Genomic DNA, 57671 nt, shown 5'->3' with positions numbered 1-57671 from the left:
GATGCCGCTGGTCGAAGCGAGCCAGAGTATCTCGGCCACCGGTGAGCAGCTTTTTCACGCGATAAACGCACTCTACACGATGGCACGCGAACGCCAGGTGCACGCCCGCTTTTCGCCATCCCAAGAGCAGCCCGAAGCCGAGGTCGCTGCGCTGTCAGAGGACGCGGACGACTGCGACGGTCTGTTCTAAGATCGCGGCGCGCCCCAGGCTGGGTCGATCAGCCGAGACGATCGGCCTGAGTCCTGATCCACGCCGCGGTTTCGTCGGGCCGCGTTACCGGGATCATGTGGCCGCCGTCGATCAGCGTCAGCGCGGCGTGCGGCACCATGTCGGCGAAGCGGGCGCCATGCACCTCGGGATCGAGAATCTGGTCGTCGCGGCCGTAGAGGATCGCGATCGGGAGCCAGAGGCCGTGATAGCGCGCGACCATGTCGGGCAGGTCGTCATTGGCGGCGACGAGATCGGCCGAGGCCGCCTCGAAATTTGCCGGCCGTGACACCAGCGCGCCGCCGCCGCGCGTCGCGAAATCGCCGGGCACGGCCTCGGGCGCGAACGCCGCCGCCGCGCCCTTCTCGCCCGCCAGGATCGCGGCGGGTGTGGCGAGCGTCCAGGCCACCGCCTTGCGCGCGGCGGGGGAGACGATCGCGAGAGCCGCGAACGCGCTCGGCGCGGTGTCCTGCGGCTGGGTGAGCGGCGCGATCAGCGCCAAGCCACCGACCGCTTCTGGGTGATCGATCGCCAGCGCGAGCGCCACCGCGCCGCCAAGCGAATGGCCGACAACCAGCGGCTTCTCGAGCTCCAACGCCGCGACGAAACGCGCGATCTGGGCGGCTTGCGCGCGGATATTCGCGGTCTCGCCGGGCGCCGAATAGCCGGAGCCGGGCCGGTCGATCAGGATCACGCGGTAGTCGGTCGCGAGGCGGTCGAGCAGCGCATAGCTGAAGTTGCGCATCTGCCCGGCAAGGCCATGGATCATCACGATTGTCGGTCCGGTGCCGCGGTCGAGATAGTGCATCCGGCGGCCGTCGACGTCGATGAAGGCGCCGTCGGCGGGTATCATTCGCTCGGCCCGCCGCTGGCTCAACTTCGCGAACAGCGCAAGACCGCCGACTGCTGCGATCGCCGCCGCGGCCGTCACCGCGCCGATCGAAACGGCAGAGCGCGATGATTCGACTGGCACCGGAGTGGCGGCACCGCGCGCCTTGTCGAACCGCATCGTCCCGTCCTCCAGTTTGCCGAATTTGAGCGCGGCGAGATCCAGTGCATAGTTCTGATGCACCTTCCACGGCGCCTTGGACCCCTGGTGTGGCAGGATGGCGTTGGCGCGCTGGACATAGCCCGATGTGAAGCCGAGCATCGGCTCGGGTGTCACCGACGGATCGTCGTGCGTGGGCGTGCACATATCATAGCCGTTCGCGTCCATGTGCCGCAGCAGGCGGCAGGCGTAGCGGGCCGACAGATCGCATTTCAGCGTCCAGGACGCATTGGTATAGCCGAAGGCGAGCGCCAGGTTCGGCACGTCGCTCACCATCATGCCCTTGTAGATCAGCCGGTCGGCGGGGTTCACGACCTGCCCGTCGACGAGGAGCTCGACACCGCCGAGCAGGCGCAGGACGAGGCCCGTGGCGGTGACGACGATGTCGGCGCGCAGTTCGCGGCCGGATCGCAGCGCGATGCCGGTCGGTGTGAAGCGGGCGACGTGAACGGTCACGATCTCCGCCTTGCCGCCGCGCATCGCCTCGAACAGGTCGGCATCGGGGACGAGGCAGATGCGCTGGTCCCACGGATCGTAGCGCGGTTCGAAATCGCGCTCGACCTCGTAATTCTCGGGCAACTGCGCACGGACGCCCTTCAGGATCAGCGCCTTCATGTGATCGGGACGTTTGCGCGCATAGGCGTAGGTGGCGATGCCGAGTCCGACGCTCTTCCATTTGGTCGCGCTGTCGGCGAGCGTCCTGGGCAGCACGCGGTGCGTCCACCGCGCAAAGCCGTCCTGCGACGGGCGAGAGACGATATAGGTCGGCGAGCGCTGCAGCATCGTGACGTGCGCGGCCTTTTCGGCGAGCGACGGCACCAGCGTCACCGCGGTCGCACCGCTTCCGATCACCACCACGCGCTTGCCCGTCCAGTCGAGGTCGGCGGGCCAGTGCTGCGGATGCACGAGCTGCCCCGCGTAGTCCTCGACACCGTCGAAGGGCGGCGTGAAGCCGGCGGCATAATCATAATAGCCGCTGCCCATGTACAGGAACCGGCAGACGATCCGCTCGGGCGCGGCACCGTCCCGCTCGATCTCGACCGTCCAGCGCGCATCGGCGGACGACCAGGCGGCGCGAACGACGCGGCGGCCGAAGCGGATATGCGCATCTATCCCGAATTCGCGCGCGGTGTCGGCGATATAGTCGCGGATCGCGTCGCCGCCGGCGATCGCCTGGTCGCTCGGCCAGGGGCGGAAGGGGAAGCCGAGTGTATACATGTCCGAGTCCGAGCGGATGCCGGGATAGCGGAACAGGTCCCAGGTGCCGCCGATCGCATCGCGCGCCTCGAGGATCGCGTAGCTCTTGCTCGGGCATTCGGTCTGGAAACGATAGCCCGCGTCGATCCCCGACAGACCCGCACCGACGATCACGATGTCGAGCTCTTCCGCGGTGCCCGAGCCGGAGGGGATGGACGCAGTCTCAATTGCCATGCCGGAGTGCTCCGATAGAAGGATGCGACAGCAACCGCCGTTATCTGGAAACAGGAGTTATCACTTGAAATCGAAGGCGGCAAGCCAAGGCGGACGGCGCTATGGCGGTGCATCGGCAAGCGAGCGGCGCGTCGAACGGCGCAGCCGGCTGATCCGCGCCGCGATCGCGCTCTATGGCGAGCAGGGCTATCGTCACACGACGGTGACCGCGGTCTGCCGCGCGGCCGGGCTGACCCCGCGCTATTTCTACGAGGCCTTTGCCAATAGCGAGGCGCTGCTTCTAGCGACATTCGGCGAGGTCACGCAGTTCGTGACGCAGCGGGTCGCCGCGGCCGCCGATGCGGCGGGGGGGACGCCGGGGGATCGGCTGATCGCGCTCCTGACCGCTTATTACGACCTGCTGCGCGACGAGCCGGCCAGCGCGCGCGTCTTCCTGTCGGAATTGTCCGGCATCGACCCGCAGGTCGACGAGCTGTTCGAACGCTCGATGGCCAGCTTCGCCAACCTGATCGCCGGCACGCTGGTGCCGACCCATGTCCCCGGCTCGATCGAGCCGCTGTGCCGCGCCGGCGCCATGCACGGGCTGCTCGCGGTGGCGCGCGACTGGGTAGCGCGGGGGTGCGAAGAACCGGTGTTACGGGTCGTGCGCACGGTCGAGCCACTCTGCCGGATGCTGGTCAGCTGCGGGGGTGATGATTAGCGGCGCGATGTCACAGGAACGCCCGATCTGAGAAGGCCCCCTGCCCTTCTCCACCGCCCACATCAGCCACCTGATCCTTCGCGGCGGTCGTGACGACTACGTCATCGCTGCAACACGCTCGATCTGCGCGGTTTCCGAACGCCAAGCGCTTCGCTACACACCGCGGCACGGCGGACGGAGATGCCCAGTGGACGACGAATTTGCCGAAGCCGTGGCCGGCGCACTGGCCGCACAGGGCTTCGTGCTGGAAAACCTGTATGCGTTGCTGCTCGCCAGCGACGCTGATCCGGTCAGGGCCTGTCAGGCTACGGCGCATCGCATGTTGGAGGATTTTGGCAGTCTGCAGGCAACCGGCGTCCAGGTCATGACGGACGACGAGGTCAACCGGATCAAGCGACGCGCGCTCGATCGGCTGGAGCGGTTCTGGAACGGCGTGGAGCGCCGCCTCGCCAACTTGCCGCAATCCTAGCGCTGGGGTCTCGATCCACCGACGATGCAGGACGTGATGCGCGTCTGGACACGCGTTCCTTGCTATTACAGGGACTTTTCAGCGCGGATGGCTGACGTCGAGGATCGGACACATGGTGGTATTTCGTCTGCTTATTACCCTAGCCCTCTGCTTCGTTGCGAGTGTCGCGCGCGCCGAGTGCCGTCCTGGCAGCATCGACGCCCTGCCTGAACGCGCGATGCTTCACCTTCCCGCGGCGGGCGTGACCGGGCCCGTGCCGCTTGTGATCCTGCTCCACGGCAGCACCGGCACGGGCGCGGAGATGCTGCGCGACAGCCACCTCGCCGAGACGGCGGATCGCCACGGCTTCGTCGTCGCGGCGCCCGATGGCGGTATCGCCGCGGATCGTGGCTTTGTCTGGAACATCCCCGGCGTGCCGACCGTCACGGGCAGCATGCCCGCCCGCGACGCACGCGACGATGTCCGGTATCTGACGGGGCTGATCGACCGGCTTGTCGCAACCGGTTGCGTCGACGGCGCGCGGGTATACGCGACGGGCTTGTCGGGTGGTGGACGGATGACGTCCTGGCTCGGCTGCGTCGCCGCACGACGTTTCGCCGCGATCGCGCCGGTGGTCGGACTGCGTGCCGGACGCCCCCTCGCATCCGATGCGTCACGCGCCGATCCTGCGACCTGTCGCTCGACAGCGCCGCTGCCCCTCCTCGCCTTCGCCGGCGATGCCGATACCACCAACCCCATCACCGGCGGCGGCGCGCCCTATTGGCAATATTCACAGGCCGCCGCGCTGCAACGCTGGGCCGTGCTGAACGGCTGCTCGGATCCCTATGCCCGCAACCTCGGCGCGACGGTCTACGAACAGGGCTATGCCCGCTGTCAGCACGGCACGAGCGTCGCGGCGCGTGTGACGCGCGGCGGGCCGCATAGCTGGTCGGTCGTCGACAATGAGGCAATGTGGGCGTTCTTCTCCCGCCACCGACGCTAAGTCAAAGATCGGCAGCTGCCAGGTCGTCTCGGCCATTCCCGGTTTGGTTGCCAGTTCAAATACTTCGCCATCCCAACCCTATTTCGATGGTTGATTGCCAGGTTAATCTTCCAGTTGTTTTGTATTAAATTACCTACTGCTTATTACTACCAGACCGACTCGATGTATTGTCCGCGGTATGAAATCAGGATACGCTGGTTGCATAAGATAATGTGAGGATGAAATGCGGGGGCTTTTGCTTGGCATTATCGCATCTGTTCTCGCAACGGCAACCGGAGCTCAGGGACAACAATTTCCTTCGGCGCAGGGAGTCGGGGCGAACGACAGCGGTACGGGGGAATTCAACCGTCAGCAAAGTTTTCGAGATTTCGCAGTCAGCGTTACCGACGCCAATCGATTGACGATGCGGCCGGTCCCGGCCGGACCCAAGGACATCATTCAGGGGCTGGAAGTCCATGACGCAAAGGGACTCGTCGTCGGCAAGATTGAGACCGTCGGTAAAGGCTTTGCGGTCGTGTCGAGTGCGATCGGGAGCGTCGAGGTGGACTTTCCGTCCTTTGCAAAGAACAAGAACGGGCTCTTGATCAATATGCCCAAGAGCAAGCTCGACGTCATGATGGCGCACGGTCATCCGGCCCCATGACGCGCCGTTGGGCCTAAACGCCAATAGAGGGGCGTCTGTAGCCGTCGGTCTCGGGTCGCACTATGCCATGTTTTCCGCCGCGACGGGACGCCGCACCATGCCGCCCGCGCCTGACGGGCACCCCTTTGAATGCGATCGGTTCGTCCGGCGGAGCCCCGGGCTCGCGGCAGGGTCAGATGATCATGCTTCAGCTGCCGGAACCCTGATCGCCGTTGGGTGCGATGCCGGGAAGAATATCACCTGCGGGCATCGGGTCGGGTGGGCGATCCTACCAGCGAGACGAGCGTCAACAGCCTGGGGTTCCAGCTACCACGAAGCACTATCCGCAACGGGGAGAGGCGAATGTTCTGGCTGGTGATGCTCGTGCTGGGGGGACAGGGCACGCTGACGCCCGTGATCGTCCGCAACGCGAGTGAGATGCTCACGTCCGACGATTACGTCTCGCGCGCAGTCGGTACGGGCAAGAGCGGCTACACGGTGGTCGAGATCCTGATCGATCCGACCGGAAAGCCGCAGACGTGCGGCGTTGTTTCGACCAGCGGATCCAAGGATCTGGACCTGAAGGCGTGTGCAGCCGGGGTGCTGCGGGGTAAATATGCGCCCGCTACGGACGAGACCGGGTCGCCCATGTACGGTGTCTACCGGATGCGGGTTCGGTGGCACATGGAACTCTTCTTCGATGCTCCGACCCGTACACCCAAGGTGCCGGCAGACATCGTGCTGGAAGTCGCGAAGCTGCCGGCGGGGCAGAAGTCCGTTGCTGTCACCCTGGCCTATCTGGTCGGGGAAGACGGCGCGATCCGACGCTGTTCGGTTATAACGTCGAGCGGCTCTGCGCCATTCGATACCGGCGCCTGTTCTTCGATGATAAAGCATTATCGATACGCGCCGGCCAAGGACAAGGCCGACAAGGCGTGGCCAGTCATTCGCATGCAGCGAATTGAGTTCACCTCGACTAAACTGGGTTAGCCTGACACGATAGGCGCACGTGATCAATGTTCGTTACCATTGACACCGCTTTGCCATTCATCAGGGTTTTCCCGCATGACGCCGCCGCCCCGACGCTCGGGTATACCACCAGTAATCGCGTACCATGGTGATACAAGTTCGACGTTAACCATTCATCTAAGTTGTTCGAAAGACCGACGGTCTTCGCTAGTTGACGCTCGAGCTTGATGACGAGCGGCCTGGCGCTCGCATGACGCCCGAGACCGAAGCGGGGACAAAGAATGGCGAACGCAACTCCGGTGACCGTTGATGGCACTCTGAACGACTGGACCGCCGGCGACCGGATCGACCGTGGCCTCGGTGCCGGCTACGCGATCTATGCCCGCAGCGATGGCGCGGATTTTGCCTTCGCGATGACCGCGCCGACGGCGATCGGCGCAAACACCACCGCGTGGCTCAACACCGATCGCAACGCGGCCACCGGCTATCAGGTGTTCGGGTTCGCAGGTGGTGCCGAGTTCAATGTCAATTTCGCCGCCGACGGCACGGTCTCGCTGTACAGCGGCGCGGCGGGGCAGACGCTGATCGCCAGCGGCCTGCAGGCGGCGTGGTCGGCGGATCGCACCACCGTCGAATTCAAGGTCCCAAAGGCGGCGATCGGCAATCCGAACGCGATCGACACGATCTACGACGTCAACGACACCGCATTCCTGCCCGGCAGCTATTCGAACCCCGCGTTCACCGTGTTCAACGACACCGGCGTCGTCGCCGATCCCTCCCACCGCATCGCGATCGTCTGGTCCGATACGACCGCCAACGCCTATTTCAGCAAGACTGCCTATTCGCAGCTGTTCATGGCGGCGCAGAGCCAGGCGATGCAGGCGGGCGTGCCGTTCGACATCCTGACGGAAGGCGATCTCACCAACCTGGCGACGCTGGCCAAATACGACACGATCGTTTTCCCGTCGTTCCGCAACGTCGAGGCGGACAAGGCCGACCAGATCGCGCAGACTCTGGAACAGGCGACCACGCAGTTCGGCATCGGCCTGGTCGCGGCGGGCGAGTTCATGACCAACGGCGCGGACAATGCCGCGCTGGCCGGTGACTCCTACTCACGGATGAAACTGTTGTTCGACGCGACGCGCGTCACCGGCGGCTTTCCGGCCGACGTGACGGTCAAGGCGAGCGATACGTCACAGCTGGTGCTCGACGGCTATGCCGACGGGCAGGTCATCCGCCAATATACCGGCATCGGCTGGAACGCGTTCACCAGCGTCAGCGGAACCGGCACGACGATCGCGACCGAGACGGTCAACGGCCAGACCTATGCGGCGGCGATCGCGACGCAGACCGGCGGGCGCAACGTGCTGTTCTCGAGCGAAGCGGTGATGGCCGACGACAATCTGCTCCAGAAGGCGATCGATTATTCGGTCCATGGCAACGGCCTGTCGGTCGGGTTGCAGATGACGCGGCAGAGCGGCCTGTTCGCGTCGCGCGTCGACATGGACCAGAGCCAGGAGCGCGACGAGGTCAATCCGGCGGGGACCGCGCCTGGTATCTACGACAAGCTGCTGCCGATCCTCACCGAATGGAAGACCGACTATAATTTCGTCGGCAGCTATTACGTCAATGTCGGCAACGATGCCGCGAACGGTCAGACAACCGACTGGGCGGTCTCGCTGCCCGTCTATAAGGCGTTGCTCGATGCCGGCAACGAGGTCGGCTCGCACAGCTACACGCATCCCGAGAACACCAATCTGCTGACCGATGCGCAGATCGCGTTCGAGTTCGGCCAGTCGCGCGCCGAGCTGGAAAAGCAGCTGAGCGCGTATCTCGGCAAGACCGTGACGGTCGGCGGTGCCGCGGTACCGGGCGCGCCCGAGCAGATCGCGACGAGCCAGGAAATCCTGAAATACGTGACCTATCTCAGCGGCGGCTATTCGGGCGTCGGTGCGGGTTATCCCAACGCGGTCGGGTACATGACCCCGCAGAATGCCGCGGACGACAAGGTTTATATCGCGCCGAACACGTCGTTCGACTTCTCGCTGATCGAGTTCCAGAAGAAGACCGTTGCCGAAGCCAGCGCCATCTGGGCCAAGGAATTCGCCGCGCTGACCGCCGGTGGCGATGCGCCGGTCGTGGTGTGGCCGTGGCATGATTACGGCCCGACCATGTGGTCGAGCGACGGCGCCACCAGCCCGTACACCAAGCAGATGTTCACCACCTTCATCGCGCAGGCCGCGGCGGCGGGGGTGGAGTTCGTGACGCTTGCCGATCTGGCAGGCCGGGTCAGCGCGTTCCAGAATACGACGATCACCTCGACCGTCGTCGGCAACACGATCACCGCGACGGTCGGCGCGACGACGGGCAGCTTCTCGCTCGACGTCGACGGCCAGAGCAGTGGCCAAGTGATCAAGGGTGTCGCGGGCTGGTACGCCTATGACGCGGACACCGTGTTCCTGCCCAAGGCGGGCGGGACCTATGTGATCACGATGGGCGCGGTGGCGGACGACGTGACCCACATCACCGCGCTGCCGATGCGCGCGACGCTGACGACACTGAGCGGCGACGGACGCGACCTGGCGTTCACGGTCGAGGGCGAGGGCAAAGTCACCGTCGATCTGAAGGCGCCCGGCACCGACTGGACGACGGTGAGCGGCGGGACGATCGCCAGCCAGATCGGCGAGATCCTGACCATCGACCTCGGCGCGATCGGCGTTCACGATGTGAAGATCGGTCATCAGGCCAATGTCGATCCGGTGCTGACGTCGTTCGCGGGCGGCACGACGGGATCGCTGTCGATCGCTGAGAACGGCACGGCACTGACGACGATCACCGCGACCGACGCCAACATCGTCTGGGGCGATTCGATCAAATATTCGATCGGTGCGGGCGGCGACGGCGCGAATTTCTCGATCGACGCGACGACGGGTGTGCTCAAGTTCGTCACCGCGCCCGATTTCGAGGCGCCCACCGATGCCAACCGCGACAATATCTACGGCGTGACGGTGGTCGCGACCGACGCACGCGGCGCGATCGACACGCAGACGCTGACGATCGGCGTGACGGACGTGGTCGGCATCACGAAGACCGGGACGATATTTTCTGAGACGATCAACGGCACCAGCGAGCAGGATGTGCTCGACGGCAGCTGGGGTAATGACGTGCTCAACGGGCTCGGCGGCAACGACCGGCTCACCGGCGGGCTCGGCAGCGACACGCTCAACGGCGGCGCGGGCAACGACACGCTGATCGGCGGCAATGGCAGGGATGTCCTGAGCGGCGGCGACGGCAACGACATCCTGATCGGTGGCGACGACTTGGACATGATGACCGGCGGTGCCGGCGCGGACATCTTCCGGTTCGAGGCCAAGGGCGACAGCCTCGCATCGGCGTCGCGCGACGTGATCACCGACTTCACCGTCGGGCAGGACAAGATCGACCTGTCGATGATCGACGCCAACACGTCGCTGTTCGCGCGCGGCGATCAGGCGTTCAGCTTCATCGGCACGAGCGCGCGCTTCACCGCGCCGGGGCAGTTGCGCTACAGCTACCAGATGATCGGCGGGAAGGAATTCACCGTGGTCGAGGGCAATATCGACAGCGGTGCGGGCGCCGATTTCTCGATCGCGCTGGCCGGTAAACATGTGCTGACCGCGAACGATTTCTTCATGTAAGCTGCGCCATAGGCCGGCGAAGTTATGGCGGGCATAGGCTTCCAGTTAGCGAAAACCGCGCGCGAGGGCGGTGTCGGCGGAATCGTCGGCGCCGCTGCATTCGGCGCGGTGATCAGCGCGGGACCGTGGTTGATCACCGCGGTCGCGATGGCGTTGCTCACCCACTGGTTGGGTACGCATCTCGGCGCACGCGGCGCGCGGACCGTCCAGACGATCCTCGTCTATGCGTTCAGCCTGTCCGCGCTCGCTGCGGCGCCGGTCGGCATCCTCGCGACGCGGATGGCCGCGGATCGGATCTTCGCGCGGGACGCAGGCGGCGTATCGAGCATCATGCTGGTCGCGCTCGCGGCCGGCGGCGGGATCGCGCTGGCGATCGGGGCGATCGTGTTCGGAACCCTTGCCGGACTTCCAATTGGCGAGGCCGCGCTTGCGACGCTGATTCTCGCCTGGCTGACACAGGTCTGGATCGCGGCACCCTTGCTCACCGCATTGCGACGGTACCGCGCGATACCTCTCGCCTATCTGCTGGGCATCGGCGTCGCGACGCTGCTGTTGGCGCTCCTGCCAAGGCCTGGCGTCTCTGCCGTGCTTGCAATCATTGCCGGGGGCGTCGGCCTGACGCTCGCCGCGATCATGGCGGTGATCCGCCGACATTTCTCGGCGTCGCCCGTCCTGCCGACGCGGGACGCGATGGCGCCACGCCTCGCACTTATCGTTGCCGCGGCGGGCATTGCCGGGGTCGCGGCGATCTGGATCGACAAATGGCTCCTGTGGACGGGGCCGCAGAGCATTCGCGCGATCGGGCTGCTCCGGCTGAACCCGATCAACGATCAGGGCAGTTTTCTGGGGCTGCTGACGATGGTGCCGGGCCTGACGCTGTTGCTGATCGTCGCCGAGACGCGGTTCGATCGCGCATTCGGCGACATGATCGTCCGGTGTACCGGCACCTCGACGCTGCAGCGTATCGAGGAGGCGCGCAGCGACCTGGCGCGGACGATGTTCGACGGGCTGCGGATCATGCTGCTCGTACAGGCCCTCGTCGCGGCGCTCGCCTGGGTGTTCGCGGTGCCGCTGTTCGAGCTGATCGGCGCGGACGCACGCGCGGTCTTCGCATTTCGCCAGACCGCGCTCGGCACCGTCTTCCACCTCGTGGTGATCGCGGCCACGGTCGTGCTGGCATATTATGACCTGTTCGGGCGGATCCTCGTGACCTGGACTGCCTTCGCGATCGGCAGCGGCGTGGCGACGCTTCTCCAGTGGGACACGGGGTTCGCCGCGTTCGGCTGGGGCTATATGGCCGGCGCCGTCGTCGGTGCATCGGTCGGCCTCGCGCTGGTCGCTGAAGCCACGGTCAACCTCACCTATCTGCTGTTCGTCGGCAACAATCCCTCCGTCGTGGGGCATGGAGGGCGTCTGTTGTGACGGGATTTACGGATATGCGCCGCCGCTGGATCGTCCAGAGAATGCTGGCGCTCGGCGCGGCCGGGTGGACCTTGGGCAGCCGCCACCAGTCTGTCGCTGCGCCTGGACCGAACGCGAACGCCGGGTTGCGCTGGGGCGTCGATTACGGGGCTGCGACCGATCCCGTGCTGGCACGCGGCTGCGCGTTGCTGGTCCTCGAGCCGCATCACGCGCGGCCGATCGCGGCGCTTCGTGGCCCGGGCAGTACGCTACTCGGCTATGTCAGCTTCGGGGAAGTCGAACGCAACCGACCCTATTTCGCCGGGCTGGACAAGGCCGGTGCGCTCAAGGCCGCCAACCCCAACTGGCCCGATGCACGACTCGCCGACCTGCGTCATCCGGCGTGGCAGGCAGCGGTGCTCGACCGGCTCGTCCCCGCGATCCTCGCGCTCGGCTATGACGGAATCTTCATCGATACGATGGATAACGCCGAGGCGATGGAACAGCAGGATCCGGTGGCCAACAAGGGCATGGTAGCGGCAGGCGTATCGCTGATCGCCGCCGTGCGCGCCCGCTTCCCCAAGATCCGCATCATGCTCAACCGCGGCTATGCGCTGCTGCCCGACGTCGCGCCGAAGATCGACTATCTGCTCGGCGAGGCGATGGCGTCGCGGTGGAATTTTGCGGCCAAACACTATGAGTTGCTGAGCGATTCGGACTGGGCCTGGCAAGCGGGTCGCCTGCGCACCGCAAAGGCGCGGAACCCGGCGCTGTCGCTGATGACGCTGGATTACTGGGATCCGGCGGATACGAAACAGGTCACGGCACTGTATGCGCGCGAGCGCGCGGCGGGGTTCAGCCCCTATGTCGCGACCCTGGCGCTCGACCGCCTCATGCCGGAGCCGGCCGGGTGAGGATCGACCGCCACCGCGCACGGCTTGCGCTCCTGCTGCCCGCGCTGACCGGGATCGGTCTCCTCGCGGGCGGGCTGATGCTGTTGCCGAAGGAGCGCGAGATCCTCCCCGCCGTTCGTCGGGCGCAGCCGGTACCGGTTTCGGCCGCGCGCAGTTCGATTCCCGCTGGGCCGGTTTCGCCGCCGATACTGCCGCCTGCGCATCCGTCCATCACGGCGCAGATCGCGACTGCGGACGCGGCGACGCTCGCCGCGCTCACCGCGCGGCTGATCGCCGAAGGCCAGCCGGTGTCGACGCTGCAGGTCGCCTATGATCTGGTCGCTGCGAAGCGACCGGCGGTCGCGCTCGACTATCTCGCGGCCCGGCCCGATGGTGGGACCACAGCGACGTGGCGGCTCCGGATCGACCTGCTTCACCGGATCGGACGCGATGCGAACGCCGCCGCGCTGGTCGCGCGGGCAGCGGAAAAGCGCGGCCCCCTGCCCGCCGCGGACATCGTCGCGGCGGCCTATGCGATCGATCGGCCCGACTTGGTGATCGTGGCGGCGGCGAACCACGTCATCCCGCCGCCCGATACCGCGCTGGCGCTCGATCTCGCGCGGCGTGCCGACACGGCCGGGCGGCGCGACCTTATCGCGCTGCTCGACACCGCGACGACCGCGAACTGGCGCGCCGCGGACCCCTGGCTCGCCATCCGGGTGGCGGCGCGTTCCAAGGACACCGCCGCAGGATTGCGGGCAGCCGGCTTTCTCCCCGTCGAGCAGAGACAGGCGGCACGCGAGGTGATCCTGACCGAGGCCGGCGACCGTGCCGGTCTGCGGACCGAGTTGCTCGCACATGCGACCGCATCCGGCGCGCCGCTCGAGCCGATTGCGGAGCGCCTGATCGCGGCCGGGTATCGCGGGGATGCGACGGCGGTGCTGCGGCGTGCGGCGGCCGGGCTCGCACCGACTGCGCCGGCAGCGCAGCGCCTGCTCTACCTGATGGGTCCGCGTCCCGGATCCGACGATCTCGCCTGGCTGAAACAGCAGAGCCTGCAAGGCAGTGCGATCCGGCAGCGCACCTGGCTGGCCTGCTATGCCGAACGCGATCAACCGGGCGCGGCGCTGGCGTTCGTCACCCGGCATCCGCTCGCGGACGAGACCGACGTGATGCTGATGCGGCTGTCTCTGGCGCGCGCGGCGGGCAATGACGCCGGTGGTCGGACGGTGCTGGCGGCCTTGCTCGACGGCCGCACGCTGTCCCCCGATCAGGTCCGTGCCGTGTCAGCTGCGGCGCCCGTGCGGATCGATCTGGCACAGGCGGCGGCGATCACGAAACGCCGCGTCGCTGCCGGGATCGCTGCGCCGCGTGATCAGCTCGATCTCGCCTGGGTGGCGTGGAACGCGGGCGATGCGAAGGCTGCGGGACAATGGCTCGACGCGCATCTTGCGACCACCCCGACCGATCTGCCCGCGCTGCGCTTGATGGCCGACGTGCAGGCGCGGATCAATGGCGTGCGGGGGGCACGCCCCTGGCTCGAACGCGCGCTCGCCCAGACTCCCGCCGACAGCAGGGCGCGCGCGGAAGTGCTCGAGAAGCTCGGTCGGCGGGACGAGGCGGTAAGATTGGTCGAGACGCTGCGATCCGAAACGCCGCAGGACCGATCGCTCGCCGCGCTGCACGCCCGGCTGCTGATCACGCAGGGCCAGCCGGGCCGGGCGCGGACGGTGCTGGCGCAGTGATCATCCTGTTTTTCTGCCTCGCGGATGCGCCGGTGCTGACCATACCCCGGACCGTCTTTGCGGATGGCCGGATCGTCACGTCCGAGTCCCGGCTCGCCTGGCCCGACGACGCCGTCGTCCGGATCGAGGATCGTGACGGCGAACTGGTCGCGCGGTTCGATCGACCGATCGCGCCGGCGCGGCTCGCCGCGTTCCGCGAGGCGGCGGGCGACGCGATCGGCGATCTGCGCTGGAACGACGACAGCCTGGTCCTCCGTCCCGCGGCGGGCTGGACGATGCGCTGGCGGCAGACAGGCCCGGTCGTCGCGCTCGCCTTCTCTCCACCCGCGGACGCCGCGCTGCTCGAAACCGCCGACGACAGCGCGTCCGACGCCGCACTGGCTGCAATCGAGGCGGACGTGGCCGCCGGCTATCCGGGATCGGCCCTGCGCGCTGCTACGAAGCTGGCACAGCGCTATCCTGCCGACCGACGCGCCGCCCGTCTGCTCGCCGACACGCGTCTCGCGCAGGGCGACGTCCGCGGCGCCGCCCGCGAGTACCGCGCGCTCAAGGCGGACGACCTGGCCGCACGGCGTACGATCGCCGCCGCAGCCGGCACCGCCAGCATCGGTATCACCGCGCGTGACGGCAGCGACCTCGCACAGACCGAATTCGCCGCGCGGATCGATGCAGCTGTCGGTGACACCCTCGACGTTGGCGGCGGCGTTCGCCATCTCGTCAGCAGTGTCGCCACCGCCGCGCCGACCGAGCGATCCGGCGACACCGTCGTCGACGCGTCGCTGGCCGCAGCATTCGACGGCGCGGTCCGCATCCAGCTCTTCGCCTCCGCCGCGCTTGACGACGCGGTGACGGGTGGCGGTGCCAGGATCACGGCAGGGGCCGCCGACGCGCAATACCGCGCGACCGTGACCCGCCACATGCCCGACTATTCGACCCCGGCGCAGGTGCTGGCGGGAGGGTATCTCTCGCGCGCGCTGATCGGCGTCACCTACCGCCTGACGCCAGGCGTGGTCGCGCAAGGAGATATCGGCGCCTACCGGTACGGCCTCGCAAACGGTAGCGGTGCAAGCGACACCATCGTCGCAAGCGCCGGGGTGGATTATCTCATTCGCCGTCAGTTCCCGGCGCTCGGGCTGACCTACCGCTTCGACGCGGAATATGTTCAGCGTATGCAGCTTGGCGCAGACCGCCTTGCCGTCATCCCGCTGGCCACCCGCGAGAACCACACCCTCCAGGGCCTCGCCAGTGGCGCGGTCGGCGCGGTGCAGATGACCGCGCTCGCAGGCTGGACCGTCGATCGGTTCGGCGGCGATGGCCCCACCGCCAGCCTCGCCCTCGCCGCCCCGATCGCGGTCGCGTGGCGGGTCGAGGGCAGCGGCGGCATCACGTCGATCGCGCGGCAGGGCTTTGCCGGCCGCCAGCTTTATGCGCGCGCGCTGCTGACACGCAGCCTCGGGGATACGCAGTGACGCACGACGACGCTGCGCCAAAATGGCAGGCCCGGTGGCGACGCCCCTTGCGGATTGCCTTGGAGATCGCGCTCACCTTCGCCGCGCTGGCGGCGCTCGACTGGTGGCTGACGGGCGAAACCGGCTTCACGCGCGTTCAGCCCAACCCCTATTGGCTGCCGGTGCTGGTGATGGCGCTCGCCTATGGCACCGGCCCCGGCGTCGTTGCCGCCGCCATCGCGTCGGGGCTATGGCTCGCGCATGTCCACGACGACACGGGCGCGCGCGACTATCTCGACCATCTGTTCCATTTGTCGCTCCAGCCATTAATGTGGTTCGTCGCTGCCGGAGTCATCGGCGAGGTGACGATCATGCGGACCGCACGGCACGATCGGCTGGAAAAGCGCGGCGGGGTCGCGGCGCGGAATCTGGCACGGCTGACCGAGGCGTTTGCGGCGCTGTCGCGGACCAACCGGCTGTTGCAGGTGCAGATCGCGACCGAGGCGCATACCGTCGGCCATGCGATCGAGACGGCCGCGCGACTCTGTTCGCAGGACCTGGCTGAACGACGTGGCGCGATCGGCGAATTGATCGCACTTGCCGCGCGGACCCCCGACTTCACCTGTTACCGCATGACCGGTGACGAGGCGCGCGCATGGATTCGCGGGCCGGTTACCGCGGGACGGCGCGACACCCTGCCAGCGACGTTGATGGAGCGGATGGCACGGCCCCACGGGATCCTGCACGTTGCGAAACGCAGTGATCGTAGCCTGCTCGACGGTGTCGGTGTCGCCGCGATCGCCTTGTCCGATCGGAAGACCGGCGAACTCGTCGGGTGCCTGGTCCTCCACGCGCTGCCGTTCGAGACGCTGAACGCCAGCCGTACCGCCGAACTGACCGAGATCGCCGCCTGGCTGACGCCGCTGCTCGCCGATACGATGCACGCGACCCAGCGGCCGGTCAGGGCCGCCGGGCTGGTCGCGTGATCCGCCGCCTCACTGCGCTCGCGCTGCTGGAGATGGTCGTCCTAACGGCGTTCTGGCTTTCCGGACCCGCGGTTGGCTGGGCACTCGCGGTCCATGCCTTGGCTAGCGGAATTGGGCTCACCTTGTGGCTCCGCAGCGGTGCGGCGGCTGGTTTTGCGGCAGCGATGCTCGGTGTGATGGGCCCGCTTGGCCTGCTTATTGCCCTCCCCCTGGCAGGCCGGGTCAAGTCCGCCGCACCCCGGAGCGACGACGAGATGTTCGGCCCTGTTGCCGGGCGTTCTGCACAGCGCGGCGCGCGTCTCGCGGTGGCCCGCATGCTCGACGGGCGGGTACATCACGCCACCCCCGATACGCTGAGTTCACTCGTCACGATCATGCGTCACGGCGCGGTCGCCGAGCGGCGGCGGGCACTGGAGACCGTGGTGCGGTCCTTCGAGCCCGCGCTGTCGCCGCTCATCGCACTGGCGCTGACCGATAGCGACCAGACCATCCGCGCGCTTGCGGCGGCCGCGTCGGCGCGCGTCGCGGAAAATCTGGTGCTCGCCCGTGCGCGGCTCTCGGCTTGTATTGCGGACGACGCCGATCCCGATGCCGCGACCAACCTGGCACGGCTGCTCGGGGATCACGCGCGTTCGGACGTGCTGCTGTCCGACTCGCAGCGCCTCCACCTGCGCGAGGACGCGGTTGCGACGATGGCCGCCGCGGGATTGGGCGGGGCGGACGAACGGCATGCGGACACGCGCGATGCGTTGATGATCGAGGCGTTCTGGGCTGCGGGCGATTATGACGCGATCGACTGGATGGCGACCGCGATCCAGGCGTCGGCGGACCGGGCCGATGGTCCGACCGGCGCGAACGACCGCGGCGCAACGACGATTGCGAACTGGTGGCTGACGGGCGCGGTGGCATGATCCCGCTGTCCGCCTTGGCCGAAACGTCCCGGCACGCGCCGCTCCACATGCCGGACGCCGATATCTGCCTGATCGTCGAGGGCGCCTATCCCTATGTGATCGGCGGCGTCTCCGGCTGGCTGCAGGATCTGATCACGCATCTGCCCGACGTCCGGTTCGTGATCGCCGCGATCAAGCCGGGTGCGGGGCTGCTCGCGTTCCAGCTCGCCCCGCCGCCCAACGTCGTCGCGGTGGTCGAAATCGGTCTGGCGCCCGCGCCGGCGATGCCGCGCGCAATCCCGGATCGGATCGCAGTGCCGATCGCCGACGCGCTGGTCGCGTTCGTCGCGACCGGTGGCGCGGACCGGCTGGCGACGCTGATCGACGTGATCGGCGGCATCGCGCGACCGCTTGCCCCCGGTGACATCCTGTCGCACCCGGCCGTCTTCGCACGGCTCAGGCGCCATTATCAGGCGATGCTGCCCAAGGCCTCGTTCCACCATTATTTCTGGGCGATGCGCGTGCTGCTCGGCGGGTTGCTCGCGGTGCTGACCGCGCCCCTGCCGCGCGCCAAGGCCTATCACACGATCTCGACCGGGTTCGCAGGTCTGCTCGCCGCCCGCGCCGCGCGCGAGACGGGGCGCCCGGCGTTCATCACCGAACACGGCATCTATCTGCTCGAACGCCAGATCGAGGTGATGATGGCGGACTGGATCGGCGATCAGGTCGACACCGGGCTCGAGCTCGAACGCAGCGTGCGCGATCTGCGCGACCTCTGGGTCCGTGCCTTCACCAGCTATGCGACCGCCTGCTATGACAGCTGCGATCCGATCGTGGCGCTGTACGGCGAGAATACGGCGGTCCAGCGCCGGCTGGGTGCCGCTGCCGATCGGGTCCGCGTCATTCCCAACGGGATCGATTCGAAGCGGTTCGCCACACTCCCCGACCAGCGCGATCTGGCACACCCGCTGGTCGCATTGCTTGGCCGCGTGGTTCCGATCAAGGACGTGAAGACGTTCATCCGCGCCGCCGCGATCGTGCATGCCGAACGCCCCGACATCCGCTTCGTCGTGCTCGGCCCCGAGGACGAGGACCCGGAATATGCCGCGGAATGCTCGCGGCTGGTCGAGGATCTGGGCCTGTCCCCGGTCTTCCACTTCGCGGGGCGCGTGCGGATCGAGGACTGGATGGCGAAGATCGACCTGCTCGTGCTCACCAGCCTGTCCGAAGCGCAACCGCTGGTGATCCTCGAAGGTGGCGCCTGCGGGATCCCCGTGGTCGCGCCCGACGTCGGGAGTTGCCGCGAGATGATCGAAGGACGCGGCGGGGCGGACTCCGGCCATGGCGGTATCATCACCCCGCTGGTCAATCCCGCAGCGACCGCAGCGGGAATCCTCGCGATCGCGGGCGATCCGGCGATGCGATCGGCGATGGGCGAAACCATGCGCGAACGCGTGCGCCGCGACTATGATCACGACACGATCATCGGGGCCTATGCACAACTCTACGGAACACTGATCGAGCGGTAGCCGACGCGAGTACGCCTTATCGGATCATCTCCCACTCGTGACCACCGCATCGCTGAGAACGGCCGCGACCGGTCCCGCAAGCACCGGAACCGGCGCGATCGGCAGCACATTGCCGATCGGCCCTGGCAAGGTCTTGACGGCGGCCGGCCTGATCCGCGCGTCGGTGGCAGGCGCCATTACGGGTGCAGCCGGGGCGGTGCCAGTGGGCTTCTGCGCACGGTCGATCGGCGCGAGCACCGGATCGAACGGCCCGAATGTCCTTGCCCGCACCACCCGCGTGTTCTGCGCCGGATCATAGGTCGGCACCGCCTGATCGATCGCCGCCGCCTGCAATCGCCCCAGCGTCGCCAACAGCCGCGCCTCGGCGGCATAGGCTCCATAGGTCGCGTTGATGAACACGAGTTGCGCGGTCAGCAGGCGCTGTTCCGAATCCAGCACCTCGAAATTCGAGCGAAATCCTTCCGCGAAGCCGCGCTGAACCCCGGTGAGCGCCGACTCCGCTGCCTCGGTCGCGCGCTGCCCCGCCGCCATCTGTTCGCTACCCGCCACCGCCTGGTTCCAGGCGTTCTGGGCATTGGCGAGTGCGGCACGCCGCGCGGTCTCGACCTCGAACCCGAGTTGCTGGCGTTCGGCGACCGCGGCGCGGACGCGCGAGCCGATCACGCCGCCGGTCAACAGCGGCATCGTCACCGTGACCCCGCCGGTCGCCTGCGCACCAGCATCGCGCAGGCGGTAGGAATAGGGGCTTCCATAGCCATAGCTTCCCGACAGCGCGACGATCGGTGCACGTTCGGCGCGCTGCGCCGCGATCCGCGCGTCCCCCACCTTGGTGGCGAGGATCGCCTGCCACAGGCTCGGGCTCTCCTTCTCCACCACGGCGAACGCGGCATCGAGCGAGCGCGGCAGGCCGGGCAGCGTCGGCGGCACGAGCAACGTCCCCGGATTACGCCCGACGACCGCCGCGAACCGCCCGCGGCTTGCCTGGAGATTGACCGTCGCCTGCGCCAGCTGCGCGCGGATGATCTCGCGCTGCGCCTCGGCCTGTGCGATGTCGGTGCGGGTCAGGTCGCCACCCCGTTCGCGTGCGATCGCCTGGGTCACCTGCCGCCCATAGGAGTCGAGCGAGCGCTGCTGGATCGCCACCAGCGCCTGGTCGCGCCGCACCGACACGAACGCGTCGACGACTTCGAGCAGGATTGCGTTCTCCGCCTCGCGCAGGCGTTCGCGCCCGGCAAGCACGGTCGCCTCGGCCGCCGACACCTGAGCGGCGGTCCGCCCGCCGTTCAGCAGGATCTGCGACGCGGTCAGCGACGCCCCCAGGGTCCGCCCCCGCGCCGTATCGAAATCGCCGAGCAGCCCGCGCTGGTCCTGCGACTGATATTGCAGCGTCATGTTGATGCCCGCGGTCAGCCGGTACGCGGCCCCCGCCTGGACGATCTGCTCGTCGAGCGCGCGAAGCTGGGCGCGCTGTCCCTCCAGCGACGGATTGCTGCGATAGGCATCGGCGATCGCCTGCCCCAGCGTCTCGGGCGCTGCGGTTGCTGCCTCCTGTGCCGTCTGCGCGCGCGCGGGCATGGCAGGCACCAGCAGCATGGCGACGGCGAGGCAGATCCTCTCACCGTTCATGAAGCGACCGTGAAAAGGCCTCGGTCAACGGATCGAGGAGATAGTCGAGTGCGGTCCGCGACCGCAGCTTGACGAGGACGGTGACCGGTACGCCAGCGCGGATCCCCGTATCACGGCCGCGCACCGCCTCGATCTTGGCGATCTGAGCACGCGGCACGGTGACCTCCGCGCTGAAATAGCTGCGACCGGTCTGCTCGTCGCGGAGCGAATCCGCGGAAACCGTGCGGACCGTGCCGAGCAGGATCGGCAGGTCCCGTTCGTGCAGCGACAGAAATTTTACCTCCGCCTCGCGCCCGGCAAACACCCCGTCGATATCGCCCGGTGAGAAGTTCGCGCGCACCACCAGAGGGGCGGCGTCGGGAACGATGTCGAGGATCGCCTGCCCCGGCTGGATCACGCCCCCCACGGAGAAGACGCGCAGGCCGACCACACGGCCCGCGACCGGCGCACGGATGATCGTGCGCGCCAGCTGTTCGCGCGCCGCGGCCAGTTTAGGCAAGACCTCGTTCAACTGGAACTGGGTGTCGCGCAGCAACGTCGCGCTTTCCTCGACATATTTGCGGCGGGTCTGGACGCCTTCCGCGCGGGTCTGGCCGATCTGTTCGCGCGCGGCCGCCGAGCGTGAGACATAGTCGGCGTCGGTCCCGTCCAGCTGCTGGATCGAGCGTTCGATCGCGCGGACCGTGTTGCGCGATACATAACCCTGGTCGGCAAGCGCCCGCGTGCTGTCGAGCTGTTGCCGGAGCGAGGCGCGCTGGCGGGCGGTCGCCTGCGCCTGCGCGTTGAAGCCGGTCGTCTGCTGCGCAACGGTCGCCTCCTGCTGGCGGAGGACCGCGCCGTTGGCGGCAAGTGCGGCCGAGCGTGCCGACCGCTGCGCAAGCTGGAGCGACTTCGCCCGCTCGACGAGACGAAGGTCGTCGCCCTGCGCGGACGCGAAGTCCGCAGGCCAGACGACCGCGCCGCCGCGAACATCCGCTTCGAGCCGGGCCCGTTGCGCCTGGAGATCGATGACGCTGGCGGCCAGCGCACGCTCGGCTGCGGTGACCTCGGCGCCTTCGAGCCGGAACAGGACGTCACCCGCACGGACATGCTGGCCGTCGCGCACCGCCATCGCCGCGACGATCCCGCCCTCGCGGTGCTGGACGGTCTGGCGATTGCCCGCGACGACCACCTGCCCCTCGCCCGCCGCCGCGGCATCGAGCCGCGCGAACGCCGCCCAGCCCAGCCCCACGACGAAGAACAGGATCGCGACCAGCCCGCCGATCAGGATCGCATGCCGCGGGGAGTCGTCGAGGCGGAGGCGATCCGCGAGGCTTGCGCCACCGGCAGCGGGGACCGGGCTGGCCAGTTTGGCGGGAATCATCGTGCGCCTCCGGTCGCGGCGACGGGCCCCGCGCTGGCCGGGCGCAACACCTTGGCGCGGTCGTCGAACAGCTGGATCGTGCCGTTGCGCAGCACCATGATCTTGTCGACCGCCTGCAAAAGCCCGGTCCGGTGCGTCGACACGATCACCGTCGCGCCACGCGCGCGAAGTGCCGCGAGCGTCGTCACCAGCCTCGCTTCTCCATCGCTGTCGAGATGCGCGTTGGGCTCGTCGAGGAACAGGATCGTCGGCGTACCGAACAGCGCGCGCGCCAGCGCGACCGACTGGTTCTGCCCCGCCGACAGCCCCGACCCGTCCGCCATGCTCAGCATCGTCGCATAGCCATTGGGCAGGCCCAGGATCACCTCATGCGCGCCCGCCGCCTGTGCCGCCTCGACCACTGCGGCGTCGAGCTGCTCGCTCTCGCCCGCCAGCACCGACTGGAACCGCGAGATGTTGGTGTGCACGGTGGTCGGGAACAGCGACGGGGATTGCGGCATATAGCCGACGTGCCGGCCGAGCTGTTCGCGGTTCCAGTCCGCCAGACTTGCACCGTCGATCCGCACCTCGCCCGCGTCCGGCGACAGCGCACCCGACAACACGCGCAGCAGCGTCGACTTGCCCGCGCCGCTCGGGCCGACCAGCGCGACGATCTCGCCGGGCGCGACCGCGAAACTGATGTCCGACAGCAAGGCGCGATCGCTGCCTTCCGCGCGCACCGTGATACCGCGGACGTCGATCCGGCCGGTCGGCACGGGCAGCGTCGTCGCGTCGATCGCGGGCCCCGGCATCCGGCAGAACGCATCGAGATCCCGATAGGCGTTGCGCGCCGCGGCGAGCGGCTTCATCGCCCCGAGGATCTGCTCGACCGGCTGAAGTGCCCGCCCCAGCAGCAGCGACGCCGCAAAGATCGCACCGCCCGAAATATCCTGCCGGATCGCCAGCAGCGCGCCGAGCGCGAGCGCGAGGGACTGGAGCAGGAGGCGGAGGAACTTGGTGATCGCGAGAAACTGCCCCGACGTACCGGCGAGCGCGGCCTGACGGCGGACGAGTTCGGCCCGCTCCAGCAGATGCCGGGTGATCAGCGCATTGCGCATCCCCATCACCCGCGCGACCTCCGATCCGTGGATCGACACATCCTGTTCACGCGTCGCAAGAACCGCGCGGGCCTGCGTGTCGCGTGCGGCATGCGCGGTCACGCGGTCGCTGAGGATCGCGATCCCGCCGAGCAGCAGCGCGCTCACGAGCGCCAGCACGCCGATCCAGACATGGAGCAGAAACGCGATGCCGATATAGATCGGCGCCCAGGGCGCATCGAACAGCGCGATGATCGTCGGCCCGGTCAGGGTCCCGCGCACCGTGTCGAAATCGCGCATCGTCTGGCTGCGCTGCCCGATCGTCGCGCCATCGGTGCCAAGGATCCGTAGCAGGATCCCCGGTGCCGCCTGACGCTCCAGCCGCATGCTGGCGCGCAACAGCAACCGCATGCGCACCGCGTCGAGGATCGCGAACACGACCAGCGCGAGCACCAGGATCAGCGTCAGCAGCAGCAACGTCGTCCCGCCCCGTGTGGGCACGACGCGATCATACACCTGCAGCATGAAGATCGACGGCACGAGGTACAGGATGTTCACCAGCCCGGAGAACAGACCGGCGAAGACCAGATGCCGTCGACACCCCCGGACGGCACGCGCCAGTGCATTATGCCCGGGGTCGGATGGTGCCGTTATGGGCGCTGGGGAGGACGTCGGCATCGCGTCGTCTTAGCCAGGAAGTTTAAACGAACGGTTTCTCAGGCTTCCCAGCGCCGATCTGCCGCTTGACGATCTCTGTCTTAACGCGCGTGCGGGTTCGCTCCGTGCGATGCGCAGCGTCTGGCCCGGGGCCGTCGCGACCGCGATGCTCTCGGCCAGCGCGACAGCACGAACCGGTCGCCGAACCCGGCGAGCCATTCACCGCCGCCTTGGCGTTCAAGACCGACCCGACCCAATCCCGACATCCGTGACTGTGGTCATCCTGCGTGTCGCAGGTGTAGTGGTGCCGGGCGCGCCGCTACAGCGTGCAGACATCCACCGAGAGATGATACAGCGACATGGCCCGCAAACATTCGAAACATGACCCGTATGAGGAGCCCGATCGCGAAGACGAGGAGGGTCCGGCACCGGTCGCGCCGTGCTGGCTTTGCGGCCGCGCGCTCGGCAAGACCATCGTCTGGCATCATCCCGTGCCCAAGAGCCGGGGCGGTCGCGATGTCGTGCCGATGCATCCGATCTGCCAGCAGACCTTGATGGCGAATTTCACCAATTCCGAACTGCAACGCCACGGCATGAATGTCGACGCGCTGCTTGCCGATCCCACGGTCCGCAAATTCGTGGATTGGGTCGCGAAGAAGGATCCTGATTTCACCGCGACGACGACAAAGAAGCAGCGCTGACCAGCTATGCCTCGTGGAGCGACCCAGAAAACGGTGTTCACGGCTTCTAAAACACTGCGCGTTCGCCTGCATCGATATAGATTTTGAGTGCCGTAAGATTGACCGCGTCAAATACCGACCAGCGAGACTCATTGACGTAACAGACCCGGCTATTAGAAACCGGTCATGGCGATGGAGGGGGAGCACGTGTCCGGCCTTGGCGAAAGGACAACGATCCTTCGCACGCTGGTCGAGACCTATACCCGGCCGCTCAGCCGGTACTTCACGCGGCGCGTGTCCGCGCCACACGACGTCCCCGATCTGGTCCAGGAGGTTTTCCTGCGACTCAGTCGGCTGGAAGACCCGAACGGCATTCGCCAGCACGACAGCTTCATCTTCGTCACCGCAGCCAATGTCCTGAAGGATCAGGCCCGGCGCAATCAGGCGCGAGGCGCGGGATTGTCGGACCCGATCGACGATCTTTCGCTTGAAGGTTCGGATTTCGCGCCCGACCGCGTCTTGGCGAGTAAGTACATCGCGGACGCGTTGCGTCATGCGCTTGCCGAACTGCCCGAACGGACACGTGACGTGTTCGTGCTCAGGATGCTGGAGGGATTGAAGATGGCCGATGTCGCGCATGCCATGGCGATCTCGACGCGCGCCGCCGAGAAGCACCAGGCGCGCGCGCTCGCGCATGTCGCGGAACGCCTGAAGGACTGGCATCGGTGAGCGATCCGGTCATGATCGAAGCCGCGGAATGGGCCGAACGGCTCGACCGCGACCCGAGCGCCGCAATGCGTGCGCGGTTCGAAGACTGGCATGCGCGACCGGACCACGCTGCAGCCTGGGCGGTGATAGCCCAAGCACGGGCGGCTAGTGCAGCGCTGGCGGACTATCCCGACCTGCTGACATTGAGACACGCGGCCGTGGCACGCGCTGCGCTGCGCCGCGAGCCGCGACGGGTCGCGCCGTGGATACTGGCCGCGGCCGCCTGTGCCACGGTGGTCGCGCCGCTGGCCCTGTGGCGCTTCGCCGATGATACGCCTGCCGTGCAGGTCGCCGAAACACCCATGTACCGGACGGCGACGGGTCAGCGCCTCATGGTCACGCTGTCCGACGGGTCGCGGCTGACTCTCGATACCGACACGCGGGTCCGGATGGCCTATACGCGCACCGAGCGTCGATTGGTGCTGGAACGCGGACAGGCCTTGTTCGAGGTCGCCAAGCACCAGACCCGGCCGTTCGTCGTCACTGCCGGCGCGCAGGCGGTCACCGCGCACGGCACCGCGTTCGACGTGCGGCTCGAAACCAGTGCGGTGCGCGTCGCGCTGCTCGAAGGGCTCGTCAGCGTCGCCGGCAAGGGCGCGCATGGCAAGCCCGTCGCGATGATGCCGGACGACGTCCTCACCGCATCGGCCAGCGGCGTGTCGGTTCGCCACATGCCCGGCAGCGCGCAGCGACTGGCAAGCTGGAGCGAAGGCCGGCTCGTGTTCGAGGACGAGGCATTAAGTCAGGCCGTCGCCGAGATAAATCGCTACAGCGTCCAGCAGCTCGCGATCGCCGACGCCGCTGCGGGCCGGGTCCGGATCAGCGGCGCGTTCCGGACGGGCGAGGTCCAGCCGTTCCTCGACGCGCTCGAACTGGGCTTTCCCGTCAGCGTCGATCGGCACCCTAACGGCAGCATCACGATCGCGTCGAAAAAATAATCGACCCGACGGCAAAACCCGGTTCGGGTTTTCCGACTTCCCGCGTCTTTATCGTCAGATCGACCCCGGCAGAGGGATCGCACGAACAGGGAGGGTTGCATGACATCCACAGGCAGGGCCGTGCTGATACGCGGCGTGATGATGACCGCATTGGCGCTGGGCGCAGGCGGGATCCCGATCGGCGTCACCGCGCAGGCCGCTATCGGCATCCGCATTGCGCGGCAGGACATGAGCACCGCGTTGCTCGCCTTCTCGCGCCAGAGCGGCCGGCAGATCCTGTTCTCCCCCACCCTCGTCCGCGGCAAGACCGCACGCGCGGTGGCCGGCCGGATGGACGTCGGCGCGGCGCTGACGACGATCCTGAAAGGCTCCGGGCTCGGCCACCGGCTGACGCCGAGCGGGGCCTACCTGATCATCGACACGCATGCCCAGGCGGCCGAAGCCACGCCCGCGGCGGTTCAGGTCGCCCCGGCGCAGGCGGCAGCCGATCCGGCTGCGACGCAGGTGCCCGAGGAAACCGCCCCCGATATCGTCGTGATCGGCACGGCGGGCGCAGGCACCCGGCGCCAGGATGCGGCGTTTGCGGTCACCACGATCGACAGCACCATGGCACAGCGGCTCGGCACCGCCAGCACCGCCGAAGTCCTTCGTGCGGTGCCGGGGGTCAGCACCGAAAGTTCGGGCGGCAAGACCGGCGCGAACATCTTCGTGCGCGGCTATCCATCGGGTGGTGATGCGGAATATGTCACCTTCCAGACGCAGGGCGTGCCGTTCTTCCCGCCGCCGACGCTCTCATTCCTCGAAAACACGCAGCTGATCCGTATCGACGAGACGATCCAGCGCGTCGAAGCGGTGCGCGGCGGCACCGGCGCGCTGTTCTCGAACGGTCAGCCCGGCCTGACCGTCAACCTCGTCCAGCGCGAGGGCAAGCAGACGCCCGCCGGATTGCTGAAGCTCAGCGGCACCGATTTCGGCGAGTTCCGCGTCGACAGCTATGTCTCGGGGCCGATCGACGACAGCACCACCTATATGCTCGGCGGCTATTACTCGACCTCGCGCGGGATCCGCGACGCGCAGTTCGAGGCGGAGCGCGGTGGTCAGATCACCGGCAATATCCGCCATGACTTCGACAAGGGCTCGATCCTGCTCTTCGGCCGCTATCTCGACGATCGCGGCCAGTGGCTGCTGCCCATCCCGGTCGTTCAGGACGGCGACAAGATCCGCGAATATCCCGGCTTTGATGCAGGCACCGGAACGCTCGTTGGGCGCGACACGCGGATCGGCGTGCGCAACGACGGCAGCCGGGTCGATCTGGCGGATGGCCGCAGCGCAAAGATCTACAATCTGGGCGGCAATTTCGATTACGAGCTCGGCAGCGGGATCACGGTGCGCGATCGCGGCAGTTGGATGGAGGGCGATGCCGACACGATCGGTCTCGTCCCCGGCGGCGCCGCGCCGGTCACCGCCGCCGCCTATGCGGCCGGCCGGGGCGGGACGATCGGATCGCTCACCTTTGCCACCGGCGGTGCGGCGGCCTCGCCCAACCAGGCGGTCGTCGAGGCCGGGCTCTGGAGCGTCGAAAAGCACATCCAAGCCTTCGTCAATGATTTCGCGCTGGAGTGGAAATCGGGCAGCAACACGCTGACTGGCGGCGTCTATTACACGCGGTACAGGTCGCGCGACCGGTGGAATCTGGGCAACAGCATGCTGCTCACCGCCGAGCCCAATGCCCGGCGGCTGAATCTGACGCTGGCGGATGGCCGGATCGTCACGCGCGACGGCTTCTCGGGCGGATCGACGTTCAAGGTCAACGCGCGCTACACCGGCGAGGACGTCGCGGGCTATGCGGTCGACGAACTGCAGATCACCGACCAGCTGCGGGTCGACGGCGGCATCCGGTGGCAGCATCACTCGGTCGACGGCACGCTCGAAAACCTTGCAGCGACGGTCCCGGCGGCGGGTGCGGACGGCAATCCGTTGACGCTCTACGACAATGGCGATGCGCAGCTGAACGGCACCTTCCGCACGATCCGCTATCGCGGCGATGCCTGGTCGTTTACCGGCGGCGTCAATTACGACCTGACCCGGCAGGTCGGCGCGTTCGTCCGTTACAGCCGCGGCAACAGCTTTCCGTTCTTCGACAATCTGCGCGACGGGATCGACGTCGCACCGCAGGTCGACAGCTATGAAGGCGGCGTGAAGGTCTCGACCGGCATCGCCAACCTGTACGCGACGCTGTTCCACAACACGTTCGACGGCCTTGCGACGACGGTCATCACCAGCGGCGCCCCGATCGCCTCGGTCGGCGGTGCCAAGGCGACCGGCGTCGAGTTCGAGGGGCAGTTGCGGCCGTTCGGTGGCTTCACGCTCAGCGGGTCGGCGACCTATCTCGACGCTAGCTACCGCGACTTCTTCACCGATGGCGGCCGGACCGATCTCACCGGCAACCGGGTTCAGCGCCAGCCGAAATGGCAATGGCGCGTGACCCCCGCCTATGATCTTGAGCTCAGCGGCGATGCGAAGGCGGGAGTCTATGCGACGATCGGCTATATCGGCGACCGCTTCTCCGACGTCCAGAATGCGCAGGTGCTGCCGAGCTTTTACAAGCTCGACGCAGGCATCACGCTCGATCTGAACCGACAGGTGCAGTTCCAGGTGATCGGTGACAATCTGACCGACGAGATCGGGCTGACCGAGGGCAATCCGCGCACGCTCGGATCGCAGGGCAGCGGAACGATCCTCGCAAGGCCGATCGTCGGTCGCTCGATCCGGTTCGCCGCCGCGTTCAAGTTCTGACACAGCCCACGGTGATCGATCCCGCCACGTCGGGGGATCGATCACCGTGGCGAAATGGTTGCGATCTTCATGAAAACCCTTTGCCGTTTTGCCGCCCTGGCCTCGGTCGCCGCGATGGCGCCTGCCCAGACCGCCCCGTCCCGACCGGCCGCATCCGCCGCGAAAGCCCAGTCGCCCGCCGACATCTACGGCCCGCTGTTCCAGGCCGTGCAGGAGGTTCACGTCTTCGCGGACGGCAAGACGTTCGTCGATGCCGTCCCCAAGCGCGCGGCCGCGGCGATCATGGCGGACTATGCGCGGACCAGACCCGCCGGCCCGGCGCTGAAGGCGTTCGTGCTCGCCAATTTCGTGGTGCCCGGCGAAAATGACCGGGGTTCGGGCGATCTCAGGTCGCATGTCCGGGCCTTGTGGCCGCAACTCGTCCGTCAGCCGGTCGCCCCCGTCGCGGGCAGCTCCGCTTTGCCGCTTCCGGCACCCTATGTGGTGCCGGGCGGGCGCTTCCGCGAAATCTATTACTGGGACACCTATTTCACGATGCTCGGGCTGAAGGTCGACGGCCAGCAGCCGCTCGTCGAATCGATGCTCGACGATTTCACCAGCCTGATCGAGCGTTACGGGCACATCCCGAACGGGACGCGGACCTATTATCTCAGCCGTTCGCAGCCGCCTTATTACGCGCTGATGCTCGATCTCTCGACCAACACCGACCCCGGTGTCGCGAAGCGTCGGCTGGCGGCACTGCGCGCCGAGCACGCCTTCTGGATGAAGGGCGCGACCTGCCTTGCCGGCAACCCGGCCTGTCTCCGCGTCGTGCGGATGCCCGACGGCAGCGTGCTCAACCGCTATTATGACGACCGCGATACGCCGCGTGACGAATCCTATGCCGAGGATGTCGAGACCGCGGCCAGGGCGGCACCCCGCGCCGCCGCCGATACGCAGCGCAACCTGCGCGCGGGCGCGGAGAGCGGGTGGGATTTCAGCTCGCGCTGGCTCCGCGATCCGCGGTCGCTCGCTACCATTCACACCACCGACATCGTACCCGTCGATCTCAACAGCCTGATCTGGGCGATGGAACGCCGCATCGCCGCGCGCTGCCAGACCGCCGGCGACACCCCCTGCGCGACCGCGTTCACGACGCTGGCGACCAAGCGCAAGACCGCGATCGACCGCTATCTCTGGCAGGCGACGACCGCGCGCTACGCCGACTGGGACCTGTCGACGCGCATCCCCACGACAAGCATCAATGCGGCGATGCTGCACCCGCTGTTCGTCGGGCTTGCGTCGCCGGCGCAGGCGAAGGCCGTCGCCGCGACGGTGCGCAAATCGCTGGTGGCCGAGGGCGGCTTGCGCACGACGACGCTCAACACCGGGCAGCAATGGGACGAGCCCAATGGCTGGGCACCGCTCCAATGGGTCGCGATCGCGGGGCTCGAGCAGAACGGCGAGCCGGCGCTCGCCAAGGACATCGCCAGACGCTGGCTCGGGACGGTCGGCGCGGCCTATGCCGATACCGGCAAGATGCTCGAAAAGTATAATATCGAACAGCGCATACCCGGCGGGGGCGGCGAATATCCGGTCCAGGACGGCTTCGGCTGGACCAACGGCGTAACCAGCGCGATCCTCGATCGCTTCCCGGACCTGGCCCGGCCGTCGAACAGTGTTCGCAGATAGGAATTCGGCGATACGATCATTCTTGTAATAGGCCGCCTTTGACGCGACCTGTCGGCTTTGCAGGAGATGACATTGGGTATCGAGCAGTTCACCGGCGACGCAGCGATCACGGGGTCGGACGCGCTCATCGTGGTCGACCCGCAGATCGACTTCTGCCCGGGCGGCCGGCTGGCCGTTGCGGGCGGAACCAAGATCATGGCCGAGATCGAGCTACTTGCCCCGCGGTTCCAGCATGTCGTCGTAACGCAGGACTGGCATCCGGCCGGGCACCTGTCGTTTGCGAGCAGCCACTCCGGTCGTTTGCGAGCAGCCACTCCGGTCGAAAGCCGTTCGATACCGTGGCGATGCCATATGGCGAGCAGGTCCTCTGGCCTGATCACTGCGTCCAGGGAACCGCTGGTGCCGAGTTCCATCCTGGGGTGGAGGGCACCATCCGCCGCGCACACGTCATCGTTCGTAAGGGGCTTAATTCGGACATTGATTCCTATTCGGCCTTTTTCGAGAACGACAAGACGACGAGAACGGGGCTGGCCGGGTATCTGCGGGACAAGCAGGTTCGGCGGTGCGTGTTCGTTGGGCTGGCCTATGATTTCTGCGTTGCCTGGTCGGCACTCGATGCGCGGCGCGAGGGCTTCGAAGCGTCTATCCCGAAGGACTACACCCGAGCGATCGCAATGCCGGTCGGCGACGGAACGACGGTAGACGTGGCGGAAGCGCAGTTCCGCGAAGCCGGAGTTCGTTTGATATAGACTGCAAAATGGCGCGGAAGGACGCGCATGGCGAGGCCGCGCACGCTCCCTCCCCTTTACGTGCCTGATATCACCGGCGGGCACCCTTTGGTCGACTGAGAGCGACGGCAATACCAGCGCCGACAACGCCCAGCATCACAACCGCGGGGTGAAGCTTTTGCACCTGCAGCACGCTGCTCGACGTGCGCGCGCGGACATTCTGGCTGCCGCGCAGCGCATCGGCCCGCGGATCATAGAGATTGTCGCGGCGTGCCGGATCGCCGGGATCCCCGGGCTTCTGCTGCGCGAACGTGCCGACCAGTTCCATGATCCGGTCGCTCACCCGCGGTGCGGCGCGCGAGAGAAGCGAGGCCAGCAGCCCGCCACCGCCAGCATACAGCGTCCGCCGCGGCGTCTCGCACGCGAACAGCACCGCGTCGGCGACGACGGAGGGGGCGTAGAGCGGCGGTGGCAGGCGCGGTGGCTGATCCATGAAATTGCGTGCATGTTCGGGAAATGGCGTGTCGATCGCGCCGGGCTTGATCAGCGTGACCGAGATGCCGGCCCCCTCCTGCTCGAGCTCCATCCGCAACGTGTCCGTCAGCGCCTGAACCGCATGCTTGGTCGCGCCATAGGGCCCCTGCTCGACGATCGCGCGGTCGCTGAGGATCGAGCCGATATTGACGATCGCGCCGCCTCGCTCGCGCAGATGGCGGGCCGCGACCAGCGATCCGTGCAGCACGCCAAAATAATTGACGTCGAACACGCGCCGGTGATCGGCGACCGGCACCTGATCGAGCGTGCCGTACGTGCCTGTCGCGGCATTGTTGACCCAGCTGTCGAAGCCGCCGAACGCCGCGACCGCCACGCTGGCGACACGCTCGACCGCCGCCATGTCGCTGACGTCGGCGACGCAGACCGCAATGCGTCCGCCATCGGCCGACAAACGGACGCGGAGTGCCTCGAGCGCGGCGTCGTTCCGCGCGGTCGCGACCACGGCCGCACCGCGTTGCACGGCGGCCTCGACGATTGCGAGGCCGTTGCCGCTGGTCGCGCCGGTAACGACGATGACCTGATCGCGAAGGGGTTTCAGTGCGAGGACCATGGCGATCAGCGCCCCAGCGGCGACTGGGCGTAATCGGCAAGCAAGGCCGCGACATCGTCATAGATCGCGACCGCACCCGCACCGTTGAGCTGCTCGTCGCTGAACTTGCCCGATCGAACCGCAACCGCGGCGATCCCGCATTTAGCGGCCGCCTCGATGTCATAAGGCGTGTCACCGACGACGATCACCTCGGCAGGATCGATTCCCGGCAGCGCCTTCAGGGCGGTCGCGAAAATGTCCGGGGCAGGTTTGGTCCGCTCGACGTCGTCGCTGCTCGTCGTCGCGCCGATCAGATCGCGCGCCTCGAGAAGCGCGATGTAATGATCGAGCTCCGATCCCGACGCCGACGAGGCGAGCACGACCTGCTGCCCCAGGCCATGCGCGTGCACCAGCAGATCATGCGCGCGTGCGAACGGCTGGGCGGTCTCCAGATATTTTGCCTTGAAGATCTCGCCGTGCGTATCGCCGAGTTTCTCCTGCTCCTCCGCGTCGGCATCGGGCAACAGGGTCGGCACGAGCATGTCGGTCCCCTTGCCGATCTGATCGTGGATCACCTGCCGGTCGAAGGACGCCCCGACGCCTGCAAAGGCTTCCTCCCAGGCGAGGACATGCATGTCATTGGTGTCGACCAGCGTGCCGTCGATGTCGAAGAGGATGGCCTTGATCTGCATATCTAATTCCCGAATCGAAGTCGCGTTTGCCAGCCGGCAAGCCAGCGACGCGCAGGTGCGCTGGTGAGCGTCGGCGAAGGTTGCTGACATCCCAACGGTCCGCTGTCCGAATTGGCCCCGGCGACTGCAAGCATGGCGGGGCGCGCATCCTCCGTGAAACGGTTGAGGGTGTGATTTTTCGCCGGCGAGAAGCCCAACCTGACGACCATTTTCGGCAGTTTGCCAATGATCCCCGGCATTTAGCCACACTGATGAGGATCAATACGAAATATTCCCGACGAATATTCAAGATCGTCAGGAACGATGAGGACATCCAGATCGCTATGTCTCCATCAATATCCGGAGCCTGACGCGTGGCTTGACGGTAGGACACATGACGCGATGACGCCGCCCGGCGATCTCGTTGTTGTTTCTGCCGACTATGCTCCGCCGATATGGCCCGATGGCTAATGAGTTCTGACGGCAAATTGTACTTTTGAAAGTACGGCACGCCACTTACAAGACGGAGACTTTCTGATGCGCGCACTGGTTTGGCATGGAAAAGGCGATGTTCGGGTCGATACTGTCGCGGATCCCGAGATCAAGCATCCGCGCGACGCGATCATCAAGGTATCGTCGTGCGCGATCTGCGGGTCCGATCTTCATCTTCTCGACGGCTATCAGCCGACCATGCAGGCCGGGGACATTCTTGGTCATGAGAATATGGGCGTCGTCGTCGCACTGGGCTCCGAAGTCACCAACCTGAAGATCGGCGACCGCGTCGTCGTGCCGTTCACGATCAGCTGCGGCGATTGCTTCTTCTGCCGCAAGGGTCTGTTCTCGGCGTGCGAGCGGACCAACCCGAATGCCGAAATGGCGATCAAGGCGATGGGGCATTCGCCTGCCGGTTTGTTCGGCTTCAGCCATATGCTTGGCGGGTATTGCGGTGGCCAGGCAGAGTATCTGCGCGTGCCGATGGCCGATATCGGCCCGATCAAGGTGCCCGACAACGTCACCGACGATCAGGCGCTGTTCCTCTCCGACATCTTCCCGACGGGCTATATGGCCGCCGAGAATGCGAACATCGAAGAAGGCGACACCGTGGCGATCTGGGGCTGCGGTCCGGTCGGCCAGTTCGCGATCCGATCGGCGCTGATGCTCGGCGCAGGCCGCGTGATCGCGATCGACGAAGTGCCTGAGCGTCTCGCGATGGCCGAGGCCGGTGGTGCGGAGACGATCAACTTCGCCGAGGTCGACAGTGTCTATGACGAACTCCAATTCCGCACCAAGGGCCGCGGTCCGGACAGCTGCATCGACGCCGTCGGTGCAGAGGCTTCGGGTCATGGCGCGATGGATGCAGTGATCGACAAGGTGAAGGCCGCCACGTTCCTCGCCACCGACCGCGTGCATGTCCTGCGCGAGGCGATCATGAGCTGCCGGATGGGTGGCACGGTCTCGATCCCCGGCGTCTATGTCGGGATGGGCGACAAGATCCCGATCGGCGCGATGATGAACAAGGGGCTGACGATCAAGACCGGCCAGACGCATGTCCAGGCGTACACCAAGCCGCTGCTGGCGCGCATCGAAGCCGGCGATATCGACCCGAGCTTCGTCGTGACTCACCCTGCAAGCCTCGAGGATGCGCCCGAAATGTATCAGAAGTTCCGCGACAAGCAGGACGGCGTCATCAAGGTCGTGCTGCGGCCGTAACCTGCCCCACCCCGATCCGCTCGGCATGCCGATCGGGGTGGCCGCTTCCTATCCACGACCGTCACGAGGAGTTTCCATGAGCGACAAGGTTCATACCCCCGTCCCGGGCAATCCCGCGAGCAAGGGCGCGCCGGATGGCGTCTCGGAGTCGCCTCGCAGCGATACCGACGGCCGCGTTCACGGTCGCAGCGACGGCGGTGAGAGCGCGGGCGGCGCCTATCCCAACCCGCACGAAGGCAAGATCGACGCCGATACCAGCCCCGCGTCGCAGGGCGGCCAGACGGACATCGCCTATCATGGCGGCGGTCAGGCGGGCAAAGACGGGGGCAGCGCGGGGAACGCGGTTGCCGGCTCGAGCGGTGGCGGCGGCACGACGATCGCGGCGGACCCGGATGCTGATCGGACCCCGCATTCGATCGCGGCCGAGCATGGCACGATCAAGGTCGTCGAGACGTCCGGTATCGCCGAGGCCGAGGCGACGGGCAAGGTCGGCACCGATGCACGCTACGAGAACGAACAGGCGAAGCCCGGCGCCGGCTGACGCCTCGACGGCACGCCAATTTTTTCAACGTCAATCACGCCACCGGGCATGTCTGTCCCGTGCACCAGCAAGGAGTATCCCATGTCTGCACCCGAAGATCTGAAAGACATCTACACCGACGAGCTGAAGGACCTGTGGTCGGCGAACGACCAGATGAAGAAGGTCCTGAAGAAGATCACGTCGAAGGCCAGCGATGCCGCGCTGAAGGACATGCTGACCAAGTCGCAGGCGGATATCGAGAAGCATACCGATCTCCTCAAGGAACTGATCGCGTCGAACGACGAGAAGGTTTCCAAGGAGCATTGCAAGGGCATGGAAGGGCTCGTTGCCGAGGCCACCAAGCACGTACTCGAAGAGGGTCCGGAAAAGGGTCCGTTGCTCGATGTCATGATCATCGCCCAATATCAGCGGATGACGCATTATGGGATCGCCGGTTTCGGCACGGCCGCGGCCTATGCGAAAGCGCTGGGTCTCAAGGATGATCACAAGGCGCTGAATGCGGCCACCAAGGACATTTACGGTGGCGACGAATATATGACGAAGCTCGCCGAGACGAGCGTCAACATCGACGCCGAAGACGCCTGAAATGATCGCCCGCCGGCTCACCCCGGCGGGCGATGTCCTGCCCCGTAGACGACGGACGCGACAGTCATGACCACCTACCCCTTGAGCGAGCCGGCCCGGATCTTCGCTGACGCATCGTCCGCCGGCGCGACATCGACGGAAGTCGGACGCGGAACGCTCGAGGCATGCGTCGATATCGTCGCTGGTCTGTCGGAGGCGCGGCAGCGTTCCGTCGCCATCCACATGGACGATCTCGACCTCCGGTTCGATGCGCGGGAGATCGGCGAACTTCTCCACTACCTCCGTACGGAGAAACCGGGTCTTTCAAACGCGGAAATTACCGAGATCAAGGTCGCCGACCAGTAGCGACTAAGGCGCTCGCGGCGTTTCGCGATTGCCCTTACGCCCCGCGACTCCCGCATCACACGGGGTACGCTGTAGCCCGGCGGGGGCAGCCGGGGTAACATTGACCGTCGCTGTCTTTTGCGACCATCATCACCGCATGATCATCTCGCAGGCCGATGCGCGCCGCATTGCCCTTGCAGCCCAGGGGTTCGACCGTCCACCGCCTCCTCGGGTCACGGCGGCGCATGTCCGCAAGGTCGCCGATCGGACGGGCCTTCTCCAGATCGACAGCGTCAACGTGGTGGCCCGTGCGCATTACCTGCCACTGTTCTCCCGGCTTGGCGGCTACGACCGGGCGCTGCTCGAGCGCGCCGCCTGGGGCCCGAAGCCGCATCGCCGGTTCTTCGAATATTGGGCGCATGAGGCGTCGCTGCTGCCGCTCGAGCTTCATCCGCTGCTCCGATGGCGGATGGCCCGCGCTGAGCGAGGCGAGATCGGCTACGCCGCGCTTCGCCGCTTTGCGACCGAGCATCGCGGCGAAGCCGACGCCGTGCTGGCGCGCATCGCAGCCGAGGGCCCCCTGACCGCCGCCGATTTCGAAAACGGGACGAGCCGCAGCGGCTGGTGGGAATGGAGCAACGTCAAACACGCCCTGGAATGGCTGTTCTGGTCGGGCCGGATCACCACGGCGACACGGCGGGGCAGTTTCGCGCGGGTCTATGACCTGCCCGAGCGTGTCCTGCCTCCTGCCGTACTCGCCCTGCCCACACCGAGCGTTGCCGAGGCGCAGCGGGCGCTGATCGAACGGAGCGCCCGCGCGCTCGGCATAGCGACCGTTGCCGAGCTGCGTGATTATTTCCGGCTGAAACCCGTCGAGGCGGATCATGCCATTGCCGATCTGGTGGAGGATCAGGTGTTGGTGCCCGTCCGCGTGGACGGTTGGAGCCAGAAGGTCTGGCTCCACCGTGACGCCGCGGTGCCCCGCCGGGTGCGCGGGGCGGCCTTGCTGGCGCCCTTCGATCCGCTGATCTGGGAACGCGGCCGCACCGAACGCCTGTTCGGCTTCCGGTATCGTATCGAGATCTATGTGCCGCAGGCGCAACGCACCCACGGCTATTATGTGCTGCCCTTCCTGATGGACGAGGCGTTGGTCGCGCGGGTCGATCTCAAGGCGGACCGGCAAGCGGGCGTGCTGCTGGCAAAACGCATAACGCTCGAACCGGGGGCGCCCGGCGACACGCTGCCGCGGCTCCACATCGAGTTGGAGCGGATGGCGCAATGGCTCGGGCTGTCGGACGTTCGTGTCGGCGACATCATCCGCCCCGCGTGATGCAGGATGCCGCGATCGCAGGATTGCCGCCAAAGGTCAGTGGCTGATCGATCAGAATGTCACGACGACACTGACGGCGTCCTGATAGCTTCCCGCCGCCGGCGTGACCTGCGCCTGATTGATCCTGGCGACATAGGAATAGGTTCTGACGGGGGTCAGGCTGCCCGTTCCGGGGCTTGCGCCGGTAAGCGGGTTGGCTTCGTTCCAGACGGTGACGCCATCCGCATGATAGATCTGATACTGCAACGTCGCGCCCGCGCCGCTGGTCATCTGCCGCCACGCCGAGCCCGTGCCAGCACCGCCGGGTGTGAAGCCGATCCGGTAGACGGCGTCGCGGGTACAATCGATCTGGACGGCCGAGGTCACCGGGCCGAACTGCGTGACGAGCGCCGCACTGCCGAAGGACAGGTCGGGCGCGGTGATCTTGCAGTCGTTGCCGACCACCAGCGTCACCTGAAGCGTTACGACGACCTTCCCGCTATCATAGCCCGTACAGACGACACCGAGCACGTTCAGCCCGTTGCAGACGCTATAGTCCCATTGCACCGTCAGTGTGTCGCTATACGTCCCGGCGGCCACATTGGGAGCCGCCGTCAAACGCGCGAACAATGGCGTGGTGAAACTGCTTCCACCGCCCTGCAGCGCCAGCAGGCTGCCGCTCATATAGTTGACGGTCGATCCTTGCGTGAACGGCGTGGTGCCGCTGGCATCGGCCGACACCTGATAGGCGATCGCGTCGGCGCCTTTTACGAGGCGAAACTGGTTAAGGCTGGTGATGGTCGCGCGCGCCGAATTGCCGCCGATGAGGGTCAGCACGGACCCCGTACAGGAAAGACCGGCTGACCCGGCAACCTGCGGCACCGTGCCCCCTCGCACGTCGTACGACGACACCGGCGAGAAGGTGAGTGCCCCGGACGATGTCGTGCAGGCGGCGAATGCGGGGCCCGTGACGATGCTCAGGACCAACGCCGCGAAGAGCAGCCGGAGCGACGCCATCACCGGCACGAGACCGGTCCTATCCGTGACAGCGCCGCGACGTCTGCGGAGACGCCGAACGTCGCCTGGCACACCGTCCCGTCCGACGTCAGCGCGGAGAGCGACACCTGTTCGCCGACATCCTCCAGATACGCGATGCCGTCCCAGCCGATGGCGACGTCGGGATGTCCCTCACGCCGGACTCGACCGCCCGGCTTGAGCGCCGCCCCGTTCCTGTCGACGAGGACCGCGAGGATGTTGCGCGTCATGCGGACGTTCAGACGCACGACGGCGCCACTGCCCTGTCGCACGGCAACCCGCTGCTCCACCGCGGATGCGACGTGATTCTCCGACAGCGACAGCGTATCGATCGCGAAGCGGACGGGAAGATAGGGCACGACATTGGGCACGAAGAGATGGCCCTTGCGGTTCGTCACGCCGACCGGCTGATTTTCATAGCTGACGCCAACGCCCGCCACGCCAGTCTCGACGACCGCAAAGGCATCGCTCGCCTGATTGGCGACAAACAGGCCGCCGTCCATCGCCACGATCGAACCCGATGCGCCAACCCAGGCCGAGCTGCGCGCCTGGGCCGTCGCGCCCCCGGCCTGCACTTCGATGAAGGGCGCGCGCCATGTCCCGGTCACCTGCCCCGATGCAGGCCCCCGGCTTGCCGCTGCTATCCCGGCATCGATTCCAAGGCCGCCATCGGTCGGCGTCGCCCGGGTATAACCGACCTGATAGAGATTGCGCCCGGCCGAACGGCTGATCCCGCCACTGGCCGCATTGCGTCCGAACGGGATGAACAGGCGCAGCTGGGCGCTGGTCGCGCCCCGTTCGAAATCGCGATCCGCGGTCACGAACAGGTTCGCGCGCGATCCGACCGGACGACCATAGGACAAGGACAGCAGGCGCGAACGTAGCGTGAGTTCGTCGACCGATCCCAAGGTTCGCCCCGAAATATACGCAGCCCCCACTGTGCCCAGCCGCGCCAGATTGACGTTGGCGATCGCGCGATAGGTTCGCCGCCGTGTCGCGGGATTTGCAAGGTCGAAGCTGGCGAGCTCGCGAAAGCCCCTGCTGCGATCGTCATATTGCGCGGCAACGCTGAAGTGACGCGCGGTATAGCTGTAGCCGAGCGACCAGCGATGGCCCACGGCCTGCCCCAAGCGCGACGCACTGACCGACAGCGCTATGGTGCCAAATCGCCACGGCGCCACCACGAGCCCGCCCCCGATCTGCCGAAGCCGGGCAGTCGCCTCGGCATGCGCCTCGAGCGTCAGGAACGACGTCATGCCGCGTCGGATCGAGCCATTGGCGGCGAGCGTGCCGTAATCGAAGTTGCGGATGCCATAGCCTTGGCGGATGGCGCCGGCTTCGGCTGCGAAATCGGTGAGCCCGGCGCGTAGCAGTGTCGACGAGACGTAGAAGGGGACCGTGGTCGCGATCTGCCGGCCCACGGCGTCCGTCGTGACGATCACGGCCTCGCCAGCGCCGTTGATCACCGGGACATCCTGCAGCACGAACCGACCGGGCGCGACGTCTGCACCCTGCTGCCGATAGCCGTCGACGAACAGGTCCACCGCCGACGGCACCGCCGCCTTGCCCGCAAAGCTCGGCAGCGGCATCGTCAACAGGTCCGGCCGCGTATTGAAATCGCGCGTGAGCTGCAGGCCACCCAGCCGGACGGACGTGCTCCAGGGCAAGGACCGTGTGATCAGGTCACCCGCCGTGACGGTCAGCGCGCGATCCTCGTTGATGAACCTTGCATGCGTATCGTAGCGCAGATAGCCGCCGATGCCGGACCCGACCCGCATCACGCCGGAATTGGACAGCGTCGCAACCGGCCCGAACACCCGCTGTTCGGACCATAAGGAGGCAAGGGAGCCTCCGTCGGCGCGCTGCGCATAGAACTGGTAGTTGACCATCGCGCCCCAGCTGGCGAGCGTGGCGGCGCGGGGCCTGTCACCCGCGGCGATCCGGGTGGTCGGCAGATAGTCGGGCGCAGTTTCGAGATGGAGAGCCTGGAGCGCGGCATCATAGCGGGCGCGGGTGTGCGGCAGCAACGCGACGTCGCGCTCCGTCCCTCCGCCCTCCGCACCGCCGCCCTCCCCCTCTAGCGTCACGCCATTTCGGCTGAGCGCCTCGGCCGGCACCAGCATGCGTGTGCCGACGATCCGCAGCGGCACCAGGTCACCGGTGGCACGGCCGTTCACCACCAGCTCGACGAACAGCTGCTGCACCGGGTCACCCGCGCGTGCCATTTGGGGCAGGCAGACGAGCATGGTCGTCAGCAGGAGCGAACCACGGATCATGGCGTATCGGACGGATCAACGCGCGGTAATGCGCTGATCGGCGCCGTTGACGTTTGCGATCAGTGAACTGGTGTCCGGGACGCCGTCGGGCACCGGCCAGCGCATGGTTTGACCCGCAAGGACATAGCCCGCGAGCCCCGAAGCAAGACTGGTCTTCTTGTCGTCCGCCGTCCGGATATCGACGAGACGCGCATGCAGCATGCCGGTATTGCGGATCGCGAGCGTCCGACCGCTGCCGCTCCGTTCCACCGTCGTGGTCAACTCCGGCTTGGCCGCGTTGACGGACCCCGCATAGGTGAAGAGCGGAACCGAATAGCGCATCTGCACCGCAAGCTCCGCTGCGGGCAGCCGGCTCGCATTCGGCGCATTCGCGGTGGGAATTTCGTCGATCAACAGGCGGTAGCTGCGCTCCCCCGGGCCAGCCTGGTCGCTCGCCGCGGCGGCAGGCCGCTCGCGCCGCAGCACACGGATCATCTGCCGTTGCCCCGCCGGGATGACTGCGATCGGCGGGCTGGCGACGACCTCGTCCTGATCGTCGTACAGATCGCCCTGCGGCCCCTGCGACCAGCGCAGGGTGCGGACCTGCATCGTGATCGGTTCGTTGCCCTTGTTCTCGATCCACAGCGCGGTCGCGCGCTCGGTGGCGGCGATTTTCGGATCGACCGGCCAGATGATGACCGCCGCGGCGCGACTTGTGCCGGGCAGCAGGAGGAGCGGTGAGACGATGGCGGTCAAGATACGCAGGATTTTCATGACTTGTCCTCGCTGCATCACCAGGTGACGGTGATGCGAACCACATCGGAATATCGCCCCGCCGCCACGCTGCGCTGGACGACGGCACGGGCCTGTACGGGAACGGAGAGTCGCGACGTGCCGATCGGAAATGCCAGCGCGATCGCCTGCGACGTCCAGGGCGTCTGACTGCCATTCGCGAACAGCTGATAGGGCATGCGATCGGCAGGCCGGGTCGTGTGGACGAGCTGGCGCACCCCGTTGGACGGCTGACTGCCATTGTCCGCGGTGAGGGTGACGCTCATTCCCGGGGTGCAGTCGATCTGCAATCCGGCGGCAACCGCGGTGACCAGGCTGCCTTGCGCGGCTCCCCCATCGACCCCGTTCACCGACCCGAGGTCGATCGATCCCCAATTGCCCCCGGTATCGGCGCTGATCGCGCAACCATTGGCGATGACCGCCCCGACCCTGAAGGTGCGGCTGGTCTCGGCCATGCTTCCCGACGCACAGCCCGCAACCGCCGACACCGTAAGAAGAGCCCGGACGGCGCGCACCGCCGCTACCAGCTGAGCGTCACCTGTACCGTGTCGGTGTAGGTGCCCGCCGGCAGCGCCAGGCCATTGCTCGACGCGCGAGCAAAGATCGGCAGCGTCAGCGCCGAGGTGGCCGCGGTGCCGAGGCTGATCTGCCTGCCGATAGTGATTTCGTCCTGCCGTGACGCGTCCGTATACAGTCGATACGCGACGGTCTGCCCCAGATAGGCCAGCTGACGGACATTGCCCGCGTCGTTCGCGCCCGCCCCGACCGTGACTGTCGGCGCTAGGCCCGGCGTGCACAACACCGTGACCGCATTCGTGCCGCCCTGCGCGACCATCGTCGCATCGGCGTTGCCGAAGACGCCCGACTGATCGGCAAAGGCGATCGTCCCGATCCGCCCCATGGTCGCGGCGCTGTTGCCGCCATTCACCGCACAGGCCGCGAGGATGTTCAGGGACACGCCGATCGTGCCGCTGGCGGTTTGCGCGTGTGCCGATGTTGCCACGCCAGACACCGCGATCATGCCGACCGCAATGCCCAGAACCCTGCTCGTCATCTTACGGTAAATCATGATAAAACAGCCCTCCATTTGGGCTGTTCTCAATGGTCGCCAGTTAACAGGATGTTGAACAACCGATCTGGCCGACGATAGCTTTCGATCCAACGATTATGACATCGTTACAATAAGATGACGGGTCTCGTGGCGGGTCATCGAACAGGCCCCGGCCTGACGGCCGAGGGGCGTCCTAATTCGGATTGCCGACCGGGATGACCGGATTGCCCTTGTAGCTGCCAAGCTTGACGTGGAGCACCTGCGCGCGATCGGTGAAGTTGATCCCGTAGTCGGTCTGATCACCGTTCAGCACACGGTCGAACACCCAGTGCCCCTGTGCGTCGTAATGCCCCTCCTCGACGCGATCGTAGAGCATCGAACGCCCGCTATTCGCATCCGCCAGCGCGAACGAGACGCGCGTATCGAACCCGGTCACGAGATATTCGTCGGGGCCGATCTCGGCGATAGCAAGACCGCCGGTCGGTTGCGGGTTGCCGGTCGGCTTGTCGGTGCCGAACTGATACTGGCCGAACGTCGCGGTGGCGCGGTACTTGCCGAGGTCGATGACCTGCCTGTGCTCGGCCTTGGGGTCGGTCGGCTCGGCCACGCCCCAGGTCTTGCCGGCAAAGGCCAGCTTTGCCCATTCCCGCATCATCGGCTCGAACACGCGGTAGTTGCGCGCGAACAGCTCCATCGTCGGCGCGTCCAGCGTCTTGGCACCGAGCGGGAAGTTGTAATAGCCGCTATCGTCCATCCCGAACGGCGCGAAGCCGAGGCCGCCCTTGCCGACCACCGGATAGAAATAGCGGGCGAACTCGGACGCATTGCCCGTCTCCGGGATCAGCAGGGCGTTGTCGGCACGGCCGTAGAGCTTCAGATATTCGAGATACGCGGCATGATCGCGCGCATAGATATCGGGCGCGACCAGATCGAGCGACGGCGCCGCGGCCTTGTACACGTCGATCACGTGATGGATCGGCCCACCGCTCGAATAGGTCGTTGCCGCCTGCCGTCCGAAGGCCGAGGCGAGCGCGGCGTTGACGTACATCGGCACCGGCTTCACCGCCTTGCCCGCCGCCGCGATCTCCTCGATGTAGCGGGCGATCGACCAGGCGTGGAAATATTCGTCGGCATCGGCGCCGAACACCTGTTTCCAGCTGCCCGCGGACTTGCGAAATTTTTTGAGCAACGCCGCCGGGACCGGACCGTCGAACAGCTTCTGCGCGACCGGCGAGAAATCGCGGACGCTGCCATAGGTACCGGCCTCGTTCTCGGGCTGGACCATGATGACGGTGTTCTGCGGATCGGCGGCCTTCAGATGCTGCATCAGCCTGACGAAGGCGCGCTTGTCCGCCTCCAGCGTCGACCGATGGAGCGGCGACAGCGCATAATGCGTCTCGCCCTTGGCGTTGGTCATCCGCGGGAACCGCGCGTTGTCGAGCTTGACCCAGGCGGGGGCGTAGTTGGGCGAGGTGTTCTTCCACGTCGCGAACCACAGCAGGACGAGGCGCACCTTGTTCTGCCGCGCCTCGGCGAGCAGCTGATCGAGGAAGGAAAAGTCGAATTGCCCTTCGGTTCGCTCAATCTGCTCCCACGCGATCGGCACCTCGACCGTGTTGGCGTGCATCGCGTGGATCGTCGGCCAGACCTTGGGCAGCATCGCCGGATAATTGCTCGAATTATTGACCTGCGCGCCGAGCATCAGCCACGGCGCGCCATCGACCATCAGCGCGTGATGCCCGTCGCGGGTCACCAGCCTGGGCACCTCGGTTGCGGTCTGCGCGTGCGCGGTGCCGGCGAACAGCGTGGCGGCGAGGGTCAGGCCGGCGAGTGTGCGGGAGGGGCGGAAGATCATGATGCAGTACCTCGAACGGGAAACGGGAAAGCCGGCACGGATCAGTCCTCGACGAAGACGAGGCCGCCCAGGCCCGATGCGACCGTGCCGTCGCTTTCGAGCAGGAGGGTGACGATCCGCTCGCCGGGACCTGGCGGGAAGGCGACGCGCAATGTGGCGGCGGCGAAATCGGGCTTCGTCGCGGCGCGCTTGCCATCGATCCAGATTTCGCCCCGCCCAACGAGATCCTTGAACACGATCGTTCCGCCCCGTTCGCGCGTGCCGCGGTGCGGGGTGAGCCTGGCGCGCAGCACGGTCCAGCGACCACTGCCCTGCGGCGGCTGGATCTCACCCGCGCGGACATACAGCCAGCTGTTCATGTCATTGTCCGCCAGCACGATGTCGGGCGACGGCCTGGCGGTGGCGGCCGGCGACTGCCGCCAGTCCTGCACCGTCAGCGTCATGCGGGCGGGCGCGACGAACGGACGGGCCGGCGTGGCGAGGCGGCGCACGTTGGTGGAGGCCGGGCGCAATCCCGCCGCGCTGGCGGAGAGCTTGACGGTACCCGCGCCGCCGCCGCCCGCGCGAACGATCACCTGCGCCAGGCCGTTGAACAGGCGCCGGCGATTGCCCTGTTCGGCTTCGTGGCTGACCGGATCGCCATTGCCGAGGCCGATGATCGCGCCGCCGCTGACCGCAAAGGTCACGTCGAGATTGGCGGTCGGCACATGCCGCCCACGCGCATCGACCGCGTCGATCGTGTACGGCTGCACGTCCTCGCCATCCGCCGCCATCGCACCCCGGTCGGGCGTGATCCGCAGCGCGACCGCAACGCCGGTCGTCTCGACCACGCTGCGCGCGACCTCGCGTCCGCCGCGATAGCCGATCGCCTCGAGCCGGCCCGGCGCATAGGGCACCTGCCAGCTCGGCATCGTGTAGCGATCGACCTTCTCCTCGCCGATCAGACGGCCATCGAGCATCAGCCGCACGACCTCGACATTGGTCAGCGCCATCACCTTGATCGCCTGCCCCTCGCGGCCAGGCCAGTTCCAGTGCGGCATCAGATCGAGCAGCGGCACGTCGTCGACCCACTGCGCGCGGTGCAGATAGAAGGCCATTTTCGGAAAGCCGCACAGGTCCATGATCCCGAAATAGCTGCCCGCGGACGGCCATTCGAACGGGGTTGGCTCACCGTGATAGTCGAACCCGGTCCATACGAACGTCCCCGCGACGAACGGCCGCTCGGCGACCGATTTCCAGCCCTCGCGGTGGGTACTGCCCCAGTCCGCCGGTTCCTCGTCATAGGACGCCATCACGTGCGCGGCGCGGTGGGTCTCCCACGCCCCGCGCGTCATGAAACTGCTGGTGTCCTCCGAACTCGTCAGCGGCAGCGTCGGGTTGGCGGCGTGGAACCGGTCATACTGGTCGCGCTGATAGTTGAAGCCGACCACGTCGACCGCCTGGCTGACATTGACCGGGGCGAACATCCCGCTGTTCATCGCCGCGGTGACCGGTCGGCTGTCGTCGAGCGCCTTCACCGCGACCGACATGCGGCGGACCATTTCGTAGCCGGCGGGCGTCCCCTGCATCGGCTCCTCGTTGAACACCGACCACATGAACACGCTTGGCCGGTTGCGATCGCGGCGCACCAGCCATTCGAGCTGGTCCATGTAATCGGGGCTGGTGTTGAAGTTGCGGTTCTCGCTCATCACCAAGAAGCCGAGCCGGTCGCACGCGTCGAGCACCTCGGTCGCGATCGCGCTATGCGCGAAGCGGATCGCGTTGCATCCCAGGGCCTTCAGACTCCGCAATCTCCAGTCCCACAGCGCATCGGGCACCGCGACGCCGACACCGGCATGATCCTGGTGGTTGCACGTGCCCTTGATCTTGAGCGGACGGTCGTTGAGATGGAAGCCCGTCGCGGCGTCGAAGCGCAGCGTGCGAAACCCGATCCGCAACGTGCGTTCGTCGACGGGCTTGCCGCCGCGCATCAGCCGCGTCCGCAGCGTGTAGAGCGTCGGCGTGTCGATCGACCATAGCCGCGGCGCGGGGACCGGGATGATCAGCGTCGCGCTGCCCGGCTGCAGCGCCGGCAGACGCGCCGCTGCGGTCTGCGTCGCGATCGTGCGGCCGTCGGGATCGATCAGCGACACCTCGATGCTCGCCTCGGCCGGGTTCTTGCCGATATTGCCGAGCGTCGCGGTGACGGGCACGCTCCAACTGCCATCGGCGGCGCGGCGCGGGTCGGCGTGGATGCCATCGGTCGCGATGTAGGTCGCATCGCGTTTCGCCAGCCAGACATGGCGGTACAGCCCGGCGCCCTCGTACCACCAACCCTCCATTGTCTGCGCATCGACCCGCACGACGATACTGTTCAGATCGTCGCCGAACCGCGCCAGATCGGTGATGTCGACATAGACCGAGTTATAGCCGCTCCAGTTGTGCGCGACGATCGATCCATTGAACCAGATCGTCGCATTCGTCGCGATCCCCCCGAACTGCAGCTCCAGATACCGCCCCCGGTCCGCCGGATCGAGCCGCAGCGCGCGCCGGTACCAGCCGAAGCCGCGCCGGCGATAGCCCTGCGAGACATTGGCACTTTCCTCGAACGGCATCGTCGATGCCCAATCGTGCGGCAGATCGACTTCGGGCCAGTCCGAATCGTCATATTGCATCGCCGCCGCACCCTGCGCCTGCCCCGCCTTGGCGCTGTTGTAGGACCAGCCATGGCCGCGGATCTCCGGCATCGGAATATCGCCGAGATGGAAGCGCCAGTTGCGATCGAGCAACAGCCGGCTGGGATCCTCGACCGTCGCGCGCGGCGGCAGGTCGTCGCGGGTCGCCGGCATCGGCAATGCGCCGGTCGCTGGCGCCCGCACCGGTGCGCCCTGAGCGACACCGTCCGCCGCCAGCGCCACGCCGATCGCGGTTCCGCTTCCCAGGAAATGCCGCCGGTTCAGCCGACCCGTCTCGTGCGCATCCGTCATCTCTGGCTTCCTATCCATCGCTGCCGGGCGAGCCCCGTTCGTTGCGCCGTCAATCCTGGCGTTCGCATTCGTCGGACACTGGTGGGCGCCCTGGCGACGGCATTGCAACCCCCACGGCGCGGATCGCGGTGCTGTGCTACAGGTTCAGGTGGCGACATCGCACGGGATTGCGCCTGAAGCCCGGGAGCCTTTCGAGACCCCCGGGCTTCAGCCGGTCAGTAGTTCACGCGGAGCGTCGCGCCGAACCGGCGATCAACGACCGAATAGTCACGCGGCCGGCTGTCCAGCCCGAAGAACGTCTCACGCCGCGTGTTGAGCAGGTTCGTGGCATCCACCGACGCGGTGATGTTGGGCGTGACGTCGTAGCTGATCGAGGCGTCGAGCTGGCCGAACGCCCGGTCGTAGATCGGCAGATTGCCCGTGCCGCTGGCGGACGTGGTGCGGACGTAATCGTCGCGCCAGTTGTATGCGACACGCGCCGACAGTCCGTATTTTTCGTAGATGCCGACCAGATTGTAGCTGTTCTTCGACAGCCCCTCGAGGGGCACCGAGATCGGCGCGCCGGGGATCGCACCGGCGCTCGGATTGGGCGCCTTGGAATCCACATAGGTGTAGTTGGCCTGCACTCCGAAGCCCGACAGCGGCCCCGGCAGGAAATCGAAGAACTGCTGATAGCCGACTTCGAACCCCTTGATCTTGCCGTTCGCGCCGTTGACCGGCCGGTTGATCTGATATTGCGTGCCGTCGATCACCACCGGATCGTCCACGCGCGCGATGAAGCCGTTGACCGCCTTGTAGAATGCGGCCGCGTAGACCGAGCTGGTCTTGTTGAAATACCATTCGAACGAGACGTCGAGCTGATCCGCGCGCAGCGGCTTCAGATCGGGATTGCCCGACGAGCCCCGCCGGCTGACGGGATCGAACGTCAGTACCGAGTTGAGCAGATTGTAATCCGGTCGCGTCAGGCCCTTCGACGCGGCCAAGCGCAGCTGCAGCGTCTCGGTGATCGGGAAGCGAATGTTGAGGCTCGGCAGGACCGAGGTGTAGCTGTTGGTCTGGTCGATCGGAATGGTCGGACCGCCCGACGGCGTCTGGAAGCCGGCGACGTTGGTCTTGGTATTCACGATGCGCACACCGAGGTTGCCGTCGAACGGCAGGATGGTCTCGGACTTGAACCGCGCGACCCAATAACCGCCGATCGTCTGCTCCGAGACGTCGTTGCGACCGGTCGGCAGATATTCCGGAACGGCGACCTGGCCATTGGGATAATAGGAGGCGAAGGTCTGGCGCACAGCGTTCAGATCGCCGCGGATCACGTCGAACGGCGGGATCAGGAAGCTGCCCAGCCCGGCCGCATCGCCGCGGAAGAAGTTCTTCACCGGTACGGGGTTGTAATAGCCGGGGATCGCCGAGAGCGGTGTACGCGGCACGCGTGGCGTATCGAACAGGTCGACATAGCCGAACACCGGATTTTCGACGACCGCGTTCAGCTTGGTGTACCGCACACCCGCCTTGATCGACGTGAAGAAGCCGCCATCGGTCTCATATTCTACGTCCTGCCGTACCGACCATTGGTCGTTGTGGCTGCGGCTGCTGGAATCAAGGATGTAGAGATAGGAGAAGTTCGCCGGATCGGTGAGGAAGCTGGGCGACCCTGCCCCGGTCACGCCGATCACGGGCAGTTTGCCGGTAATGTCGACGCTGAGCGTGTTGGGCTGATCACTGCCGACGCCGAACGCGAAGAACTCCGTCTTCGTGCGGCTGTCGACATAGCTGACATCCGTGGTCAGCGTGAGCTGGCTCGTCGGATTGAACTTGAGCCCGCCCGAATAGGATGCGGTCTTCGAGCGGCGATCGCTGCGATAAGTATTGCCCTCGACGAACACGTTCTGGAACGTGCCGCTCTGGAACTCGCCATTCTCATCGAACGTGAAGCTGCTCGCCGGCCCCGGCGTGATCGGCGCACCGCCGCGGCCGAACGGGTAGACGAGATAGCCGACCTGGTTGAACTTGTAGTTGGCATAGTCGAACTGGCCGTAGACTTCGAGATTGTCGGCAGGCTTCCACTGGACGGCCGCGGAAATGCCGATGCGGCGGCGATCGCCGACATTGTTGAACTGGCCGACGCCGTTGGGCACGATCACCGCGTCGGCGGCATCGGCGGTGCTGCCATTGCCGGTTCGATCGACGATGCCGGTGCGCAGCTGATAGGGCTCGATCGACAAGGCATCGGTGCGATAGGCGCCGCGCTGGAGCGATCCGTTGAGCAGGAAGCCGATCTCGCCCAGACCGGTTTGGTAGGTGTCGGTGATCAGACCCGAGAACGAGGTCTTGGTCTTGTCCGCCAGATCGTGATGCGTGACCCGCGCGCTGCCACTGATCGTCGGCTTCGAAAAGTCGAACGGCATCCGCGTGCGCAGGTTGACCGTGCCGCCCAGACCGCCCTCGATCACGTCGGCGGCAGGGTTCTTGTAGACGTCGATCCCGGCGAGCAGTTCGGAGGGAATATCCTCAAGGCTGATCGTGCGGCCGTCGCCCGCGGTGAAATAGTCGCGACCGTTCAGCTCGGTACGGACCTGGGTCAGGCCGCGGATCGCGATCCGGCTGCCCTCGCCCTGGTTGCGCTCGATCTGGATGCCGCTGATCCGCTGCAGCGCCTCGGACACGTTGTTGTCGGGCAGCTTGCCGATGTCTTCTGCGACGATCGAATCGATGATCTGGCTGGCGTTGCGCTTGCGCGCCTGTGCGCTGCGCAAGCTGGCGCGGACGCCGGTGACCACGATGTCCGCATCCGCATCCGCATTCGCAACGTCGCCGCTCGGCGCGACGGTACCCGCCTGCGCGCCCTGATCGATCGGTGACGGGGCGACCTCTTCGGCCGTGTCGGGGACGATAGCGGGCGCCTGCTGGGCGCTCGCGGCTACCGTGAATGCCGGGACAATCGCGAGGGCAGATGCCCCGCTTGCCAGCGCCTTGAGCACACAAGCCGAACGGAATTTTACGCGGTTCAAACACCATCTCCCCAGGATACCGAACGGACCACCGCTCGAAATTTGTGCCGCATTTTGAGCCATGAAGCGCTCTGCGGTCGAAGTGTGGTATCGGTATCAACGGACGAATTGTCTGACAAGTCATATTTTTGTCAGAGAATTCGGTTGATCTGTAGCGCGGACCTGCAATTATACGACAAATTTGCCGCTTCGGCGAAGTTTGCGGTACCATAACGGGCACAGACCCGCGGAGAGGATTTCAATGCATATCGCCCCAGCCCGTGTCGTCACGCAGCCGTCCGACGATTCCCGAAGCACGGCATCGCCGAGCTGGTCGCGCCTGATCGCGCGATTTGCCGTTGGGGTTTCGCTGGCGACGATTGCGACGAGCGGGTTCGCAGCGCCGATCGCGACGGTCGATCGCAACGGCAGCCTGGTTTCGATCGAGGCCTATGCCCCCAACATCGTCCGAGTGACGATCGCGACCGACCGCGGGCAGGTCGACGCCCCCCCGGGCGACGGTCCCAACGCCAAGCCCAATGCCGCAGGCTGGACGCACCGCAACGACGGAGGCGCCGATATCTTCACGTCCGCCGCGCTGTCGCTTTCGGTCGATGCCAAGCCCTGGCCCAAGGCCCCCACGCAGATGGAGCGCTATTTCGCGCCATCGCTGCCGCCGGTGTCGGTGACGATCCGCAAGCCCGACGGCACGATGCTGACGCAGATGACCGGGTGGGAGATGGGGCCGCATACCGTCAACGGCGAAAAGACGTTCCGCGTCGGTGCAAGCTTCGCCTCCCCCGCCGACGAGCATTATTACGGGCTGGGCCAGAACCAGGAAGGCAAGCTCGACCTGCGCGGCCGGACGATCGACTGCCGCCACAATTACGATGCGCCCGCGGGCGAGACGGTCTGCGTGCCGTTCATGGTCACCAACAAGGGCTATGGCATCGTCTGGGACAATCCATCCTCGACCGTCGTGTCCCCCGGCCTGCACAGTGCGACGCACTGGCAGTCGGAAGTCGGCGAGCGCGTCTCGTTCTTCGTCATCACCGGCGCGACCACCGACGAGATCTATGCCGGCTACGCCACGCTGACCGGGACGACCCCGCTGCCGCCAAAGGCCGCGTTCGGGCTTATCCAAAGCAAGGCGCGGTACGAGACGGAGAAGGAACTGCTCGGCATCGCCGACGGGTATCGCAGTCGTGGCCTGCCGCTCGACATCATGGTGCTCGACTGGTTCTACTGGTCGCGCATGGGTCAGCTCGACATCGACCGCGCCTATTTCCCCGACCCCAAGGGCATGAACGACAAGCTCAAGGCGATGGGGATGCACTCGATCATCAGCGTCTGGCCCCGGTTCGAAAAGGAATCGCGCTACTTCAATCTGCTGTCGAGCAAGTCCTGGCTGCTGAAGGACAAGGATGGCAACGCCGTCGACGGCCTGCCGATCCGGTCCGATCGTGCAGGCGCCTTGCTCGACAGCACCAACCCCGACGCGCGCAACTGGTTCTGGGAGCGGATCCGCGACAATATCGCCAGCCAGGGCTTCGACTGGTTCTGGCTCGACGAGACCGAGCCCGATCTCGTGCCCGACGGCAGCTTCTATTCGATCGGCTCGGGCGACCGTTATCACAACGTCTTCCCGCTGCTCCACACGATGAGCGTCGCGGACGGGTCGGCACGGGATCGCCCCACGATGCGCAACCTGATCCTGTCGCGCGCCGCCTATCTGGGCGCCCAGCGCAATGGCGGGCTGTTCTGGTCGTCGGACATCAAGTCGACCTGGGAGGCGCTGCACCGGCAGGTGCCCGCCGGACTCGGCTTCACCGCGAGCGGCATGGCCTATTGGGGCAGCGACATCGGCGGCTGGCAATGGCCGAACGGGCCCAAGGCGACCCGTCAGGTGCTGCTCGATCCGGCGGGCGCGACCGCGATGGCGCCCGACTATGCTGATTATCCCGAGCTGTTCACGCGCTGGTTCGCCTATAGCGTGTTCACGCCGACCTTGCGGATCCACGGCCAGCGCCCGGCCACCGCGCTCTGGGAATATGGGACCGCGGCCGAGCCGGTCCTCGCGAACTTCCTGAAGCTGCGCTATTCGCTGATGCCGTACATCTATTCGCTCGGGCGCCACACCTATGAGAGCAATGCGCCGATGATGCGCGCGCTGTTCATGGATTTCCCGAACGATCCCAACGTCGCCGACATGGGCGATGAATATATGTTCGGGCCCGCCTTCCTCGTCGCCCCCGTCACCGAACAGGGCAAGACCAGTCGCCAGGTCTATCTGCCGGCCGGGGCGGACTGGTATGATTACTGGACCAACCAGCGCTTTACCGGTGGGCAGACCGTCACCGCGAACGCAACGATCGACAGGATCCCGCTGTTCGTGCGCGCCGGGTCGATCATTCCGATGGGCGTCCAGGTCCCGAGCACCGCGACGGCGCAGTCGCTTGAGGCCATTCGCGTCTATCCCGGCGCGGATGCCAGTTTCGCGCTCTACGACGACGACGGCGTGACCAACGATTATCGGACCAAGGGCGGCCGCAAGGCGACCCTCCGCTGGGACGACAAGACCCGGCGCCTGACCGCCTCGGGCAAGCTGCCGACCGGGCAGGACGCCGCATCCCTGGTCCAGATCGTGGCACCGAAATGATCCGTATCCGCGTCACCGCACGGCTCCTGACCGGGTTGCCGACGGCAGCGGGCGCGCGCGTTGACGGCGCGCCCGCCAGATCCGTCGCAACCCCGTGAGCAGCGATCTCAGCCGTCGTTCGGTTCTCGCCGGTATCGCTGCACTCGGACCCGCAACCCATGCGCTCGCACAGAGCCCGATGGGGCTGGCGCGGGGTCCGGTGCAGCCGACCTGGCAGTCGCTGGTCGATCACTATCGCTACCCCGAGTGGTTCCGCGATGCCAAGCTCGGCCTGTGGTCGCATTGGGGCCCGCAATCGGTGCCCGAGCAAGGCGACTGGTATGGGCGCTTCATGTATATGCAGGGCCATCCAGCGTACGAACATCACCTCAAGACCTATGGCCATCCGACCCGATCGGGGATGATGGAGGTGATGAACCGCTGGACCGCGGCGCGCTGGGATCCCGACGCGCTGATCGCCCGCTATGCCAAGGCGGGCGCGAAATATTTCGTCTCGCTCGCCAATCATCACGACAATCTCGACTGCTACGACAGTCGCTATCACGCCTGGAATTCGCTGCGCGTCGGGCCGAAGCGCGACGTCGTCGGCATCTGGGAAAAGGCCGCGCGCAGGGCCGGGCTGAAGTTCGGCGTCTCGAACCATGCGGCGCATAGCTGGCACTGGTATCAGACCGCCTATGGCTATGATCCGATCGGGCCGCGCAAGGGACAGCGCTACGACGCGTTCACGCTACGCGCCGCCGATGGCCACGGCACATGGTGGGACGGGCTCGATCCGCAACAGCTCTATACGGGCGCGCACGCGGTCCTGCCGAACGGCATCGACACGATAGCGGCGATGAACGCCTGGCACGATGCGCATGACGGCCAGTGGATCGAGACGCCGCCGCCGAACGACCCGTCCTATGCCGCGAAATGGCTGCTGCGGCAGACCGACCTGATCGACAAATACAAGCCGGACTTCTGCTATTTCGACGATTACGAGCTGCCGTTCGGCCCGATCGGGCTGCAGGCGGCGGCGGATTACTATAACCGGTCGATCGCTTGGCACGGCAAGATTGATGTCGTGCTGACCGCCAAGCAGCTGAAACCCTATGCCCGGTTTGGCCTGGTGCAGGACGTCGAACGCGGCTTCACCGACCATCTGTGGGACGAGCCGTGGCAGACCGATACCTGTATCGGCGACTGGTTCTACAATGTCGCGCGCCTGAACGACAAAAGCTACAAGACCGCCGAACAGGTCATCCAGCGGCTTGCCGACGTGGTGTCGAAGAACGGCAATCTGCTGCTCTCAATCCCGCAGCCCGGCGACGGCTCGATCGACGGCGAGGAGGAGAAGATCCTCGACGGCATGAGCCGCTGGATCGCGATCAACGACGAGGCGATCTTCGGCTCGCGACCATGGCGGATCTATGGCGAAGGCCCGACCAAGCTGCAGACGGGCATGCAGAACGAGCAGTCTGCGGGGGTGTTCACGCCGCGCGACGTGCGCTTCACCACGAACAAGGGCGCGCTTTATGCGCTGTTCCTCGGCTGGCCACGCGGCGACGTGACGATCGAGGCCCTTGCACGCCACCGCTTCGCCGACGGCGTCGTCGAGCGCGTAACGTTGCTCGGCGGCGACCGCATAGCGCACCGCCGCGACCCGCACGGCCTGCATTTCGCAATGCCCGCCAGCCGCGGCGACGGCTTCGTTCCGGTCGTGAAAATCGAGGGCCGCGGCCTGATCTAGGGCGTCGGGTTTCTCGGGGCTCGGCCATTGCTCTCCCTCGAGCAGACGTTGGAAGATCGAATACGCGGTCGCCACCTGCTTCGCAGCCAGGTATATCCGGAGAAACCTGGGTAGCGCAGCGCCAAACGTCTTGGCGGGGCGGGATGAAAGGATGACGAGGGGTGAGCAATCTGGACTGGGCGCGCCCGCTTGCCGAGCGTGCGCGGGTGGACTCAGCAACGTTCGAAGCCGAAATCCTCAACCGTGGTGAGCCGGTCGTCCTGCGTGCTCAAGTCTCTGCCTGGCCGTCCGTCGTGGCGGCACGCGGCGGCGCCCGGCACACGGCGCACTATATGGAGAAGTTCGACGGCGGCGTCCCCGTTCAGGTGATGGCGGGGCGGCCGGAGATACAAGGCCGCTTCTTCTACGACGATGCCGTCCAGGGCTTCAACTTCAACCGTCAGATGGTTCCGTTGCGGTTGCTGTTGTCGGAATTGCTTCGTTTTGCGAGCGATCCTGCGGCGCCCGTCCTCTATGCCGGCTCCGCACCAACCGGACAGCTCCTGCCCGGCTGGAGCGAGGCAAACCCGCTCGACCTGACGCTACCGGGCGCGAAGGCGCGGGTGTGGATCGGCAACGCGACGCGGATTTCGACCCATTACGACGGATCGGCGAACCTGGCGTGCGTCGTGGCAGGCCGTCGCCGCTTCGTCCTGTTCCCACCCGAACAGCTCGAGAATCTCTATGTCGGGCCGCTCGATCATACGATGGCGGGGCAGCCGGCGAGCATGGTCGACCCCGATGAGCCCGACCTGGAACGCTATCCGCGCTTTGCCGAGGCGATGCGCCATGCGCTGGTCGCGGACCTTGGGCCGGGCGACGCGATCTTCATTCCGGCACTGTGGTGGCACAATGTGCGCTCGTACGAGCCGCTCAACATATTGGTGAATTATTGGGCCGAAGGGCACGAGGCGACGAGCCCGTTTACCGCGATGATCCATGCGCTGATGGCGGTACGCGACCTACCGCCGCGCGAACGCGCGGTCTGGCGGAAATGGTTCGATCATTATGCGTTCGACGACGCGGCCGACCGGGTTGCCGATCACCTGCCCGAGGCAGCACGCGGCGTGCTCGGGGCGGCGTCGCCATCGCGGACGGATCGCATCAAGCAGTATCTGCTCCACGCACTAGGCGCGCGATAAGCCCTCCCGGCGTCACCTCTGCCAGCCGGGCGTCAAGCCGCAGGGTAACCAATCTGGTCGAGGAACTGCTGGTGCGAGGGCATACGGTCGACCGCCAGCCGCATCGCATTTGCGATGTGTGCCATGCGCTTGTCGAGTTCGCCTTCGGGCAGCAGATCGGCGAGTGGATGGTAGCGCCTTGGAACAAGCCCCTGCCCGTGCATGACCGCGAGCCAGCTCGTCTCGCTGAACAGTTCATTGTCATGGCGAAATAGCCGGCCATTCTCGCGAAATATCGCGATGCGCTCTTCGAGCGACGTGGGCAACGCCATGCTCCGACAGTACCGCCACAGCGGGGAGTCATCGCGGGTCGTGGTGGCGTAATGCAGAATGATGAAGTCGCGCACCTGCTCATATTCGACGCGCGTGCGGCGATTATAATAGTCGATGTCGTGCTGATTGAAGCGACGGTCCGGAAAGTTGGTGAGCAGGCGCGCAATTGCCGACTGGATCAGGTGGATCGACGTCGATTCGAGTGGCTCGAGAAAACCGCTTGCCAGGCCGAGCGCGACGACGTTGCGGTCCCAGGCCTTGTGACGGACGCCGGCCTTGAACTTCAGGAAGTTGGGCTCCGACAGAGGATCACCGTCGAGCGCGGCGTTCAGACCGTCGAGCGCTGCATCATCGCTCAGGTGATCGGAGCAGTAGACATAGCCGTTGCCGGTGCGGGACTGGAGCGGGATGCGCCATTGCCAGCCGGCCGCCTTGGCGGTGGCGCGGGTGTACGGCAGCGGGTCGGTGGTCCGGCGGCAGGCGCGCGCCACCGCGCGATCGCAGGGCAGCCAATGGCTCCAATCCTCGAAGCCGGCGCCAAGCGCTTCGCTGATCAGGAGGCCGCGAAAGCCCGAACAGTCGATGAACAGGTCGCCCGCAACGCGGCTGCCGTCCTCCAGTGTCACCGCCTGGACATGACCATTTCTGCTGTCGAGGGCGACATCGACGATGCGCCCTTCGGTGCGCTGCACGCCACCGGCCTCGGCCCGCTCGCGCAGATAGCGGGCGTATAACGATGCATCGAACTGGAACGCGTAACTGATCGTCCCAAGCGGCGAGCCGGCGCGGCTGTGGTCGGGACGCTGAAAGCGCTGGGCCCGCGCGGCGTCGGCGCCGATGCTGAATCGGTCCAGTTCGAGGGCCCCGCCGAGCTTAGCTTGACGCAGCCAGAAATGATGGAAGTGCAAACCCTCCATCTCCTGACCATAGGTGCCGAACGGATGAAAATAGCGGTCGCCGATGCGACCCCAATCGACGAATTCGATCCCCAGCTTGAACGTCGCGGCCGTGCGGCGGACGAAGTCGTCCTCGTCGATTCCGAGCAGCCTATTGAAATATTGCAGGTGCGGGATGGTCGCTTCGCCGACGCCGACCGTCCCGATCGCCTCCGACTCGATCAGCTCGATCTCGACCGCGCGACCCAGGACGCGGGACAGGGCTGCAGCCGCCATCCAGCCGGCGGTGCCGCCACCGACCACAACGATCCTGCGAATGGCAAGTTCGTCCATCGCTCAGCCCTCCGTCGAGGCGCAGTAGGACGCGATGAAGCTCGCGTGTGTCGGCATGCGCGATGCAGCGTCCTTCATCGCCGACGCCA

At 66.5% G+C, this 57671-nt stretch carries 44 protein-coding genes (2 of these 44 running past the window's edge); 28 read left to right on the top strand and 16 right to left on the bottom strand.

Going from position 1 to position 57671, the window contains the following annotated elements; genetic code table 11:
- On the top strand, positions 1–190 hold the 3' portion of the coding sequence (locus IFT54_RS13065; protein WP_192070964.1) for a hypothetical protein. Its footprint begins 1547 nt before the window's first position; the window shows 190 of its 1737 coding nt (coding positions 1548–1737); its start codon lies off the left edge, out of view; it ends in the stop codon at positions 188–190.
- A gap of 28 nt (positions 191–218) precedes the next feature.
- On the opposite strand, the gene IFT54_RS20920 is transcribed toward IFT54_RS13065, so the two are convergent.
- Positions 219–2687 (bottom strand): alpha/beta fold hydrolase, encoded by a 2469-nt coding sequence (locus IFT54_RS20920; RefSeq protein ID WP_192070963.1) that lies wholly within the window; start codon positions 2685–2687, stop codon positions 219–221.
- A gap of 64 nt (positions 2688–2751) precedes the next feature.
- Between IFT54_RS20920 and IFT54_RS13055 the strand changes: the two genes are divergently transcribed.
- From IFT54_RS13055 to pelF, 13 genes are all read left to right on the top strand, one after another.
- Positions 2752–3387: a TetR/AcrR family transcriptional regulator gene (locus tag IFT54_RS13055; protein ID WP_192070962.1), complete on the top strand. Its 636-nt coding sequence runs from the start codon at positions 2752–2754 to the stop codon at positions 3385–3387.
- Positions 3388–3574: 187 nt separating this feature from the next.
- Positions 3575–3856: a hypothetical protein gene (locus tag IFT54_RS13050; RefSeq protein ID WP_192070961.1), complete on the top strand. Its 282-nt coding sequence runs from the start codon at positions 3575–3577 to the stop codon at positions 3854–3856.
- Positions 3857–4073: 217 nt separating this feature from the next.
- The gene (locus IFT54_RS13045) at positions 4074–4838 is read left to right on the top strand and encodes an alpha/beta hydrolase family esterase (protein ID WP_244648953.1); all 765 of its coding nucleotides are present in this window, start codon (positions 4074–4076) and stop codon (positions 4836–4838) included.
- A 235-nt stretch (positions 4839–5073) separates the two neighbouring features.
- Positions 5074–5481: a hypothetical protein gene (locus tag IFT54_RS13040; RefSeq protein ID WP_192070959.1), complete on the top strand. Its 408-nt coding sequence runs from the start codon at positions 5074–5076 to the stop codon at positions 5479–5481.
- Positions 5482–5823: 342 nt separating this feature from the next.
- Positions 5824–6450 carry an energy transducer TonB gene (locus IFT54_RS13035; RefSeq protein ID WP_192070958.1) on the top strand — a complete coding sequence of 209 codons (627 nt, stop codon included), beginning with the start codon at positions 5824–5826 and terminating at the stop codon, positions 6448–6450.
- A 260-nt stretch (positions 6451–6710) separates the two neighbouring features.
- Positions 6711–10106: a M10 family metallopeptidase C-terminal domain-containing protein gene (locus IFT54_RS13030; RefSeq protein ID WP_192070957.1), complete on the top strand. Its 3396-nt coding sequence runs from the start codon at positions 6711–6713 to the stop codon at positions 10104–10106.
- A gap of 24 nt (positions 10107–10130) precedes the next feature.
- Positions 10131–11528 (top strand): exopolysaccharide Pel transporter PelG, encoded by a 1398-nt coding sequence (gene pelG, locus IFT54_RS13025; protein WP_192070956.1) that lies wholly within the window; start codon positions 10131–10133, stop codon positions 11526–11528.
- A 14-nt stretch (positions 11529–11542) separates the two neighbouring features.
- The gene (locus IFT54_RS13020; protein WP_244648951.1) at positions 11543–12421 is read left to right on the top strand and encodes an endo alpha-1,4 polygalactosaminidase; all 879 of its coding nucleotides are present in this window, start codon (positions 11543–11545) and stop codon (positions 12419–12421) included.
- Positions 12418–14145 carry a tetratricopeptide repeat protein gene (locus tag IFT54_RS13015; RefSeq protein WP_192070955.1) on the top strand — a complete coding sequence of 576 codons (1728 nt, stop codon included), beginning with the start codon at positions 12418–12420 and terminating at the stop codon, positions 14143–14145. Before IFT54_RS13020 ends, IFT54_RS13015 begins: the two co-directional genes overlap by 4 nt.
- Complete coding sequence (locus tag IFT54_RS13010) at positions 14142–15614, top strand: hypothetical protein (RefSeq protein WP_192070954.1); 1473 nt, start codon at positions 14142–14144, stop codon at positions 15612–15614. Before IFT54_RS13015 ends, IFT54_RS13010 begins: the two co-directional genes overlap by 4 nt.
- 47 nt (positions 15615–15661) lie before the next feature.
- Positions 15662–16579: a hypothetical protein gene (locus IFT54_RS13005; protein WP_192070953.1), complete on the top strand. Its 918-nt coding sequence runs from the start codon at positions 15662–15664 to the stop codon at positions 16577–16579.
- Positions 16576–17490, top strand: coding sequence for a hypothetical protein (locus IFT54_RS13000; RefSeq protein ID WP_192070952.1), 915 nt, complete (start codon positions 16576–16578; stop codon positions 17488–17490). The genes IFT54_RS13005 and IFT54_RS13000 overlap by 4 nt, the downstream gene beginning before the upstream one ends.
- Positions 17466–18998, top strand: a complete 1533-nt coding sequence (pelF, locus tag IFT54_RS12995; RefSeq protein WP_342354830.1) for a GT4 family glycosyltransferase PelF — start codon at positions 17466–17468, stop codon at positions 18996–18998. The genes IFT54_RS13000 and pelF overlap by 25 nt, the downstream gene beginning before the upstream one ends.
- A 24-nt stretch (positions 18999–19022) precedes the next feature.
- Here pelF and IFT54_RS12990 read toward each other — a convergent pair whose 3' ends face one another.
- From IFT54_RS12990 to IFT54_RS12980, 3 genes are read right to left on the bottom strand one after another with little or no spacing between them, the layout of a single operon-like run.
- The gene (locus tag IFT54_RS12990) at positions 19023–20624 is read right to left on the bottom strand and encodes a TolC family outer membrane protein (protein ID WP_192070951.1); all 1602 of its coding nucleotides are present in this window, start codon (positions 20622–20624) and stop codon (positions 19023–19025) included.
- The gene (locus tag IFT54_RS12985; protein WP_192070950.1) at positions 20614–21987 is read right to left on the bottom strand and encodes an HlyD family type I secretion periplasmic adaptor subunit; all 1374 of its coding nucleotides are present in this window, start codon (positions 21985–21987) and stop codon (positions 20614–20616) included. Before IFT54_RS12985 ends, IFT54_RS12990 begins: the two co-directional genes overlap by 11 nt.
- On the bottom strand, positions 21984–23684 hold the full coding sequence (locus tag IFT54_RS12980) for a type I secretion system permease/ATPase (protein ID WP_274604156.1): 1701 nt from the start codon (positions 23682–23684) through the stop codon (positions 21984–21986). Before IFT54_RS12980 ends, IFT54_RS12985 begins: the two co-directional genes overlap by 4 nt.
- A gap of 395 nt (positions 23685–24079) precedes the next feature.
- On the opposite strand from IFT54_RS12980, the gene IFT54_RS12975 reads away from it, so the two are divergent.
- The 6 genes from IFT54_RS12975 to IFT54_RS20750 all read left to right on the top strand — a co-directional run bounded on the left by IFT54_RS12975 (position 24080) and on the right by IFT54_RS20750 (position 31322).
- A complete protein-coding gene (locus IFT54_RS12975; protein ID WP_192070948.1) occupies positions 24080–24421 on the top strand; it encodes a hypothetical protein in 342 nt (113 codons plus the stop codon).
- Positions 24422–24586: 165 nt separating this feature from the next.
- Positions 24587–25129: an RNA polymerase sigma factor gene (locus IFT54_RS12970; protein WP_244648949.1), complete on the top strand. Its 543-nt coding sequence runs from the start codon at positions 24587–24589 to the stop codon at positions 25127–25129.
- Complete coding sequence (locus IFT54_RS20915; protein WP_192070947.1) at positions 25126–26106, top strand: FecR domain-containing protein; 981 nt, start codon at positions 25126–25128, stop codon at positions 26104–26106. Before IFT54_RS12970 ends, IFT54_RS20915 begins: the two co-directional genes overlap by 4 nt.
- A gap of 99 nt (positions 26107–26205) precedes the next feature.
- Positions 26206–28902, top strand: a complete 2697-nt coding sequence (locus IFT54_RS12960; protein ID WP_244648947.1) for a TonB-dependent receptor — start codon at positions 26206–26208, stop codon at positions 28900–28902.
- Between the two features lie 69 nt (positions 28903–28971).
- On the top strand, positions 28972–30573 hold the full coding sequence (treF, locus tag IFT54_RS12955; RefSeq protein WP_192070946.1) for an alpha,alpha-trehalase TreF: 1602 nt from the start codon (positions 28972–28974) through the stop codon (positions 30571–30573).
- 344 nt (positions 30574–30917) lie between these two features.
- Positions 30918–31322 carry an isochorismatase family protein gene (locus IFT54_RS20750; RefSeq protein WP_274604154.1) on the top strand — a complete coding sequence of 135 codons (405 nt, stop codon included), beginning with the start codon at positions 30918–30920 and terminating at the stop codon, positions 31320–31322.
- 70 nt (positions 31323–31392) lie between these two features.
- Here IFT54_RS20750 and IFT54_RS12945 read toward each other — a convergent pair whose 3' ends face one another.
- Complete coding sequence (locus IFT54_RS12945; RefSeq protein WP_192070945.1) at positions 31393–32406, bottom strand: SDR family oxidoreductase; 1014 nt, start codon at positions 32404–32406, stop codon at positions 31393–31395.
- 5 nt (positions 32407–32411) lie between these two features.
- Entirely contained in the window at positions 32412–33077 is a 666-nt protein-coding gene (locus tag IFT54_RS12940) for an HAD family hydrolase (RefSeq protein ID WP_192070944.1), read from the bottom strand.
- Positions 33078–33593: 516 nt separating this feature from the next.
- Here IFT54_RS12940 and IFT54_RS12935 point away from each other — a divergent pair.
- From IFT54_RS12935 to IFT54_RS12915, 5 genes are all read left to right on the top strand, one after another.
- Entirely contained in the window at positions 33594–34766 is a 1173-nt protein-coding gene (locus IFT54_RS12935; RefSeq protein WP_031395504.1) for a zinc-dependent alcohol dehydrogenase, read from the top strand.
- A gap of 76 nt (positions 34767–34842) precedes the next feature.
- Complete coding sequence (locus tag IFT54_RS12930; protein ID WP_192070943.1) at positions 34843–35307, top strand: hypothetical protein; 465 nt, start codon at positions 34843–34845, stop codon at positions 35305–35307.
- Between the two features lie 81 nt (positions 35308–35388).
- Positions 35389–35892: a ferritin-like domain-containing protein gene (locus tag IFT54_RS12925; RefSeq protein ID WP_192070942.1), complete on the top strand. Its 504-nt coding sequence runs from the start codon at positions 35389–35391 to the stop codon at positions 35890–35892.
- A 66-nt stretch (positions 35893–35958) separates the two neighbouring features.
- A complete protein-coding gene (locus tag IFT54_RS12920; RefSeq protein WP_192070941.1) occupies positions 35959–36237 on the top strand; it encodes a hypothetical protein in 279 nt (92 codons plus the stop codon).
- A 136-nt stretch (positions 36238–36373) separates the two neighbouring features.
- The gene (locus IFT54_RS12915) at positions 36374–37546 is read left to right on the top strand and encodes a winged helix-turn-helix domain-containing protein (protein WP_192070940.1); all 1173 of its coding nucleotides are present in this window, start codon (positions 36374–36376) and stop codon (positions 37544–37546) included.
- Between the two features lie 51 nt (positions 37547–37597).
- On the opposite strand, the gene IFT54_RS12910 is transcribed toward IFT54_RS12915, so the two are convergent.
- From IFT54_RS12910 to IFT54_RS12875, 8 genes are all read right to left on the bottom strand, one after another.
- Positions 37598–38542, bottom strand: a complete 945-nt coding sequence (locus IFT54_RS12910; protein ID WP_244649015.1) for a Csu type fimbrial protein — start codon at positions 38540–38542, stop codon at positions 37598–37600.
- Positions 38542–40836 (bottom strand): fimbria/pilus outer membrane usher protein, encoded by a 2295-nt coding sequence (locus IFT54_RS12905; protein ID WP_192070938.1) that lies wholly within the window; start codon positions 40834–40836, stop codon positions 38542–38544. The genes IFT54_RS12910 and IFT54_RS12905 overlap by 1 nt, the downstream gene beginning before the upstream one ends.
- A gap of 15 nt (positions 40837–40851) precedes the next feature.
- Positions 40852–41589, bottom strand: a complete 738-nt coding sequence (locus IFT54_RS12900) for a fimbrial biogenesis chaperone (RefSeq protein ID WP_192070937.1) — start codon at positions 41587–41589, stop codon at positions 40852–40854.
- Positions 41590–41606: 17 nt separating this feature from the next.
- Complete coding sequence (locus IFT54_RS12895; protein WP_192070936.1) at positions 41607–42062, bottom strand: spore coat protein U domain-containing protein; 456 nt, start codon at positions 42060–42062, stop codon at positions 41607–41609.
- A 65-nt stretch (positions 42063–42127) separates the two neighbouring features.
- Complete coding sequence (locus IFT54_RS12890) at positions 42128–42676, bottom strand: Csu type fimbrial protein (protein ID WP_192070935.1); 549 nt, start codon at positions 42674–42676, stop codon at positions 42128–42130.
- 175 nt (positions 42677–42851) lie between these two features.
- Complete coding sequence (locus IFT54_RS12885) at positions 42852–44513, bottom strand: DUF5597 domain-containing protein (protein WP_192070934.1); 1662 nt, start codon at positions 44511–44513, stop codon at positions 42852–42854.
- Positions 44514–44554: 41 nt separating this feature from the next.
- Positions 44555–47497, bottom strand: a complete 2943-nt coding sequence (gene galA / locus IFT54_RS12880) for a beta-galactosidase GalA (protein WP_244648945.1) — start codon at positions 47495–47497, stop codon at positions 44555–44557.
- Positions 47498–47694: 197 nt separating this feature from the next.
- Positions 47695–50490, bottom strand: coding sequence for a TonB-dependent receptor (locus IFT54_RS12875; protein ID WP_197984671.1), 2796 nt, complete (start codon positions 50488–50490; stop codon positions 47695–47697).
- Positions 50491–50731: 241 nt separating this feature from the next.
- Here IFT54_RS12875 and IFT54_RS12870 point away from each other — a divergent pair, with 241 nt between their 5' ends.
- The 3 genes from IFT54_RS12870 (at position 50732) to IFT54_RS12860 (ending at position 56041) form a co-directional block, all read left to right on the top strand.
- Complete coding sequence (locus IFT54_RS12870) at positions 50732–53128, top strand: glycoside hydrolase family 31 protein (protein WP_192070932.1); 2397 nt, start codon at positions 50732–50734, stop codon at positions 53126–53128.
- 94 nt (positions 53129–53222) lie between these two features.
- Positions 53223–54860 carry an alpha-L-fucosidase gene (locus IFT54_RS12865; protein WP_446740672.1) on the top strand — a complete coding sequence of 546 codons (1638 nt, stop codon included), beginning with the start codon at positions 53223–53225 and terminating at the stop codon, positions 54858–54860.
- A gap of 161 nt (positions 54861–55021) precedes the next feature.
- Positions 55022–56041 carry a cupin-like domain-containing protein gene (locus IFT54_RS12860; protein ID WP_342354829.1) on the top strand — a complete coding sequence of 340 codons (1020 nt, stop codon included), beginning with the start codon at positions 55022–55024 and terminating at the stop codon, positions 56039–56041.
- A 32-nt stretch (positions 56042–56073) separates the two neighbouring features.
- Here IFT54_RS12860 and IFT54_RS12855 read toward each other — a convergent pair whose 3' ends face one another.
- A complete protein-coding gene (locus IFT54_RS12855; protein WP_192070931.1) occupies positions 56074–57582 on the bottom strand; it encodes a tryptophan halogenase family protein in 1509 nt (502 codons plus the stop codon).
- A 3-nt stretch (positions 57583–57585) separates the two neighbouring features.
- Positions 57586–57671, bottom strand: the end of a protein-coding gene (locus IFT54_RS12850) for a tryptophan halogenase family protein (RefSeq protein WP_192070930.1). The gene runs 1426 nt beyond the window's last position; the window shows 86 of its 1512 coding nt (coding positions 1427–1512); its start codon lies off the right edge, out of view — the gene reads right to left on this strand; it ends in the stop codon at positions 57586–57588.

Origin of the sequence: Sphingomonas sp. CFBP 13714 (assembly GCF_014842205.1) — a bacterium.
GTDB classification, from domain to species: domain Bacteria; phylum Pseudomonadota; class Alphaproteobacteria; order Sphingomonadales; family Sphingomonadaceae; genus Sphingomonas; species Sphingomonas aerolata.
Note: the sequence above shows the minus strand (reverse complement) of the source record. Positions and strands in the feature narration are given on the sequence as shown.

Bases quoted from the DNA above. Each gene is read 5' to 3' on its own strand.
- IFT54_RS20920 (WP_192070963.1), bottom strand. From the start codon at position 2,687: ATGGCAATTGAGACTGCGTCCATCCCCTCCGGCTCGGGCACCGCGGAA.
- IFT54_RS13045 (WP_244648953.1), top strand. From the start codon at position 4,074: ATGCTTCACCTTCCCGCGGCGGGCGTGACCGGGCCCGTGCCGCTTGTG.
- IFT54_RS13035 (WP_192070958.1), top strand. From the start codon at position 5,824: ATGTTCTGGCTGGTGATGCTCGTGCTGGGGGGACAGGGCACGCTGACG.
- IFT54_RS13030 (WP_192070957.1), top strand. From the start codon at position 6,711: ATGGCGAACGCAACTCCGGTGACCGTTGATGGCACTCTGAACGACTGG.
- pelG (WP_192070956.1), top strand. From the start codon at position 10,131: ATGGCGGGCATAGGCTTCCAGTTAGCGAAAACCGCGCGCGAGGGCGGT.
- IFT54_RS13020 (WP_244648951.1), top strand. From the start codon at position 11,543: ATGCGCCGCCGCTGGATCGTCCAGAGAATGCTGGCGCTCGGCGCGGCC.
- IFT54_RS12990 (WP_192070951.1), bottom strand. From the start codon at position 20,624: ATGAACGGTGAGAGGATCTGCCTCGCCGTCGCCATGCTGCTGGTGCCT.
- IFT54_RS12985 (WP_192070950.1), bottom strand. From the start codon at position 21,987: ATGATTCCCGCCAAACTGGCCAGCCCGGTCCCCGCTGCCGGTGGCGCA.
- IFT54_RS12975 (WP_192070948.1), top strand. From the start codon at position 24,080: ATGGCCCGCAAACATTCGAAACATGACCCGTATGAGGAGCCCGATCGC.
- IFT54_RS12970 (WP_244648949.1), top strand. From the start codon at position 24,587: ATGGCGATGGAGGGGGAGCACGTGTCCGGCCTTGGCGAAAGGACAACG.
- IFT54_RS12960 (WP_244648947.1), top strand. From the start codon at position 26,206: ATGACATCCACAGGCAGGGCCGTGCTGATACGCGGCGTGATGATGACC.
- treF (WP_192070946.1), top strand. From the start codon at position 28,972: ATGAAAACCCTTTGCCGTTTTGCCGCCCTGGCCTCGGTCGCCGCGATG.
- IFT54_RS20750 (WP_274604154.1), top strand. From the start codon at position 30,918: ATGCCATATGGCGAGCAGGTCCTCTGGCCTGATCACTGCGTCCAGGGA.
- IFT54_RS12945 (WP_192070945.1), bottom strand. From the start codon at position 32,406: ATGGTCCTCGCACTGAAACCCCTTCGCGATCAGGTCATCGTCGTTACC.
- IFT54_RS12940 (WP_192070944.1), bottom strand. From the start codon at position 33,077: ATGCAGATCAAGGCCATCCTCTTCGACATCGACGGCACGCTGGTCGAC.
- IFT54_RS12935 (WP_031395504.1), top strand. From the start codon at position 33,594: ATGCGCGCACTGGTTTGGCATGGAAAAGGCGATGTTCGGGTCGATACT.
- IFT54_RS12930 (WP_192070943.1), top strand. From the start codon at position 34,843: ATGAGCGACAAGGTTCATACCCCCGTCCCGGGCAATCCCGCGAGCAAG.
- IFT54_RS12925 (WP_192070942.1), top strand. From the start codon at position 35,389: ATGTCTGCACCCGAAGATCTGAAAGACATCTACACCGACGAGCTGAAG.
- IFT54_RS12920 (WP_192070941.1), top strand. From the start codon at position 35,959: ATGACCACCTACCCCTTGAGCGAGCCGGCCCGGATCTTCGCTGACGCA.
- IFT54_RS12915 (WP_192070940.1), top strand. From the start codon at position 36,374: ATGATCATCTCGCAGGCCGATGCGCGCCGCATTGCCCTTGCAGCCCAG.
- IFT54_RS12910 (WP_244649015.1), bottom strand. From the start codon at position 38,542: ATGGCGTCGCTCCGGCTGCTCTTCGCGGCGTTGGTCCTGAGCATCGTC.
- IFT54_RS12905 (WP_192070938.1), bottom strand. From the start codon at position 40,836: ATGATCCGTGGTTCGCTCCTGCTGACGACCATGCTCGTCTGCCTGCCC.
- IFT54_RS12900 (WP_192070937.1), bottom strand. From the start codon at position 41,589: ATGAAAATCCTGCGTATCTTGACCGCCATCGTCTCACCGCTCCTCCTG.
- IFT54_RS12895 (WP_192070936.1), bottom strand. From the start codon at position 42,062: ATGGCCGAGACCAGCCGCACCTTCAGGGTCGGGGCGGTCATCGCCAAT.
- IFT54_RS12890 (WP_192070935.1), bottom strand. From the start codon at position 42,676: ATGATTTACCGTAAGATGACGAGCAGGGTTCTGGGCATTGCGGTCGGC.
- IFT54_RS12885 (WP_192070934.1), bottom strand. From the start codon at position 44,513: ATGATCTTCCGCCCCTCCCGCACACTCGCCGGCCTGACCCTCGCCGCC.
- galA (WP_244648945.1), bottom strand. From the start codon at position 47,497: ATGGATAGGAAGCCAGAGATGACGGATGCGCACGAGACGGGTCGGCTG.
- IFT54_RS12870 (WP_192070932.1), top strand. From the start codon at position 50,732: ATGCATATCGCCCCAGCCCGTGTCGTCACGCAGCCGTCCGACGATTCC.
- IFT54_RS12855 (WP_192070931.1), bottom strand. From the start codon at position 57,582: ATGGACGAACTTGCCATTCGCAGGATCGTTGTGGTCGGTGGCGGCACC.